Consider the following 57,671-nt stretch of genomic DNA (forward strand, 5'->3'; position numbering starts at 1 on the left):
GCCAACCCGAAATCACCCGGCCGGTGAATAATCCGGGTTAATCCCCTAGGGCGCTGACCTGCCAAGTTGGGGAGGTGATTGCAATTTGCATAAGGGCGGCGCTCAGGCCAGCCGCCCGCCCGGCATCGGTTGCGGCACGCCGGTGGTTTCCGGCCAACTCAAGGGCTTGCCGTCGAGCACCCGCACGGCGAGCCAGGCAAAGGCCTCGGCTTCCAGCGCGTCGCCGTTCCAGCCGACGGCTTCCACCGGATCACAGGGCACGCCGCAGCGGCGGACCAGTTCGGCCATCAGCACCGGGTTCAGCCGGCCGCCGCCGGTCACCAGCAGGCGGCCTATCGCCGGCACATGGGTGAGGGCGAGGCGCACGGTTTCGGCGGTGAAGGCGGTCAGCGTGGCAGCACCATCGCCGGGGGACAGGCCTCGGCAAGCGCCAATGTCCCAGGCGTTGCGGTCCAGCGATTTGGGCGGCGGCGCATCGAACCACGGGTTGTCGGTCAGCGTCAGCAGCACATTGTCATGGGTTATGCCGCTGGCCGCCACCCGGCCATCCTCGTCAAAGCTGCGGCCGGTGTGGGTGCGCACCCAATCATCGATCAGGGCATTGCCCGGCCCGGTGTCGAAACTGCCCCACCGGCCATCCGCGGCGAACCAGGTGAGATTGCCCACCCCGCCCAGGTTCAGCACCCCCAGCGGCCGGCCCAGCGCTTCTGAGCGTGCCCGGTGATAGCCCGGCGCCAGCGGAGCCCCTTCGCCGCCGGCCGCAACATCGGCGGAACGGAAATCATAAGCCACCGGAATGCGTGTGGCGGCTTTCAAGGTCGCGCCATCGCCGATCTGCCAGGTCCAGCGCCGGTCGGGCCGGTGCGCGATGGTCTGGCCGTGATAGCCGATCACCGCCACCTCGTCCCGCCGCGTGTGGGTGGCGGCGAGCAGGCGGTGCACCGCCATCGCATGCAGGCCGGTTGATTCCTGCTCCACCGCATCGATCAGCGGATCGCGCGCCGGGGCGTGCATCTCCAGCGCCCGGGCCATGGCGGCGCGCAGGCGCGGGCGGAAATCCGCCTCATAGGGAAAGAACATGAAGGCGCGTGGGGCCACATGGCCCTCGCCATCGGTTTCCACGAGCGCGGCATCAATGCCGTCCATCGAGGTGCCGGACATCAGGCCAATGGCGAGGCGGATCGTCATGCCGCCAACGCTAGCGCAGGCGGCAGCCTCTGCCTATACACCGGCCATGCGTGCGATCATCACAGCCGCCCTCTTGCTCGCCGCCCCGGCTGCTGCCGCGCCGGCGCTGCCGCCGATCACACTCGCTCCATCGCAGGGCACGGCGCTGGCCGATCTGGTCGCCGGCCGCGACGGTCGCGCGCCGCAGCTGGCAGGCGTGATCGGCGTGGTGGCCAACCGCGACCGCATCCTGCGCGCCGAAGCCCATGGCGTCGCCGAGTTCGGGAGCGAAATCGCCGCTGCCCGCCTGCTCACCACCGACAGCGTGGTGCGCGTCGCTTCCATCTCGAAACTGGTGGTGGCCATTGCCGTGTGGCGGCTGGTGGAACAGGGCAGGCTCGACTTTGACCGCGATGTCAGCCTTTATCTCGGCTGGCCGCTGCGCCAACCGAACTTTCCTGACCGGCCGGTGACGCTGCGCCAACTGCTGTCGCACACCAGCGGCATTGTCGATGGCCCCGGCTATGGCTTTGCGCTGGAGGAGCAGCTTCGGAACCGGCTGACGCCGCAGCACTGGGGGCCCGCTGCGCCGGGTGGCCGCTTTGAATATGCCAATCTCAACTATGGCATCATCGCGACCGTGATGGAGGCAGCCACAGGCGAGCGCTTTGACCGGCTGATGACCCGCCTGGTGCTGGCGCCGCTCAGTATCGATGCCGGCTACAACTGGCAGGGCGCGTCTGATGCTGCGGTGGCCCGCGCCGCCGTGCTTTATCGCAAGGGGGCCGACGAAGCCCATTGGGACCCGGCCGGGCCGTGGGTGCCCCAGGTGGATGATCTCCACGGCCAGCGCAGCCCCTGCCCGGTGCGCAGCACGGCCGGCTGTGATCTCGCCGCCTATGTGCCGGGCAGCAACGGCACGATCTTTTCGCCACAGGGCGGCCTGCGCATCAGCCTCACCGATCTCGCCCGCATCGGGCAATTGCTGCTGCGCGGCGGGGAGGTTGATGGCATCCGCCTGCTGAAACCCGCCAGCGTGAAGGCGATGTTCACGCCCGTCTGGCAGGCCGGGAAGGGCGTGCCCGGCGATGATTATCATGGCCAGATGCTGTGTTACGGCGCCGGGCCGCACTGCCTGTCGGGCCGGGCCGGCGCCACGGATCAGCCGGTGAAGGGCGCGCGCTGGTGGGGGCATCTGGGCGAAGCCTATGGCCTGCTCGCCGGCCTGTGGGTGGATCAGCGGCGCGGCCGGGTGATCGCCTATGCCCTGACCGGCAGCGCCGCCGATCCCTTTGCCGCGCCCCGGCTGCGCTCGCAGTTCAGTTCGGCGGAAGACATCATCATGGCCGAGCTGGCACAATGATGTTGCAGGTAATGGCAGCGCTTCCCTTCCTGTGCCACCCTCAAGGGGCCAATCCGGCGATGGGAGTCGAGATATGATCGGATATGCACTTTTCGGCAGCAATGATCTGCCGCGCAGCTTTGCCTTTTACGATGCCTTGTTTGCCAGCATCGGCGTCAACCGCCTGATGGAATTCCCCACCGGCGCGGTGTGCTGGGGCACCAGCTGGGCGCAGCCGATGCTGGGCGTGGGCCCCGCCTTTGATGGCCAGCCCGCCACCGCCGGCAATGGCACGATGATCGCCCTGGTGGTGGACACGCGCGCCAAGGTGGATGCCATGTATCAGGCCGCCATGGCCGCCGGCGGCGGCGACGAAGGCGGGCCGGGCGTGCGCGGCGAAGAAGGGCCCCAGGCCTTTTACGCCGCCTATTTCCGCGATCCGGATGGCAACAAATTGTGCGCCTTCCGGGTGGGGCCGGCCTGACCTGACCGACCTGGAGATCATCGAGGCCGAGCTGAAGGCCCGCGACCGCGATCGCTGGCTGGCGTGTCTTTATGCGCCGGCGGGCGCGCGGCCGGGCCTCATTGCCCTGATGGCGCTGGATTGCGAGCTGGCCCAGCTGGTGGTGACCACCACCGAGCCGATGCTGGGCGAAATCCGCCTGGCCTGGTGGCGGGAACGGCTCGAAGGGCTGGATGCGGGCGAGGTGCCGGCCCAACCGCTGCTGGCCGCGTTGGCCGGCCATGTGCTGCCGATGGTGTCCGGGGCGGCGCTGGCCGGGCTGGAGGATCGCTGGATCGACATGCTGGGCCATGATGGCGTGACCGATGCGCATGTTGCCGGCGGCGGGCTGTTGTTCCGTCTCGCGGCGCGGCTGCTGGGCGCAGACGCGGAGCACGCCGACGCGCTGGGCCGGGCCTGGGTGCTGGGCGAAGCGGTGCCGGGACGCACGCCAGGGCCGCTGCGGCCCTTGCGGGCGCTGGCGGCGCTGGCGCTGCGCGATGGGTCAAGGGCGCGGGCCGGGCAGCCGGTGGAGCCGCGCGGCAGCCTTGGCCGGCAGTGGCGCATGCTGAAGGCGGTTGCCTTCGGGCGCTGAGCCGGCGTATCGCTCACCGCGTCAGGGTCTGTGGCGGGAGCATATGTCATGCGCCGGATCCTGGGTTTTGTGGTGGCGCTGGCCGGCCTGCTGGCCGCAGGGGCGATCTTGTGGCGGGCGCCGCCGGTGACCGAGTCGGCCGCCGCGCTGGCCGTGGCCGATGCCGATCCCGATGGCCAGCCGGCCGACGCCGCGCCCCCCGATGAAGCCCCGATAGCCCCGATGAGCGCCGCCCAGCGCGAGGCCCGGCGGCTGGCGCGTTATGACAAGGATGATGACGGCGCGGTGAGCCGGGGCGAGTTTCTGGCCAACCGCCAGAAGGCCTTTGCCAAGGCCGACCGCAACCATGATGGCCGGCTGGATTTCGAGGAATATGCCGTGGCCACCGCCACCAGATTCGCCCGCGCCGACCGCGACGCCGATGGCCGGCTGACCGCAAAGGAATTCGCGACGACCGCGGTGAAGCGCAAGGCGAAGGCCGCGTGCGTGTGCCCGGTGGCGGAGGGCGAGTGATCCGACTGTGAAGTTCCTCCCCCCCTCTGGGGGAGGTGCCGAGTGCAGCGAGGCGGAGGGGGCGCCTACGCTGGTACATATGCGCCCCCTCCGCCCTTCGGGCACCTCCCCCAGAGGGGGAGGATNGGTGATCAGACCGCCTGCATCCATTCGGCCAGATCAGCCCGCGCCCGGGCCACCAGGGCCGGCTTGCGCTGGTCCTTCTTCACCGTTTGCGCCAGCGGCGGGAACAGGCCGAAGTTGACGTTCATCGGCTGGAATGTGTCGGCCACGGCGCCGCCGGTGATGTGGGAGAGGAGCGCGCCCAGCGCCGTGGTCGGCGGCGGCGGCACCGGGCTGCGGCCCTGCCGTTCGGCGATGACGAAGCGCGCCGCCATCAGGCCAACGGCAGCGGATTCGACATAGCCTTCGCACCCTGTGATCTGGCCGGCAAAGCGCAACGAGGGCATCGCCTTCAACCGCAGCGTTGCATCCAGCAGGCGCGGCGCGTTGATGAAGGTGTTGCGGTGCAGGCCGCCCAGCCGGGCGAATTGCGCGTTCTCGAGGCCGGGAATGGTGCGGAACACCCGCACCTGTTCGGCATGTTTCATCTTGGTCTGGAAGCCGACCATGTTCCACAGCGTGCCCAGCGCATTGTCCTGCCGCAGCTGCACCACGGCCCAGGCGCGGCGGCCGGTGGCCGGGTTGGTCAGCCCCACCGGCTTCATCGGGCCAAAGCGCGGCGTGTCGCGGCCGCGTGTCGCCATCACCTCGATCGGCATGCAGCCATCGAAATAGGGGGTGTTGGCCTCCCACTCCTTGAAGCTGGTCTTCTCGGCAGACAGCAGGGCATCGATGAACGCCTCATACTGCGCCTTGTCCATCGGGCAGTTGAGATAGTCTTTCTGGCCTCCCTTGTCCCACCGGCTCTGGAACCAGGCGACATCAAGGTTGATCGAATCGAAATGGATGACGGGCGCGATGGCATCGAAGAAGGCGAGGCTGTCCTCCCCGGTCAGGCTGCGGATGGCTTCGGCCAGCGGCGCGGCGGTCAGTGGCCCGGTGGCGACGATGGTCTGGCCCCAATCGGCCGGCGGCAGGCCGTGCACCAGCTCGCGCACAATCGTCACATTGGGATGATTGGCCAGGCGCCCGGTGACGCCATCGGAAAACTGGTCACGGTCCACCGCCAGCGCCGATCCGGCCGGCACGCGCGCCTTGTCGGCCTCGGCCATGATGATGCTCGAAAGCGCGCGCATCTCCTGGTGGATCAGGCCAACGGCATTGTTGTCGGGATCATCGCTGCGGAAACTGTTGGAGCAGACGAGTTCGGCAAGGCCATCGGTCTTGTGCGCCTCGGTGGCGCCAACACCATCAGGCGCCCCGCGCATTTCGTGGATGACAACGGGGATGCCGGCGCTGGCCAGCTGCCAGGCGGCTTCGGAACCGGCGAGGCCGCCGCCGATGATATGGACTGGGTTGGTCATGCCCGGCCCTATGCGGCAGGGCGGCCGGATTATCCAGCGTCCTCGCCGCCGCGTGCCCAGCGCCGGGCGGCATCCAGCCCGCTTTCGGGAAAGCAGCGCAACTCGGCCGGGTAGAGCGGGGCGAACAGGCGCACCAGCGGGCCGACCCAGCCGGCATCAGAGACGATGGCGGCGCGGCGCAGGAAATCGCGGTGGTGCAGGTGGAAGACCAGATCGCGCCACCAGACTTCCGGCGCGATCTTGCCCAGGCGGCGCACCACCTCGACGAAATCGATGCGGGCATGGCGGGTGAGCAGCTGGTCCACCGCCGTCACCACCGCCTCGTAATCGGGGCGGGTGATGGCGCTATCCACCACCACCTCGATGAAGCCGGCCTCATCATCCACGGTCATGCTGAGCATATCTTGACCCTCCCTGGCCGCAGAGCTTGCCAAGCCCTTGATGCACCGCAATAAGGGCAAGCCGCAGTGGCCTGCCGCAGTGCGGGAAGCGCCTCAAAGGGCCCCGGAAAAATGCGGAAGCGCGGCAGAATGTCGCTGTTTTGCCTTCCCATGCCGCAAGCGCCTCGCTATACCCCGGATGGTCTGGCGCCCGGTCGGGCCGTCCAACTGGAAGAATGAACATGCACGTGCGGCCAGCATGCGGCCGGGCCAGTGTGGCTTGGCAGGATTGAGCGCATGCCGAAACTGACGGTCGATGGAATCGAAGTGGAGGTGCCGGGCGGCGCCACCGTGCTGCAGGCCTGTGAAGCGGCCGGGGCGGAGATCCCGCGTTTCTGTTATCACGAGCGGCTGTCGATTGCCGGCAACTGCCGCATGTGCCTGGTGGAAATGGAAAAATCGCCCAAGCCGGTGGCCAGTTGCGCCATGCCGGCGGCCGATGGCCAGGTGATCCACACCAAGTCGGAAAAGGTGAAGAGGGCCCGCGAGGGGGTGATGGAGTTTCTGCTCATCAACCACCCGCTGGATTGCCCGATCTGTGACCAGGGCGGTGAATGCGATCTGCAGGATCAGGCCATGGCCTATGGCCGGGGCGCCAACCGCTATGAGGAAAACAAGCGGGCGGTGACCGAGAAATATATGGGCCCGCTGATCAAGACGGTGATGACGCGGTGCATCCACTGCACCCGCTGCGTGCGCTTTGCCGAGGAAGTCGCCGGGGTCGAGGAAATCGGCGCCATCGGCCGGGGCGAATCGATGCAGATCACCTCCTATCTGGAGCGGGCCGTCACCTCCGAAGTGTCGGGCAATGTCATTGATCTGTGCCCGGTCGGGGCGCTGACGTCGAAGCCCTATGCCTTCCAGGCGCGGCCGTGGGAGCTGAAGAAAACCGATTCGATCGACGTGATGGATGCCATCGGCAGCAACATCGTGGTGGGCAGCCGCGGCGCCGCCGTGCTGCGCGTGACGCCGCGCATCAACGATGACGTGAACGAGGAGTGGCTGGCCGACAAGAGCCGCTTTGCCATCGATGGCCTCGCCGAACGCCGGCTCGACACGCCGTGGGTGCGGGTGGGCGGCAAGCTGCAAAAGGCGAGCTGGGCCGAGGCGTTCCAGGCGATTGCCGCCGGGCTGAAGGGCCTTTCCGGTGCCGAGATTGCCGGCGTGGTGGGTGACCTTTGCGCCGTGGAAGACATGGTGGCGTTCAAGGATCTGCTGGCCGGGCTGGGCACAACGCGGATCGAGTGCCGGCAGGATGGTGCGCTGTTCGATGCGGGCGAACCGGCCGGCTGGCTGTTCGGCACGGGCCTTGCCGCGGCCGAGACCGCCGATGCGATCCTGCTGATCGGCACCAATCCCCGCCACGAGGCGGCGCTTTTGAACGTGCGGCTGCGCAAGGCGGTGAAGAAGGGCGGCGCCAAGGCGTTCAGCATCGGGCCGGATGTCGATCTGTCCTTCCCGCTGACCCAGCTCGGCGATGATGCCGCGCTGCTGGCCGATCTGCCGGCGGCGGTGGTGGAGGCCTTTGCCGGTGCGCAGCGGCCGATGATCCTGGTGGGCATGGGCGCGCTGAAGACGCCGGGCCTGTATGAAGCCGCGCGCGCTGCGGCCACACGGCTGAACGTGGTGCGCGATGGCTGGAACGGCTTCAACCTGGTGCACACGGCCGCCGCGCGCGCCGGCGCGCTGCGGCTGGGCCTGGCGGTTGATGGCGGCATCAACGCGCTGATGGGCGATGCCGGCGTGAAGGCGCTGTTCCTCTTGGGCGCCGATGAGGTGAATGTGCAGGCCGGGCGCTTTACCGTCTATGTCGGCACCCACGGCGATCGCGGTGTCGCGCATGCCGATGTGATCCTGCCGGCAGCGGCCTACACCGAAAAGGCCGGCATCCATGTCAACATGGAAGGCCGGGTGCAGCGGGCGCTGAAGGCGACGCAGCCGCCCGGCGACGCGCGCGAGGATTGGACGATCATGCGCGCCCTGTCGTCCGTGCTCGGCGTGAAGCTGCCTTATGACGACCTCATTGCCCTGCGCGCGCGCATTGCCACCGAATGGCCGGATCTGGCCACCGATGGCCTGATTGCGCGCACCGCGACGCTGTCTGCGGTCACCGCGCCGCCACTGCGGGGCCCGCTCCATCATATTTACAGCAATTATCAGCTGACCAACCCGATCGCTCGGGCCAGCCCCACCATGGCCGCCTGCGTGTCGTCGCTGCTGGCACCGGAAAGCCGGGAGGCGGCGGAATGACCTACACCGGCTGGTTCGTGGAACAGTTCGGCGCTGGGCTGGGCTGGTTCCTTGCCAATCTCACGCTCATTCTCGCCATCGCTTTCCCGGTGATGGTGGGTGTGGCGCTGGCGGTTTATGCCGATCGCAAGATCTGGGCGGCGATGCAGATGCGGCGCGGCCCCAACGTGGTCGGCCCGTTCGGCATCCTGCAAACCTTTGCCGATGCTGCAAAATTGTTCCTGAAGGAAACCATCATCCCGGCCGGCGCCTCCACCGGCGTGTTCCTGCTCGCCCCGATGATCAGCTTCACGCTGGCGCTGGTGGTTTGGGCGGTGATGCCGTTCGATGCCGGCCTGGTACTGGCCGATCTCAATGTCGGCCTGCTCTACATCTTCGCCGTCTCCTCGATGGGCGTCTATGGCATCATCATGTCGGGCTGGGCGTCCAACTCCAAATATGCCTTCCTGGGCGGCCTGCGCTCGGCGGCGCAGATGGTTTCCTACGAAGTCTCGATGGGTTTCATCCTCGTTGCAGTGATGATGTATGCCCAGAGCCTCAACCTGTCCGACATCGTTCTCGCCCAAAAGGGCAATGTGCTGGGCATCTTGAACGGCAATATTTTCAACCCCTTGCTTTTCCCGATGGGCATCATGTTCTTCATCACCGCGCTCGCCGAAACCAACCGGCCGCCGTTCGATCTGCCCGAGGCCGAGGCCGAGCTCGTCGCCGGTTACCAGGTCGAATATTCGAGCATGTCCTTCGCGCTCTTCTTCCTCGGCGAATATGCCAATATCCTGTTCATGTGCGCGCTGATCCCCACCCTGTTCCTGGGCGGGTGGCTGCCGCCGCTCGATCTGCCGTTCCTCTATGCCATTCCAGGCTTTGTCTGGTTTCTCAGCAAGATGGCCTTCCTGTTCTTCCTGTTTGCCTGGGTGAAGGCGACGGTGCCGCGCTACCGCTATGACCAGCTGATGCGGCTGGGCTGGAAGGTGTTCCTGCCGCTGTCGCTGTTCTGGGTGGTCGTGGTCTCGGGCTGGCTGATGTTCACCGGGCATTTCGCCGCAGCGCCGGGAGTGATGTGATGACCGCGCTGTTGCGCTCCGCCAAGTCGTTGCTGCTGCTGGAATTTGTCTCCGGCCTGTGGCTGACGCTGCGCTATGTGTTCCGGCCCAAGGCGACGCTGAACTATCCTTATGAAAAGGGCCCGGTGAGCCCGCGCTTCCGCGGCGAACATGCGCTCAGGCGCTATCCCAACGGCGAGGAACGCTGCATCGCCTGCAAGCTGTGCGAAGCTGTGTGCCCGGCCCAGGCCATCACCATCGAGGCCGAACCGCGCGCCGATGGTTCGCGGCGGACGACGCGGTACGACATCGACATGACCAAGTGCATTTATTGCGGCCTGTGCCAGGAGGCCTGCCCGGTCGATGCCATTGTCGAGACGCCGAATTTCGAATTCTCGGTCGAGACGCGCGAGGAGCTGATCTATACCAAGGACAAGCTGCTGGCGAACGGCGAGAAGTGGGAACGCGCCATCGCCGCCAACATCGCGGCCGACGCGGAGTATCGGTGATGGACACGTCATTCGTCATGCTGGCGAAGGCCAGCATCCACCTCACCGCCGGCGCTGATTGCGCAATGGATGCTGGCCTGCGCCAGCATGACTGGTGGGTGTGATGGCCGCCTTTGCCTTCTATCTGTTCGCCGGGCTGCTGCTCACCAGCGGCCTGATGGTGATCACCGCGAAAAACCCGGTGCACAGTGTGCTGTGGCTGATCCTCGCCTTCTTCAACGCCGCCGGCCTGTTCATCCTGTTGGGCGCCGAGTTTCTGGCGATGCTGCTGGTCATCGTCTATGTCGGCGCGGTCGCGGTGCTGTTCCTGTTTGTCGTCATGATGCTCGACATTGATTTCAAGGCCTTGCAGCGCGGCGCCTTGCAGAATCTGCCGCTGGGCCTGGCCGTGTCTGGTGTGATCCTGGCCGAGGTGCTGCTGGTCGCCAGCGGCTGGACCGCGGGGCAGGGCGTCATCGTCCACGAGGCGCTGGCCGGGCCGCCGCCGGGGATGACCAACACCCAGTGGATCGGCAGCCAGCTCTACACCCGCTATTTCTTCGTCTTCTCCATGTCGGGCTTGATCCTGCTTGCCGCCATGATCGGCGCCATCGTGCTGACGCACCGCCGCCGCGTGGGCATCAAGAAGCAGAGCATCGCCGCCCAGAATGCGCGCACGCCGGGCGGCACCGTCGCCGTGGGCAAGGCCGCCATCGGCCAGGGGGTGGAACTGTGATCGGGCTCACCCACTATCTGGCGGTGTCGGCGGCACTGTTCGTGCTCGGCGTGTTCGGGATTTTCCTCAACCGCCGCAACATCATCATCATCCTGATGGCGCTCGAACTGATCCTGCTCAGCGTCAACATCAACCTCGTCGCCTTCTCGGCCTATCTGCACCAGGTGCATGGCCAGATTTTCGCGATGTTCGTGCTGACCGTGGCGGCCGGGGAAGCGGCCATCGGTCTGGCCATTTTGGTGATCTATTTCCGCAACCGCGGCACGGTGGCGGTGGATCAAGCCGATCTGATGAAGGGATGAGCGTGCTTCGGCCATATTCCCTCCCCCTTGCGGGGAGGGCGACTCGCGCGCAGCGCGGCGGGGTGGGGGTTGCGCTCTCACCGGCCCGTGTTGCCACCCCCACCCCGGGCCGCGCCAGTGGCGCGTCTCTCGCCCTCCCCACAAGGGGGAGGGAGGAACCATGATGATCACCGTGCTTGTCTTCCTGCCGCTGCTGATGGCGGCCATCGCCGGCCTGGGTGGCCGCGTGATCGGCCACAACGCCGCCAAGGCGTTGACCACTGGCGGCCTGTTCGTTTCGGCCGCCCTGGCCTGGGTGACGTTCGTCGGCTTCTGGCTGAACGGCGCCGAGGCGACCACGGTGCCGGTGCTGGACTGGATCGAAAGCGGCCGCCTGTCGGTGGCCTGGGCGCTCAAGGTCGATACGCTCACCGCCGTGATGCTGGTGGTGGTGACCAGCGTGTCGGCGCTCGTCCATCTCTACAGCTGGGGCTATATGGCGGAAGACCCGTCGCAGAGCCGCTTCTTCGCCTATCTGTCGCTGTTCACCTTCGCCATGCTGATGCTGGTAACGGCGGACAATCTGGTGCAGATGTTCTTCGGCTGGGAAGGCGTGGGCCTCGCCTCCTATCTGCTCATCGGTTTCTGGTACACCAAGCCGTCGGCCAATGCCGCCGCGATCAAGGCCTTCGTGGTCAACCGGGTCGGCGATTTCGGCTTCAGCCTCGGCATCTTTGCCACCTTCATGGTGTTTGGCACCGTTTCCATCGATGCCATCCTGGCGGCCGTGCCGCAGCACAGCGGCCAGACGTTCAGCTTCCTGGGCGGTCAGGTCGATGTGATGACCTGCCTGTGCCTGCTGCTGTTCGTTGGCGCCTGCGGCAAGTCGGCCCAGTTGGGCCTGCACACCTGGCTGCCCGACGCCATGGAAGGCCCGACGCCGGTTTCGGCCCTGATCCACGCCGCCACCATGGTGACGGCCGGTGTGTTCATGGTCTGCCGCCTGTCCCCGATGTTTGAAGCGAGCCCCACTGCGCAGGCGGTTGTCTGTGTGCTGGGTGCCTGCACGGCGCTGTTCGCCGCGACGGTGGGCATGGTGCAGAACGACATCAAGCGGGTGATCGCCTATTCCACCTGCTCCCAGCTCGGCTACATGTTCTTTGCCGCCGGCAGCGGCGCTTATGGCGCCGCGATGTTCCACCTGTTCACCCACGCCTTCTTCAAGGCGCTGCTGTTCCTGGGCGCCGGCAGTGTCATCCACGCGATGCATCACGAGCAGGACATGCGCTTCTATGGCGGCCTGCGTCGCCATATCCCCATCACCTTCTGGATGATGACGATCGGCACGCTGGCGCTGACCGGCTTCTTCTTCACCGCCGGCTATTATTCCAAGGATGCCATTTTGGAAGCGGCCGCTGCAAGCCACACTGTGCATGGGGCCTTTGCGTTTGCAATCGGTGCGGTCGTGGCGGCGCTGACCAGCTTCTATTCCTGGCGGCTTGTGTTCCTCACCTTTTTTGGCAAGCCGCGCTGGGCGGGCAGTGAGCATATCCAGCATGCCGCGCACGACGATCATGGGCACCGCCACGATAACGCCCATGAGCACGCCGGCGGTCATGCGCAGCATGACGACGGCACCGCCGGCTATCACCCGCACGAAAGCCCGATCTCGATGCTGATCCCGCTGTTCGTTCTGGGTGGTGGGGCATTGTTTGCCGGGCTGATCTGGCACGAGAATTTCGTTGGTGCCGAAGAAGGCGCCAGCTTCTGGCGCGGCAGCCTGGCGTTCAACGAACATCTGATGCACGCCATGCACGAAGTGCCGGCCTGGGTAAGGTGGACCCCGTCAATCGCATTCTTTGTTGGGCTGCTGTCGGCATATTATTACTACATTCGCCATCCTGACCTGCCAGCCTGGTGGTCACGCGAGTTGAACGGCCTGTATCAGTTCCTGCTCAGGAAGTGGTATTTCGACGAGCTGTACAACGCGATCTTCGTCAAGCCGGCGCTGTGGTTTGGCCGGATGTTCTGGACCCGCGGTGACCAGCAGACGATCGATCGTTTTGGGCCCAATGGTGCTGCCGATGTGGTGGTGGCCGGTGCGGGTCTCGCCCGCCGCTTCCAGTCGGGCTATGTCTATTCCTACGCTCTGGTGATGCTGGTCGGCCTGGCCGCCGCTGCCGCCTGGATGATGCGCTGATGCCGATCCTTTCGATCATGATCTTGGCTCCGGTGGTGGCAGCCCTGGTGGTGGCAACGCTGCCGGGTGGCGGGCAGGAGCGCGCCGGCCGGGCGCGGGTGGTGGCGCTGGCCACGACGCTGGCGGAATTTGGCGCCGGCATCTGGCTGTGGCTGAACTTTGATCAGAGCTCGGCCGCCTTACAGTTCCCGGAACAGCTGCAGCTGTTCGCGCCCTATTTCAGCTGGTCGCTGGGCATTGATGGCATCGCGCTGATGCTGATCGAGCTTTCGGTGTTCCTGATGCCGTTGTGCGTGCTGGCGAGCTGGGAAGCGGTGCAGAAGCGCGTGCCGGAATATATGGCGGCGTTCCTGCTGATGGAATCGCTGATGATCGGCACCTTCGCGGCGCGCGACATCTTCCTCTTCTATCTGTTCTTCGAAGGCGGCCTGATCCCGATGTTCCTGATCATCGGCATCTGGGGCGGCGCGCGGCGCATTTATGCGTCCTACAAATTCTTCCTCTACACGCTGCTCGGCTCGGTGCTGATGCTGGTCGCCATGCTGTGGATGGTGGGCCAGGCCGGATCGTCGGACATCGGCGATCTGAGCCGCCATGATTTCGCCAAGGACGCGCAATTCTGGCTGTTCCTCGCCTTCTTCGCCAGCTTTGCCGTGAAGATGCCGATGTGGCCGGTGCACACCTGGCTGCCCGATGCCCACGTGGAGGCACCGACCGCCGGTTCGATGATCCTGGCTGGCGTGCTCTTGAAGCTGGGCGGCTATGGCTTCATCCGCTTCTCGCTGCCGATGTTCCCCGATGCCTCGGCCCAGTTGATCTGGCTGGTGTTCGCGCTGTCCATGGTCGCGGTGGTCTACACGTCGCTGGTTGCGCTGGTGCAGCATGACATGAAGAAGCTGATCGCCTATTCATCGGTCGCCCACATGGCGTTCGTCACCGGCGGCCTGTTTGCGCTGAACACGCAAGGGATCGAAGGCGCGATGGTGATGATGCTGTCCCACGGCCTCGTCTCGGGCGCGCTGTTCCTGTGTGTCGGCGTGATTTACGACCGGCTGCACACCCGCGAGATCGGCCGTTATGGCGGCCTTGCGGACACCATGCCGAAATATGCGCTGGTGCTGCTGTTCTTCACCATGGCAAGCGTTGGCCTGCCGGCGACCTCGGGCTTTGTCGCGGAATTCCTGGTGCTGCTCGGCCTGTATCAGACCAGCACCTGGGCGACCTTCGTGCTCACCACCGGCATCATCCTGGGCGCCGGCTATATGCTGTGGCTCTATGCCCGCGTCGCCTATGGCAAGGCGGCGGGCGAGGACACGCGGGCGATGCCGGATCTTTCGGCGCGCGAGATCGCCATTCTGGCGCCCATCATCATCGCCACGCTGTGGATGGGCATTTATCCGAAAAGCTTTCAACAGCCGATGAAGCCGGCGATTGCCGCCGTGGTCGCCCGGCTGGAGGGCCGTGAACTGGCCACCGTGCCGACGGACATGACGCTGTCGCCCGCGCTGCCGGCGATTGAAAGCGCAGCCCGGGCCAACACTGCCCATGCTGAGGGCCACCACTGATGCACCCGATCTTCGCCTCCATCGCCATTGCCGGCCCGGAAACCATCCTGACGCTGGGCAGCCTGGCCGCGCTGATGCTCGGCACCTTCACGCCCAAGCACCGCGCGCTGGTGGTGACCAGCCTGTTCGCCGTGGCGATCCTGGGTGTGGCCGGCTTCAGCCTGACCGATGCGCCGGCCGGGCGCAGCATCGCCTTTGACGGGCTTTATGTCGCCGATGATTTTTCCGCCTATCTGAAGGTGATCATCATGGCCGCCGCTGCGGCTTCGGTGCTGCTGGCGCTGCCCTGGCTGCAGGAAAGAGGGGCCGGCCGGTTTGAATATCCGGTGCTGATGCTGCTGGCGGCATTGGGCATGGCGATGATGGTCTCGGCCAATGATCTGCTCACCCTCTATGTCGGGCTGGAGCTGGCAGCGCTGCCCTCCTATGTGCTCGCCGCCTTCAGCCGCGCCGATGACCGTTCGGCCGAAGCCGGCCTCAAATATTTCGTGCTGGGGGCGCTGGCCTCGGGGATGCTGCTCTATGGCGTCACCCTCGTCTACGGCTTTGCCGGTTCCACCCAGCTCGATGTGATTGCCCAGCTGGTCTCGGCCCAGGCGGAACGCTCGATCGGCATGTTGTTCGGCATTGTATTCATCCTCGCTGGCCTCGCCTTCAAGGTCTCGGCGGTGCCGTTCCACATGTGGACGCCCGATGTCTATGAAGGCGCGCCCACGCCGGTGGCTGCCTTCTTCTCGGCCGCGCCCAAGGCGGCGGCGCTGGGCCTGATGGCGCGCGTGCTCGTGGTGGCCTTCCCCGGCAAGGTGGCGGCCGACTGGCAGCAGATCATCATGTTCATCGCCATCGCCTCCATGGTGCTGGGGGCGGTGGCGGCGGTGGCACAAACCAACGTCAAGCGCCTGCTGGCCTATAGCTCCATTGCCAACATCGGCTTTGCGCTGGTCGGCCTGTCCCCCGGCAGCCCGGCCGGCATTTCGGCGCTGCTCTTCTATGTCACCGTCTATGTGGCGATGACGCTGGGCAGCTTCCTGGTCGTGCTGCAGCTGCGCCGGCCCGATGGCGGCACCGTGGAAACCATGGCCGATCTGGCCGGGCTGTCCAAAACCCAGCCGAAGCTGGCGCTGGCGCTGGCGATCTTCATGTTTTCCCTGGCCGGCATCCCGCCGCTGCTCGGCTTCTGGCCCAAGTTCGCCGTGTTCCAGGCCGCCATCGCCTCGGGTCTCCTGGGTCTGGCCATCATCGGCTTCATCGCGTCGGTCGTTGCGGCCTTTTACTATCTCCGGCTCATCAAGATCATGTATTTCGATGAACCCGCGGTGGCGCTGGCCAGCGAAGGCAGCCCGGTGAATGGCGCGCTGATTGCGGCTTGCGCGCTGTTCTGCTCGCCGCTTGGCATGCTCGCCATGTCGCCGCTGGCTGTGGCGACGGCGCGGGCGGCCGCGGCGCTGTTCCCGGCTTGATGACAGCTGACGTCACCCACCTCGCCGAGGTGGGCTCCACCAACGACTGGCTGCTGGCGCGTGCTGACACGCTGCCCGATGGCCATTGGGTGCGCGCTGATCGCCAGACCGCCGGTCGCGGCCGGCGCGGGCGGGTGTGGAATGATGCTGTGGGCAACTTCATGGGCTCTGTGCTGGTCAAGGCCGATGGCCCGGTCCAGCAATTGAGCTTTGTGGCGGCGTTGGCGCTGCACGATGCCCTGGCGGCGGTCAGCGGCCAGCAGGCCCGCTTCACGCTGAAATGGCCCAATGATGTGCTGCTGGATGGGACCAAATGTTCTGGCATCCTCCTGGAACGGCAGGGGGCGGCGCTGGTGATCGGCATCGGCGTCAACCTGGCCCACCATCCGGATGGCACCGAACGGCCGGCCACCAGCCTCGCCGCCGCTGGCCTGCCTGTGCCAACGCCGCTTGCCCTGCTCGATGCGCTGGCCCCGGCCTTCGCACGGTGGCGGGCCGTGTGGGCGGCCGAGGGGTTTGCCCCGATCCGTGACCAGTGGCTGGCGCGCGCGGCCGGGGTGGGCGGGCGCATGGTGGCACGGCTGGGCCGGGAAAGCCCGGAAGGCGTGTTTGTCGGTCTGGGTGATGATGGCGCATTGCTGCTGGCCGGCGATGATGGCAGCCTGCGTGCCATCCATGCCGGCGAAGTCTTCGCGCTGTAGGAGTGTTGGGCCATGCTGCTGGCCATTGACGTGGGCAACACCAACATTGTCTTCGCCTTGTGCGAAGGTGATGAGATCATGCACCGCTGGCGCATTTCCACCGATGGCCAGCGCACCGCGGACGAATATGCCGTGTGGCTGCACCAGCTGATGGCGCTGGAAGGGGTGGCGATGGGCATTGTCGATTCTGCCATCATCTCCACCGTGGTGCCGCCGACCTTGTTCAACCTGCAGCGCCTGTGCCGCAAATATTTCAATGTCGAACCGCTGGTGGTGGCCGTCGGCCAGATCAATATGGGGCTCGACATCGCCCTTCCCAACCCGGCCGAGGTCGGGGCAGACCGGCTGGTCAACGCGGTTGCCGCCCACGGCGAATGGCCCGGCGACCTGATCATCATCGATTTCGGCACCGCCACCACCTTTGATGTCGTCTCGGCGGATGGTGCCTATCAGGGCGGGGCAATTGCACCGGGCATCAACCTGTCGATGGATGCGCTCTATCAGGCTGCTGCCAAGCTGCCGCGCATCGCCGTTGAGCCGCCGCCGGGCGATCTTGGCGCCATCGGCAAGGGCACCGTGCACGCGATGCAATCAGGGCTGTTCTGGGGCTATGTCGGCCTGATCGAAGGGCTGGTGGCGCGCCTATCGGCCGAACTGCCGTCAATGCCCACGGTGATCGCCACCGGCGGTCTTGCCACCTTGTTCCAGCGCCACACACCTGCGATAGCCCATGTCGACGGTGATCTCACCATTCGCGGCCTGATCCGCCTCCACATATTGAACGCAAAGCAGAATTGAATGACCCCTGGTAACGAGTTGATTTTCCTGCCGTTGGGTGGGTCAGGCGAGATTGGCATGAACGTCAATCTCTATGGCGCCAACGGCAAATGGGTGATGGTTGATCTGGGGATGACCTTTGGTGATCCCCGCTATCCCGGCATTGATGTCGTGCTGCCCGATCTCGCCTTCATCGAGGAGCGGCGCAAGGATCTGCTCGGCATCGTGCTCACTCACGGGCATGAGGATCATATCGGCGCCATCCCCTATCTGGCGGCCGAACTGAAGGTGCCGCTCTATGCCACCCCGTTCACCGCCGGCCTGATCGCCAAGAAGCTGGAGGAGGAAGGGCTGCTGGGTGAGGTCAAGCTCAACATCGTGCCGATGGGCGGCACGCTGCAGCTGGGGCCGTTCGGGTTCAAATATGTCGCGCTCGCGCACTCCATCCCGGAAGGCAATGCGCTGATCATCGACACACCCTATGGCCGCATCTTCCACACCGGCGATTGGAAGCTGGATGATGCGCCGCTGCTGGGCAATCCGGTCACGGCGGCCGAACTGAAGGCCATTGGCGACGAGGGAATCCTGACGTTGGTGGGCGATTCCACCAACGTGTTCAATCCCGAAGCCTCGGGCAGCGAAAGCGATGTGAAGGATGGCCTGATGCGCCTCATAAAGGCGCGCAAATCGGGTCGGGTGTTGGTGACGACCTTTGCCAGCAATGCTGCGCGGCTGGGCACGCTGGGCCAGGTCGCCAAGGCCGCCGGGCGCGAGCTGGTGTTGGCCGGGCGCAGCATGGACCGCATCGTCAAGGTGGCGCGCGCCACCGGCTATCTGACCGATCTGCCCGATCCGGTCGATTGGGAAACCGCGATGACGCTGCCGCGGAACAAGGTGCTGATCCTGTGCACCGGCGCGCAAGGCGAACCGCAGGCGGCGCTCAGCCGGATTGCCGAGGGCAGCCATCCGGTGCTGAAGCTGGAGCCGGGCGATCTCGTCGTCTATTCATCGAAGCAGATCCCGGGCAACGAGCTGAGCATCGGCCGGGTGCAGAATGTCCTGGCCAGCCGCGGCATCGACATCGTCACCGAAAAACAGGCGCATGTGCACGTGTCGGGCCACCCCGGCCAGCCGGAGCTGGAGGCCATGTATGAATGGATCCGGCCCCAGATCGCCATTCCCGTGCATGGCGAACGCCGGCACATGGAAGAACATGCCAAGCTGGCCAAGGCGTGCGGCGTGCCCCAGGCGCTGGTGCCGGTGAACGGCAGCGCGATCCGGCTGGCACCCGATGGGCCGAAGTTGTTGGGCCATGAAAAGGCCGGGCGGCTGGTGCTGGATGGCGATGTGATCCTGCCCGCCGATGGCGCCACCATCGTTGAACGGCGGCGGCTGGCGCACAACGGCATGATCGCGGTCGCCGTGGTGGTGGGCCGCAACGGCCTGCCGGCTGCCACGCCGAAGGTGAGCGCGCAGGGCGTGCCGGTGGAGGAAGACAAGGCCGAGTTTCTCGACGCCTGCGCCGAAGCCGCCGAAAAGGCGGCGGCGAAGGCGGATGCAAAGCGGCCTGACGCCTATGCCGAAGCCATCCGCGTCGCCGTGCGACGTGTGGCGCGCGATTGGACGGGCAAGAAGCCGGTGACCGATGTGCAGGTGATCAGGCTGTGAAGCTGCAGTCTGCGCTGGCCATCTACCTGCTGTTCTGGACGCTGACCCTGTTCGCTGTCTTGCCCTTTGGCGTGAAGACGGCGGAGGAGGATGGCAGCGAGCCGGTGCCCGGCCAGGCGACTTCGGCGCCATCCAACCCGATGATCCTGAAAAAGATGCTGTGGACCACGGCGATCAGTGCCGTGCTGTTCGGCCTGTTCATGGCCAATTATGTCTTTGGCTGGGTGGGCGTGGACGATGTGCCCTTCTGGCAGACGCGTGGGCCTTATGCGCCGGTGAAGGGCTGATTCCAGCCAGAGCGGGCTTTGGCCGCCAACGGGAACCATGCTGCGCCGCTGAACGCGGAGCGGGTTGACTGCGCCGAAATTGCAAAATCGCCCAATTTGACGGAATTGACAGAAATCCCCAAAACTGACGTTGAAAACGCGCGCTGTTGCTGTGACCAGTCCAGCCAGTCGTGTCGATGATTTTACAATTGAGACAGAGCCGCAATCACCATCATTGACAGATTCTGGCGATGTAGGACAGGCGAATTCGCCGGTCCCTGCCTCGGCCGGATGCAGTCTGGACGGCGCGGCAATCACCGCGCCCAATGGATCAGTTGAAGCGTCCGGCGGCCTGGCCCAGCGCCAGATAGAGCTTGCCCAGCGTGGACGACAGCAGCACGGCGCCCAGCGCCTCGCCGCCGCGTTCGGGCATGATCTCACCAATCAGAGCCTCGAAATCGGCAAGGAAGCGGCCGGCTTCGGCGCGGAATTCGCGGTCATGCTGGAAATGGCGAACGAACTGGCGGCCGGTGCCGTGATCGAGCCCTTGTTCAAGGCGGCGGGCAATGGCAGCACCGTCGCCGGCGGCATAATCGCTCCACGCCCTGTCATCCAGATCGAAATCCAGCAGGCGCGCCATGTCGACGGCGCTGCCCTGCAGGCTGTCGATCAGGCTGTTGGCACGGCGGCCCAGGGCGTTCCTCGCGCGCACATCGGCACGGGTTTCCACCGCCGCCACATGCGCCTCCACTTCCGCCAGCGTCGTGGTGAGTGACAGGATGCGCTGGGTCACCCGTTCGGCAGCGGCTTGGGCGGCATCGCCGGCCTTGCCCTGCAGGGCCACCAGCTCCGCAATCCGCTCGCGGATGGGGGCGGCAAAGGCGGTCTCGGCCCGGCTGCTGGCGGCCTCGCCCAGCGCGGCCTCCGCTTCGGCCACCACGCCGTCCAGCGCGGTGCGCATGGCGCCGGCGGCGGCCTGGGCGACATCGCGCACACGCCCGAAACTGTCGATCAGATCGGTGGAGGTGGTCAGCGCCAGGCGGCCGGTGTCGGCCTCAAGGCTGCGAAGCTGATCCTGGGCGCGGGCAATGGCATCGGCGAGTTCGGCGCTGCTGGCGGCCAGCGCTTCGCGGGCGAGGGCCAATCGATCGCTGGCGCTGCCGACATTGTTGCTGCTGGCCAGGATGGGCTCGGCCAGTGTCTCGGCCTCGGCCTTCAAGGCGGCGAGCCGGGTGGACAGCGTGGCGATCAGCGGTTCGGTCGCCGGCACGCGCGTGTCGAGCAGGGTCAGCGTCGCCTGCGCTTCGGCACTGATGCCGGCCAGCTGGCCCTGCAGCTGCGCCAGGGTGGTGGCGGCGCTGTCGATCGGTTGGCCCAACGCACCGGCACTGGCGGTTGCACTGGCCATGCCTGCGTCCAGCGTGACCAGCGCCGCGCTGCTGGCCTGCATGGCGGCGGTGAGGCGGGCCTCCATCGCTTCCACCCGGGCGGCCAGATCGGTCACAAGCTGCCCGGCGTTGGCCCCGGCCGTCTCGATTTCGGCCGCCACCCGGCCGGCCAGCGTCTGCAGCGTCGTCAGCCGTTCGTCGAGGGTGCGGGCGGCTTCGCCACCAATGTGCGCCAGCGTGGTGCGGGCCTGGTCCAGCCCGGCCAGCATGGCGCTGGTCTGGGTGTGCACCGCCTCGCGCGTGCCGTCCACCACCGCCAGCGTGCGGTTGCTGGCGGCATCGAGCGCGGCTTGCAGCGTGGCCAACGGGGTTTCAACGGCGGCGCGGGCGGCATCGGCAGCGCTGGTCAGCTGGGCGAGGCTGGCGGCACCGGCCTCCCCTAGGGCGCCGATCTCGCGGGCGCTGCTGGCGGCGGCGCTGCGGGCCTGGGCTTCGGCCTCGCTGGCGCGGGTATAGAGCGCGGCGAGCAGGGTTTCGGTTTCGGCCAGCTGGGCGCGCAGCTGATTGTCGGCGCGGCCCAGCAGCTCGATCAGGCCTGTCGCCTGGGCGGTGGCGGCCGGGACGGCGCCGGCCACCTCACTGGCGGCGGCCGTGGCCTGGGCGATGGTGCGGGCCAGCGCATCGTTGCTGGCGTCAAGGGCGCGGCCGGCATCGGCAATCGCGCTGGCATGGCCGGCGACCGGCTTGGCCAGTGCGGCGATGCGGTGGGCGGTGGTGTCGAGCTGTTCCTGCAAGGCAGCCAGGGCAACCGCACTGCGTTCCACTTCGATGGCGGCCAGTTTGGCGCGGGTTTCGGCGGTTTCGGCGCGCAACGCGGCGATCGCGCCGGCATCACGCAGCTGCAGCACCGCCAGCCACACCACGGCCAGCGGCGCCAGCAGCGCCAGCCCGGCGATGATCAGCGGCTGTGCGCCATCGGCGAGCACGATCTGCCCGGTGAAGGCGGCCCAGCCGGCACCGATACCGGCCACCCACAGCAGGCTGGCAACGGCGGCGATGATCCACGGCCAGCGGCGTGGGGGTTGGGGGGTGAACAGATCGTCCATGCTGAATCACAAACAGGAAAAGGGGCTGCCGTTCAAGCCGGCAGCCCCCTGTTATCCTGCAATGGCAAAGATTCCGCGAACGTCAGCCGCGCTGGGCCAGCGGCACATAATCGCGCGGGCCGTGGCCGGTGTAGAGCTGGCGCGGCCGGCCGATCTTCTGTTCCTTGTCTTCCATCATTTCCGTCCACTGCGCGATCCAGCCGGTGGTGCGCGCCAGCGCGAACAGGGCGGTGAACATGGAGGTGGGGAAGCCGATGGCCGACAGGATGATGCCGGAATAGAAATCGACGTTGGGATACAGCTTCTTCTCGATGAAATAATCATCCGACAGGGCAACCCGCTCCAGTTCGCGCGCGGTGTCGAGCACCGGATCGGAAATGCCCAGCGTGTCCAGCACCTTGGTGGCCGCCTCGCCCAGCACCTTGGCGCGCGGGTCGTAATTCTTGTAAACGCGATGGCCAAAGCCCATCAGGCGGAACGGGTCATCCTTGTTCTTGGCGCGGGCGACAAACTCCGGGATCCGCTCCGGCCGGCCGATCTCGCGCAGCATTTCCAGCGCCGCCTCGTTGGCGCCGCCATGCGCCGGGCCCCACAGGCAGGCGATGCCGGCCGCGATGCAGGCAAAGGGATTGGCACCGGACGAACCGGCGAGACGCACGGTGGAGGTGGAGGCATTCTGCTCGTGATCGGCGTGCAGGATGAAGATCTTGTCCAGCGCGTCTTCCACCACCGGGTTGATCACATAGGGCTCGGCCGGTACGCCAAAGGTCATCCGCAGGAAATTGCCGGTGTAGCTCAACGAGTTGTCGGGATAGAGGAAGGGCTGGCCGACCGAATATTTATAGGCCATGGCCGCAATCGTCGGCATCTTGGCGATCAGGCGGTGGCAGGCGATGGTGCGCTGCTGGGGATCATGGATATCGGTGGAGTCGTGATAGAAGGCCGACAGCGCGCCGACGACGCCGCACATGATCGCCATCGGGTGGGCATCACGCCGGAAACCGCGATAGAAGGTGGCGAGCTGTTCATGCACCATGGTGTGGCGCGTGATCAGATAGCGGAACTCGTCATGCTCCTTCTGGTTCGGCAGCTCGCCGTTCAGCAGCAGATAGGCAACCTCGAGGAAGCTCGACTGCTCGGCCAGCTGCTCGATGGGATAGCCGCGGTGCAGCAGCACACCCTGATCGCCATCGATATAGGTGATCTTGGATTCGCAGGCGGCCGTGCTGGTGAAGCCGGGATCGAAGGTGAAGCGGCCGGTGTTGCCATAAAGCTTGCGGATATCGATGACTTCCGGCCCGATGCTGCCAGCCCGCACCGGATAGTCCGCGCCCTTGCCATCAACATTGATCGTGGCCGTCATGTCCCTCGTCCCTTCGCTCACATGGCCAGGGCATCCGAAATCCGCCCCAGCACCTCATCCTTGCCCAGCACTTCCAGCACCTCGAACAATCCGGGCGATTGTGCCGAACCGGTTACAGCGGCGCGCAGCGGCTGGGCGATCTGGCCAAGCTTGGCCCCTTCGCTTTCCGCCAACGCGCGCGCCAGCTGTTCCAGCGCGGCGGCCGACCAGTCATCCTGCTCGGCGAATCGGGCCCGGGTGCGGTCAAGCAGCCCTGGTGCCGCAGACGCTAGCAGTTTGGTCGCACCTTCGTCCATGGGGATTGGGCGGCTGCGAAGATAGAAAAGGCAACCATTGGCCAAATCATTGAGGTTGCTGGCACGCTTTTTCAACTCGGGCATGGTGCGCTGCAAAAGCTGCCGGTCAGCCTCGGTCAGATCGCGACCCAATGCCGCGGCAACGCGGGCCGCGATCAGATCGACCAGCCGGGCATCATCGGCGGCACGGATATAATGGCCGTTCAGATTCTCCAGCTTCTTGATGTCGAACCGCGACGGGCTGCGGCCCACGCCGACCAGGTCGAACCAGCCGATGGCCTGTTCGCGGCTGATGATCTCCTCATCGCCATGGCCCCAGCCCAGGCGCAGCAGATAATTTTCCACCGCCTCGGGCAGCAGGCCCATCTCGTCGCGATAGGCATCAACGCCCAGCGCGCCGTGCCGCTTTGACAATTTGGCGCCGTCGCTGCCGTGGATCAGCGGGATATGGGCATAGATCGGCTCCGGCCAGCCCAGCGCGCGGATCAGCGCCAGCTGGCGGAAGGCGTTGTTGAGATGATCATCGCCGCGGATCACGTGGGTCACGCCCATGTCGTGATCATCCACCACCACGGCCAGCATATAGGTCGGGGTGCCGTCTGACCGCAGCAGCACGAAATCATCCAGCTCGGCATTGTTCACTGTCACCGGGCCCTGCACCCGGTCCTCGATGGTGACGCTGCCGTCGCGCGGGGCCTTGAGGCGGATGACATAGGGCTTGTCGTTCGGCCAATCGGTGCGGTCGCGCCAGCGCCCGTCATAACGCATGGGCTGCTTGGCGGCGCGCTGGGCCTCGCGCAGCGCCTCCAGCTCTTCGGGCGTGGCATAGCAGCGATAGGCGTGGCCCGCCTCCAGCAGCTGGCGCGCCACCTCGGCATGGCGGGCGGCGCGGCTGAACTGATAGACGATCTCGCCATCATGGCTGAGGTTCAGCCAGCCCATGCCATCGATGATGGCGGCAATGGCGGCATCGGTGGAGCGCGCCCGGTCGGTATCCTCGATACGCAGGCGGAATTCGCCGCCGTGGTGGCGGGCGAACAGCCAGTTGAACAGGGCGGTGCGGGCGCCGCCGATGTGCAGGAAGCCGGTGGGCGACGGGGCAAAGCGGGTGACGACCTTGCCCGTGGTCAAGTTGCTTGCGCTCATGCGCGTTTCATCCAATCCTGTTGTCGGGGTCTGTGGCCGGGAGGGGCCAAGACGAAAGCGTGCGGGTGGTTAGCAGAAGCAAGGCGGAGAAACAAACAGCCGCGCAGCGGTTCCAGGACCGCTGGTTTGCCTGGGCGGAGGCCGAGCGCCACCATCTGCCGCTGTGGCTGCCGGTGGCGCTGGCCGCCGGCATGGCCCTGTGGTTTGCCCTGCCCTGGGCACCGTGGCGGCAGGCCGCCTTGCTGGCGGCGCTGGCACTGGCCGGCGGGGCGGCGCTGGCGCGCTGGCGGCCGCTGGCGGCGGTGGCGCTGATGCTGGCGCTGGGCCTTGCGGCCACGGATGTGCGGGTGGCGACGAACGCGCATGCGGTGCTGGCCGAACGCCAGTTTGTGTGGCTCAGCGGCCTGGTGGAGGACAATGAACCGCTGCCGTTCGGGGCCCAGCGGCTGATCCTGCGGCCCGATGAACGGCCGCAGGGGGTCGAGCGGCTGAGCCTGCGGTTGCCGCCGGGCCAGGCCTTGATCGTGCCGGGCAGCCGGGTTGCGGTGCGGGCGCTGCTGTCTCCGCCCGCAGGTGCGGCCGTGCCGGGCGGCTATGATGTTGGCCGCCGCGCCTGGTTTGATGGCATTGGCGCCAGCGGCGTGGCGCTGGGACCCGTCACCGTGACCGCGCCGGCCAGCGCCGGCCCGGCGCTGTGGCTCGCGGGCCTGCGCGGCGCCATCCAGGCACGCATCATGGCGGCGGTGCCGGGGGAGGCGGGCGCGGTTGCAGCCGCCTTCGTGACCGGGCAGCAGGGGGCGATCCCGCCGGCCACGGCCCAGGCCATGCGCGACGCCGGGCTGGCGCATCTTCTGTCGATTTCCGGCCTGCACATCGCCGTGGTGGTGGGCGGCATGGCCTTCCTGTTGCGGCGTGGTCTGGCGCTGTGGCCGTGGCTGGCGCTCAGGGTGCCGGTCCCGACGCTGGCGCTGGCGGGCGGGGCGCTGGCCGGCCTTGCCTATACGCTGCTGGCCGGCGCCCAGGTGCCGACGGTGCGGGCGGTAATCGTGGCCGGCATCGTGGTGATCGGCATGGTGCTGGGCCGGCAGGCGCTGTCGCTGCGGCTGGTGGCAGCGGCGGCCTTCGCGATTCTGCTTGTGCGGCCGGAAGCCCTGCTGGGCGCCAGCTTCCAGATGAGCTTTGCTGCTGTGATCGGCATCATCGCCCTGTATGAAAGCCCGGCCGGCCGCTGGCTGAACGCCGTTCGGGAGGATGAGGCCTGGTGGCACTGGCTGGCCCGGCATGCCGTCGGCCTGCTGGCGACCGGGCTGGTGGCCGAAGCGGCGCTGGCCGGCATTGGCCTCTATCATTTCGGCCGCAGCGGCCTCTATGGCGTGCTGGCCAATCTGCTGGCCATTCCCTGGACCAGCCTTGTCGCCATGCCGGCGCTGATGCTGGCCCTGGCCGGCGAGGCGCTGGGGCTGGGCTGGCTGTGGCCCTTGGCGGGCTGGGCGCTGCAGCGGCTGATCGATCTGGCCGACATTACGGCGGCGATGCCGGGGGCGGTGATCATCACCAGCGCCGTGCCGGGGCCGGCCTTTGCCGTTGGTGTGGCCGGCGGCCTGTGGCTGGCGCTGTGGCGCAGCGGGGCGCGCTGGCTGGGGCTGGCCGGCGTGGTGGCGGGCGTTGCGCTGGCGCTGGCCAGCCCGCCGCCCGACCTTCTGATCAGCGGTGATGGCCGGCAACTGGCGCTGCGCCTGCCCGATGGCCGGCTCGCCCATGCCCGGGCGCGGATGGGTGACCGGATGCTCGACAACATGGCCGAAGCCATGGGCAGCGATGCCGCCGATGCGCTGTGGCTGGGGCAGGTGGCCGGCGCGCATTGTTCCGATGATGCCTGCATCGCCGATGTGCAGCGCGGCGGCCGGCGCTGGCGCCTGCTGGCCACCAACAGCCGCTATCTGGTGCCGCGTGCGGCGATGGCGCCGGCCTGCCGGGCGGCCGACATCGTGGTGTCAGACCGCAGCCTGCCATCCTGGTGCCAACCGCGCTGGCTCAAGCTCGATCGGACCATCCTCGGCCACACCGGTGCAGTGGCCGTGTGGCTGGATCAGCGCCGGGTGGCGGCCGCGATCGATGTGACGGGAGACCGGCCGTGGCGCCCGTTCAGGCGATAACGCGGCGACGGCGGGCGGTGGCACCGATCAGGCCGAACCCGGTGATCAGCATGGCCCAGCTGGCCGGTTCCGGCACCGGATCCAGATAACTATACTGGATCACGAAGGTGCCATTGACATTGGCATTGGCTTCGCCGCGCAGATTGCCCCTGCCGCCTGTTGTCAGCGTGATGTCAGACAAGAGATTGGCCAGCGCGTGGGTGACGGTGAAATTGCCCGTGCCGACATAGGGCACGAAGGTGGAGGGCGTGAAATTGCCGCTGCTGCTGGTGTTGGTGCTGCCAAAGCCCAGCGTAACCTGTGACAGACTTGGGATAACAAACGGGATGGAAGCGCCCTGGCCCGGTGTCGTGGTCACCACAAAATCACTCGGGCCCGGCAGATCAATCGTGAAGCTGTTGCCGATGCTGTAGGCCAAGTTGCCGACCCGCGGATTGGCGGAGCCGCTCAGGTTGATCGAGCCACCCAGTTGGCTGGTGATGCTGATCTTCACGTCGGTCAGCTGAAGGGCTTGGCCCTTGCTCCCGATCGGATTGAATTGCGAGATCGTGAAGCTGAGCGGCTGGAACGAGGTGATCTGGCTGGTCGGCGGGTTGTTGTTGTATTGCGTTTCAGACGTGAAGGCGACGCTGTAGTTTTCGGTCTGCGTCGCCGTTTTCAGATACAGGACGGCCGCAGCCGGCGTGGCAGCCATCATTCCGGCCACCAGGCCCAAAACCAACCCGTTGAAACGCATGCGATTGAGCCCTTGTTCGGAGCATTTTTATCAATCCCCGAGTTAAACGAGCTATTAGCAATATGTGAATCTTGAATGCAAATGAAAAAGCGTTAACGTTAACGTAAAATTACTAATGTTAAATTCGGCCCTGGGCTTGTCTGTGGCGTGGGCTCGTTCCACCATGATGGTCAGACGTGCCAGAGGGATGCAGCCATGCAGCACATCATTGACCCGGATCGACCGATCATCGACCCGCACCACCACCTTTGGGACATCAGGCAGACGCTTGCTGCAATGCCGGCCTCCCACCCGTTCCTGCAGGCGGTCGGCTTGTCGCCGCTCTATCTTCTGCCCGAACTGCTGACGGATCTTGGCGCCGGCCACAATGTGGTGGCCAGCGTGTTTGTCGAATGCGGGGCCTATTACCGGGCCGGGGCACCGGCGGCGTTGCGGCCGGTGGGCGAAACCGAATTCGTCAACGGCGTGGCGGCGATGAGCGCGTCAGGCCTGTATGGCAAGGCGCGAGCCTGTGCCGGCATCGTTGCCCACGCCGATCTGACGCTGGGGGACGCCGTGGCCGATGTGCTGGCAGCCCACAAGGCCGCCGCGCCCGAGCGGCTGCGCGGTATCCGTCATTCGGTGGCCTGGGATGGGGATGGGTCGGTTCTGGGCTTTCTGCAGTCACCGCGCGCCGGGATGCTGGCCGAGCCGGCGTTCCGGGCCGGGCTGGCGCAGCTATCGGCCGCCGGCCTCAGCTATGATGTCTGGCTGCTGGCGCCGCAATTGCCCGATCTCATCGCGGCGGCACAGGCGGTGCCAGATCTGGCGATCATCTGCGATCATGTCGCGACCCCGCTGGGCATCGGGGCCTATGCCGGCCGTCGCGATGCAGGCCACGCCGCCTGGCTGGCCAACATCAGGGCGCTGGCGGCCTGCCCCAATGTGGTGATGAAGCTGGGCGGGCTGGCCATGGCCTTTGGCGGCTTTGCCGAGTTCATGGCCGATCCGATGGCGAGCGCCGAGCAACTGGCGCACAGCTGGCGGCCGTGGATCGAGCCGTGCATCGAGGCGTTCGATCCTGATCGCTGCATGTTTGAAAGCAACTTCCCAGTGGATCGCGGAACCTGCGATTACGCCACACTGTGGAACGCCTTCAAACTGATCGCGGCTGACGCCAGTGAGGCGGAAAAGACCGCGCTGTTCAGCGGAACAGCCGCGCGCGTGTATCGCTTGGCTGTTTGACCTGACAGATCAGTGATAGCGGCGGAGCAGGCCGGCGAGCTTGCCCTGGATGCGCACCTGATCGGGGCTATAGCGCTGGGGCTGGTGCGCGCTGTTGGCCGGATCGAGGCGGATCAGGCCCCTTTCGTGGCGCAGATATTTCAACGTCGCATCCTCGCCGTTGATCAGCGCCACGACGATATCGCCATCCCGTGCAGTGTCGCACTTGCGAATGAGGGCATAATCGCCGTCGTGGATGCCAGCTTCGATCATCGAATCGCCCGACACTTCCAGCGCATAATGATCGCCGGGGCCGAGCAGGGCCGACGGCACGGAGAGCGACTGGTCGCTTTCCAGCGCCTCCACCGGCAGGCCGGCGGCAATGCGGCCGTGCAGTGGCACGGTGATGGTGTCGTTCGCGGCCAGCATGGCGACAGCCGGCGGAGCAGGGGTGGATTGGGATGGATGGGGGCGGCTGGAGACGAGGCTCAGCGCCGGCTTTTCCGCCTTCAGCGCATCGGGCAGGCGCAGCACCTCCAGCGCGCGGGCGCGGTTGGGCAGGCGGCGGATGAAGGCGCGTTCCTCCAGCGCGTTGATCAGGCGGTGGACGCCGGATTTGGATTTGAGGCTCAACGCCTCCTTCATTTCCTCGAACGATGGGGACACGCCATCGGATTTCAGGCGTTCATCGATGAAAACAAGCAGTTCCTGCTGTTTCTTGGTGAGCATGTCAGCCCTCTCCCACTGCCGGTCAACGGAACATGGGAAGAACATCTAGGAAACAATATGGAACCTGTCAAGCGCGATGCAATCGACCATATCGCCAGCCGCAGCCGGCGGCGCATGGGCCGGGCGGATGATCAGCAGTTCGGCCTGGGCGAGCAGGGCGAGGAGCGCGCTGTCCTGCCGGGCGAAGGGTTCGGCGCCCATATCGGTGCGCCGTGCGCGCAGATGATCGCGGCGCGGGCCGTTGGCCGGCAGGGGTTGGGTCAGGGCCAGCTGCTCCATCGGCAGATCATGGGCGCGGCCGGCCAGCAGGCTGACCAGCGGCACCGCGAACAGCAGGGCGGTGACAAAGGCCGAGACCGGATTGCCGGGCAGACCGAGCACGCGGGTGCTGCCCAATCTCCCGGCCAGCAGCGGCTTGCCGGGTCGCAGGGCGATCTTCCAGAAATCAAGATCGGCCCCCAGATCGTTCAGCACCGGCACGACCAGATCATGATCCCCCACGGACGCGCCGCCGATGGTGAGGATCAGGTCCGCATCGGCCGCCGCGAGCGCTGCCGCGAGTGCAGCGCGATCATCCGGGATCAAGCCGGGATCTGAAACGACGGCTCCGGCGCTGTGCAGCAGGGCGGTGAGCATGGCGGGGTTCGACGAGATGATCTGGCCCGGGCCGGGCGTGGCGCCGGGCGGCACCAGTTCATCGCCGGTGGCAATCAGCGTGACGCGGGGCCGGCGCACCACCGGCAGTTCGCCGTGGCCCGCAGCGGCCGCCAGGCCCAGATGCGGCGGGGCGAGGCGGGTGCCGGCCGGGATCAGCTGGTCTCCAGCGGCGAAATCCTGCCCGGCCGGGCGGATATGGGCCCCACGACGCGGCGGGCCGTCGCCCGTCATTCGGGCGCTGTCCCTGTCCCGCGCCACCTCTTCCTGCACCACGATCACATCGGCACCGGCCGGCACGGGAGCGCCAGTGAAGATGCGCACGGCCTGGGCCTCGCCCAGCGTGCCGGCCCAGCCATGGCCGGCGGCGCTTTCCCCCACCACAGCCCAAGGCCGGTGCCGATCGTCCCAGCGGATGGCATAGCCATCCATGGCGGCTGCAGCGAACGGCGGCCGGGTGAGGCGGGCGGCCACATCGGCGGCCAGCATGCGGCCGGCGCAATCATCGAGCGGCCGGGTTTCGGCCGGCAACGGGGCAGCGCCCTCGAGCAACCGCGCCAGCGCGGTTTCGAACGGCAGCAGGCCGGTCATTTCGCGGTGAAATCCCCTGACCGGCCGCCGGATTTCTTCAACAGGCGGATGCCATCGATGCGCATCGTGCGATCCAGCGCCTTGGCCATGTCATAAACGGTGAGCAGCGCGGCGGAGACGGCGGTCAGCGCTTCCATCTCCACCCCGGTGCCATGCGTGGTGGCCACGGTGGCGGTGGCGCGGATCAGCCCATACTCGATGGCGAGATCCACCGCCACGGCATCGACGGGCAACGGGTGACAGAGCGGGATGAGATCGGCGGTGCGCTTGGCGGCCATGATCCCGGCGATGCGGGCGGTGGCCAGCACATCGCCCTTCTTCACCGTGGCGCTGCGGATCGCCTCCAGCGCCTCGGCACCGACATGGATGACGCCTTCGGCCACAGCCTCGCGGCGAGTGGCGGGTTTGGCGCTGATATCGACCATGCGGGCGGCGCCGCCGGCATCAAGATGGGTCAGGCCGCTCACGCCGCAAGGCCGAGCAGCTGGCGGGTCGCCGCCGTCACATCGGCATGGCGCATCAGGCTTTCGCCGACCAGGAAGGTCTGGATGCCCACCTTGGCCAGCGCCGCGAGATCAGCGTGGGACGACAGGCCGGATTCGGCCACCAGCGTGCGATCCGGCGTGTCAGCCAGATCGAAACTGGTCTGGAGGGAGACCTCCAGCGTCTTCAAATTGCGGTTGTTGATGCCGAGCAGCGGGGTTTTCAGCTTCAGCGCCCGGTCGCGCTCGGCGGCGTCATGCACCTCGATCAGCACGTCCATGCCCCACGCGTGGGCAACCGCTTCCAGCTCGGCGGCCTGCGCATCGGACAGGGCAGCCATGATCAGCAAAATGGCATCGGCGCCCAATGCCCGGGCTTCGACCACCTGATAGGGATCGACGATGAAATCCTTGCGGATCACCGGCAGGGCGCAGGCGGCGCGCGCCGCCACCAGATAATTGTCATGCCCCAGGAACCAGCGTTCTTCGGTCAACACGGACAGGCAGGTGGCGCCGCCTTCGGCATAGGCGCGGGCAAGTGCGGCCGGATCGAAATCGGCGCGGATCAGGCCCTTGGACGGGCTGGCCTTCTTGCACTCGGCAATCAGGGCGAAGCGGCCGGCGGCATGGGCGGTGTGGATGGCGCGGATGAAGCCGCGTGGGGCATCGGCGGCGCGGGCGGCGGCCTCCACATCGGCGAGCGGGGTGGCGGCCGTGCGGGCGGCGTAGATGTCGCGCTTGTGGGCGACGATGGTGCTGAGCGTGTCGGTCATCGAAAGGCGATCCAGCGGGCGAGGATGTCAGCCGCGGCGCCGCTGTCAATGGCGGCGGCGGCCTGGGCCACGGCCTGCGGCAATGTCAGGGCCGGGCGCACCACTGTGAGGGCGGCGGCGGCGTTGAGCAGCACCATGTCGCGATAGGCATCCGTTTGGCCGGCGAGCAGATCGCGCAGGCGCTGGGCGTTATAGTCGGGCGTTCCGCCCTTCAGCGCTGCATTCGGGTGGCGGGGCAGGCCGGCGGCTTCCGGCGTGATGGTCTGTGTCGTCAAGCTGCCGCCGGCCAGCGCCACGGCGGTGGTTTCGCCCGAAATCGCCACCTCGTCAAAGCCCTGGCCGTGCACCGCCAGCGCGGCGCGGCTGCCCAAGGCGGCCAGCGCCTCTGCCATCAGCGGCACCGGCTGGGGGGCGAACACACCCATCAATTGCTGGTCCACCCCGGCCGGATTGCACAAGGGCCCCAGCAGGTTGAAGATGGTGCGACGGCCCAGCGCCCGGCGCACCGGGGCCACCCGCGCCATCGCCGGATGATGGCGGGCGGCGTGCAGGAAGGTGATGCCCACCTGGTCCAGGCAGGGCCCCAGCCGGTCCATCGGCAATTCCGGCACGCCCAGCACCATCAGCACGTCTGCCGCGCCGGATGTGGAGGAGGCGGCGCGGTTGCCATGCTTGGCCAGCTTCACCCCGCAGGCGGCGACGACAAGGGAGACCGCCGTGGAGATGTTGAGGCTGTGCATGCCATCGCCGCCGGTGCCGCAGACATCCAGCGCATCGGCAGCGCGGAACGGCTGGATGGCACGGGCGCGCAGGGCGCGGGCAGCCGCGACCACTTCGGTCACGGTTTCGCCGCGATCTGCCAGCGTGGTGAGGAAGCCGGCCAGCGCCTCGTCGCTGACCTTGCCGTCAAAGATCGCGGCAAAGGCCTCGGCCGCCGCTTGCGCGTCAAGCGGGGCGGACGGATCGGGCAACAGGCTCATGCTGCAACCGACAAATCGGGCTTCAGGCCGGCCAGCGTCATGAAATTGGCCAGCAGCCGGTGGCCATGCTGGGTGGCGATGGATTCGGGGTGGAACTGTACGCCGTGCAGCGGCAGCTCGCGGTGGTGCAGGCCCATGATCAGGCCATCCGGGCTGTGGGCGTTGACCACCAGATCGGCGGGCAGCCCGTCCTCCCGCACCACCAGGCTGTGATAGCGCGTCGCTTCGAACGGGGATGGGATCTGCGCAAACACGCCGGTGCCCGTGTGGGTGATCGCGCTGACCTTGCCGTGCATCACCTGCGGGGCGCGTTCGACAATGCCGCCAAAGGCCTGGCCCAGCGCCTGATGCCCCAGGCAGACGCCAAACAAGGGCGTGCGGGTTTCGGCGGCAGCGGCAATCAGCGACAGGCAGATGCCGGCCTCATTGGGCGTGCACGGCCCGGGGGAAAGCAGGATGGCCTTGGGGTTCATGCCCATGGCGTCTTGCGTCATCAGCGCATCGTTGCGCACCACGATCGTCTCGGCCCCCAGCTCGGCCAGATAATGGACGAGGTTGAAGGTGAAGCTGTCATAATTGTCGATGACGAGGATGGTCCCAGAATTCTTCATTGTCCGAACCCGGCCTCTGCGGCGGTGGCGATGGCCTCGCGGGCGGCGGCGATCAGGGCGCCAGCCTTGGCTTCGCATTCGCGCTGTTCATAATCGGCGACGCTGTCGGCGACGATCCCGGCGCCGGCCTGCACATGCATCACGCCATCCTTCACCACCGCGGTGCGCAGCACGATGCAGCTGTCCATATCGCCATTGGGGCTGAAATAGCCGACGCCGCCGGCATAGGGCCCACGCGCTTCGCCCTCCAGTTCGGCGATGATCTGCATGGCACGCACCTTGGGCGCACCCGACACCGTGCCGGCCGGAAAGCCGGCCAGGAAGGCCGCCACCGCATCGATGCCATCGGCCATGCGGCCCTGCACGTTCGATACGATGTGCATGACATGGCTGTAGAATTCGACGAAGAACTTGTCGGTCACCGTCACCGTGCCGGGCACCGAAACGCGGGCGGTGTCGTGCCGGCCCAGATCGAGCAGCATCAGATGTTCCGACAATTCCTTGGGATCGGCGAGCAGGCTTTCCCGGTTGGCGGCGTCTTCGGCGGCATCCTTCCCGCGCGGGCGGGTGCCGGCGATCGGCCGGATGGTGACATTGCCATCGCGCGCCCGCACCAGGATTTCAGGCGATGACCCGACCAGCGCAAAACCGGGCAGATCGAGGAAATAGAGGAAGGGTGACGGGTTGATGCGCCTGAGCGCGCGATAGAGCGCGAAGGCCGGCAGCGGGAAGTCCACCGAAAAGCGCTGCGAGAGCACGACCTGGAAGATGTCGCCAGCCAGAATATAGTCGCGCGCCCGGTCCACCATGGCGGCGAAGCGGGCGCGGGGCGTGTGGTGGTGGGGCACTGCCGTCGGCAGATCTTCGGGCGCGCGCGGCGCCGCCGGCAGGGCCTGGCCAAGCCGGCGCTCGGCTTCGATAATGCGATCGGCAGCGGCTGTATAGGCGGCATCGGGATCGGCGGCATCAAAGATCGGCGCGACAATGAACAGATCATCCTTCAGCCGGTCAAACACCAGCAGCAGGGTGGGGCGCACAAACACCATGTCGGGCAGGCCCAGCGCGGAGGCGCCGGCATCCGGCACGCTGGGTTCCACCAGTCGCACGCTTTCATAGCCCATGTAGCCCACCAGACAGGCCAGCGCGGCGGGCAGTTCGGGCGGCACATCGGCGCGGGCTTCGGCCACCAGGGTGCGCAGATTGGCCAGCGTGTCGCCAGGCATGGCGGTGAAGGCGCTGCGATCCTGCTGCCAGTGGCGGTTGATTTCCGATGTGTTGCCGTGGGCCCGCCACACCAGATCGGGATCAAGGCCCAGCAGCGAGTGGCGGCCGCGCACCTGGCCGCCTTCCACTGATTCCAGCAGGAAGGCGCCCGATCCCTCGCTGCCCAATTTCAGCATGGCCGAAACCGGGGTTTCGGTGTCCGCAACGATGCGCGTCCACAACAGTTGCGGCCGGCCGGCGGCCAGTGCGGCAACAGCGGTGGCGCGATCCGGTGCGATGGCGGCACTTCCCGCCATGATTATTGCGCGCCGTCGCCGGTCAGCCGCTGGCGCAGGGCCCGGATGGCGGCATTGTTGCGATCGGTCTTCACCGCGGCGATGCTGGCCTTGGCCAGCCCTTCGGCCATTTCCTCGGGCAGGGCGGCGCCGAGTTCGCGGCGGGTCTGCTCGATCATGCCCGGCACGGCGCGCGGATCGCCCGGCACGATGCGATCCACATGCACGATCGCCCAGCCGCCGGGCACGGCAACCACCTGGGTGCTGCCGGGGGCGCCATTCATGAAGGCGCGGGCGGCTTCGGGCACGTCGCGCGCGTTGGCCAGATCGAGCCGGCGGGCAACCAGCGGGCGCGGGCTGGGCAGGCCGGCATCGGCCAGCGCCTTGGGGAACACCGTGCCCTTGGCGATGGCGGCCACCACGGCATCGGCCTTGGCCTTGGCCGCCTTCATCGCCTTGTCCTGCGTGGCGCCAGCCATGGCCAGCGGCATCACCTCTTTCAAGGGGGGCGGCGCGGCCGGCAGCACCGTTGCGGTTTCCATCACCACCAGCCGGCCACCGCCCAGATCCTCCACCACCGGGCCATCGGCGCTTTCATGCTTGAAGGCACGGGCAGCGATGGTCGCCAGATCACCGCTCAGCGGCGGCTGGCCGGCCGCGATGCCCTTTTCGGTCACCGGGGACTGGGTGATCACGGTCAATTTCAGTTCCTTGGCAATGTCGGCAAAGCTTTTGCCGGCTTCCACGCCATCCTCGATGCCGTTCACCACATCGGCCACGGCATCCTGGCCCAGCCGCTGTTTCAGATCGGCCGCCACGGCGGCGCGGGCCTGGTCAAGGGTCTTGCCGCCGCTGCCCAGGGCGGCGACGCGCACGACGTGCCAGCCCAGGGCCGATTTGATCGGCGCGCTCACCCCGCCGGCGGGCAGGGCAAAGGCCGCCTTGGCAACATCGGCGCTGGTGGCCTTGGCAAAGGCGGCTTCCGTCAAGGTGCCCACCGCGATATCGGCAGCGCCAAAGCCGGCGACGCTCTGCGCGGCTGCCGCAAAGCCCTGCCTTGCCGCCGCAGCGGCCAGGGCCTTCGCCTTCGCCTCATCGGGCACCACCACCTGTTCCAGCACGCGGGTCGGCGACGCGCCATATTTGGCCGGGTCCTTGGCAAAGGCATCGGCAACCGCCTTTTCGCTCACCGTGATGCCGTCGGTGATGGCGGCGTTGTCGATGAAGGCATAGCGGAAGCCGCGCCGTTCCGGGATGGTGAAGCGGGCGGCATTGGCCTTGAACCAGGCTTCGGCTTCGGCGGCGGTGGCCTGCCCGACCGGCGCTGCCGGCACCAGGGCGATGCCGCCTTCATGCCGGTCCACCAGCAGGCGGGCATAAAGCTCGGCCACGCCATCGGGCACCGCCAGCGCGCCGGTGATCGGTTTCACCACCTGCTCGCGCAGCAGGTCGCCGCGCAGCGATTGGCGGAACTTGCGGTCGGTCAGGCCCTGCTGGGCCAGCAGCCGCTCATAGGTGGCCTGATCGAACTTGCCGCCACTCTGGAACGCCGGGATGCCCACGATCACCTCGTCCGCGGCGGTTTCCGATGCGCCCAGCCCGGCATCGCTGGCCATTTCCTCCATGGCGGCGCGGCCAATCAACTGGTCTGCAATCAGTTCCACCAGGCCCTCGCGAGCGGCCATCGCCTGGGTCACGCTGGGATCGCGCTGGCGCAGGTCACGCACCTGGCGGTCCAGCGCCTCCAGCACATCCGGTTCGGTGATGGTGCGGCTGCCGACCTTGGCCACGGCGCTGCCGGGCGCGCTCCCGCCCAGCGGATCATTCACGCCGGTGATGGCAAAGGCCACCAGGATCAGGCCGAACAGCACAAGCACGGGCCAGCTGGTGAGATAGCGGCGAAAGAAACTGATCATCGAAATTCCGTGACAGATGAAACGCGCCGCTTGTAACGGCGCACTCTGCTTGCCACAAGCGCCGCCGTGGCACCCGATGCGGAGAGAGCGATGCCTGCCCTGATCGTTGGCAACTGGAAAATGAATGGCCTGGGCGAGGCGGTCGCCGAAATCGCCGAAATGGCCGGCAGCGGCGCAAGTTCAAGGCGTGTGGGTCTCTGGATCGCGCCGCCCTTCACCCTGATTGACCGGGCGGTGATCGTGTCGGCCGGCAGCGTGAAGATCGGCGGTCAGGATTGCCACCACAAGGACAGCGGCGCCCACACCGGCTGTGTCTCGGCGCCGATGCTGGCCGATCTGGGCGCTGGCTTCGTGATCGTCGGCCACAGCGAGCGCCGGCGCGACAATGGCGAACGTGATGCTGATGTGCGCGCCAAGGCGATGGCCGGCAAGGCGGCCGGGCTGGAGGTGATCCTGTGCATCGGCGAAACGCGGGACGAGCGCGATGCCGGCGAGACCAACGCCGTGCTGTCTGCCCAGCTGGCCGGATCGTTGCCCGATGATGCCGAAGCACTGATCATCGCCTATGAACCGGTGTGGGCCATCGGCACCGGGCTGGTGCCGACGCTGGATGATGTCGCCGCCGCCCATGCCCATATCCGCAGCCAGCTGGTCGCCCGCTATGGCGCGGCCGGGCATGGCGTGCGCATCCTCTATGGCGGCTCGGTCACGCCGGCCAATGCCGCCGATCTGCTGCGCGTGGCCGATGTGGGCGGCGTGCTGGTGGGCGGGGCCAGCCTGACGGCGGCCAGCCTGCTGGCGATTGCGTCGGCGGCGCCCTGAGGCCAGTCACCTTGCCAGTCACCTTGATTGCGCCGGGGCGCGAAGCCATGTAAGGCGCGAGCCAGTTTCCCCAGTTTCGCATTGAAAGCCGTTCGCCTCGTGATCACCTTCCTGCTTGTCGTCCATGGCCTCATCACCCTTGCGCTGGTGGGCGTGATCCTGTTGCAGCGGTCGGAAGGCGGGGCGCTGGGCATTGGCGGCGGCGGTGGCGGCGGGCTGATGACGGCGCGCGGTGCCGCCAACCTGCTGACCCGTTCAACGACGATCCTTGCCAGCCTGTTCATCGCCATGTCGATCCTGCTCGCCGTGCTGTCGGCCGGTGCCAACAAGCAGCGGGTGATCGATCCGACCATCGCGGCCAAGGCCGCGCCGGCCAGTGCCCCGACGCCGGCCCCCGCCGCGCCGGCCACCACCCCCGCCCTGCCGGGCGTGCCTGTCGCGCAATAAGCGGCGCGGTTGAGCCGGGGGGGCACCAGCGCCAAAGCCGGGCCAGGCATGGCCGGGCAGATCCGCCAGATTTTTGGCGGAGCCGCCGGCAATCTGGTCGAATGGTATGATTGGTATGCCTATTCGGCCTTCGCGCTTTATTTCGGTCCGCGCTTCTTCCCGCCCGGCGATGATCTGGCGGCCGCGCTGAACAGCGCCGCCATTTTCGCGGTCGGCTTTCTGATGCGCCCGATCGGCAGCTGGCTCCTGGGGGCCTGGGCCGACAGGAGGGGGCGCAAATCGGCGCTGACCCTGTCGGTTGCAATGATGTGTTCGGGCTCGCTGCTGATCGCGGTGGCGCCCACCTATGATCAGGTCGGGCTGCTGGCCCCGGCCATCCTGCTGTTTGCCCGGCTGGTGCAGGGGCTGTCGGTCGGCGGCGAATATGGCGCCTCGGCCACCTTCATGAGCGAGGTGGCGCGGGCCAAATGGCGCGGTTTCCTTGCCAGCTTCCAATATGTGACACTGGTGGGCGGGCAGTTGCTGGCGCTGGCGCTGCTGGTGCTGCTGCAGGCGCAGATGGACGATGCCGCCCTGAAGGCCTGGGGCTGGCGCATCCCGTTCGTGGTGGGCGCGCTGTGCGCGGTGCTGGTGTTCTGGCTGCGCACCGGGCTCGTTGAAACCGAAGCCTTTGCCCAGGCGCAGGCGAACAAACCCCCAGGCAGCCTGCTCAGCCGGCTGCTGGCCCATCCGCGTGAATTGCTGATCGTGCTGGCACTCACCGCCGGCGGCAGCCTGTGGTTTTATACCTTCACCACCTATATGCAGAAATATCTGGTGCTGTCGGCCGGCTGGACCAAGCAGGAGGCGACCAGCGCCTCGGCCATCGCGCTGCTGGTCTACATGCTGATGCAGCCGGTTTTTGGCGCAGCGTCGGATCTGTTGGGCCGGCGCACATTGCTGCTGGGCTTTGGGGTGGGGGCAACGCTGGCGACAGTGCCAGCACTCACGGCGCTGGGCCAGGCCCGGCCGGATGGCAGCGGGCTGCTGCTGCTGATTGGCTGTCTCGCCATCTTGTCGTGCTACACCGCCATTTCCGGCGTGGTGAAGGCGGAGATGTTCCCGGCGCATGTGCGCGCGCTGGGCGTTGGCCTGCCCTATGCGCTGGGCGTCGCCATCTTTGGCGGATCGGCTGAATATGTGGCGCTGGCCTTCAAGGATGCGGGGCAGGAAAGCGGTTTCTTCTGGTATGTGACGGTGATGGCCGGCGTGGCGCTGGTGGCGGCGCTCGCCCTGCCCGACACACGGGCAAACAGCCGCATCGAAACGGACTGAGGCGCGCTTGCGCACGGTCGCCGGCTGCCGCACTCTGCCCATCATGAGCAGGCGCAATATGCAATGGCGGGCAGGGGCGGCACTGGCACTGGCGCTGGGCCTCGTGGCCTGCGGCGGTGCGGGCGGCGGCGTCGCAACCGTGCCGGTGCCGACGCCTTCGCCGACCCCAACGCCAACCCCAACCCCAACCCCGACACCAACCCCGACACCAACCCCGACCCCCAGCGCCTTTGACACGGGCGAATATCGCCGATCGGCCGCCGTGCAGGTGCAGGCGCTGGTGGCCTATGATCGCGGCGTCTCGGGCCAGGGTGTGACCATCGCGGTCATCGATTCGGGCGTGAACCCGGCGCTCAGCGAATTTTCCGGCCGCATCTCGCCCGCCAGCCGCGATGTCGCGTCAAACCGGGCCATGGCCGATGAACGTGGCCATGGCACGTCGGTGGCCGGCGTGGCGCTCGCGGCGCGCAATGGCAGCGGCATTCACGGCGTCGCGCCGCTGGCGACACTGCTGGCGCTGCGGGCCGATGTACCGGGCAGTTGCACCGATACCGGCTGCACCTATGCCGCCAGCGCCATCGCCACCGGGCTGGATCTGGCCGCCGACGTTGGCGCGCGGGTGGTCAATCTGTCGTTGGGCGGAGAGGGCACGACAAGTGCCGTGCGGGCCGCCGCCGCGCGGGCCGCTGCCGCTGGCGTGGTCACCGTGCTGGCAGCCGGCAATGATGCACTGGCATCGCCATCGGGCTTTGCAAATCAGCTGGTGGCGGTGGCGTCCTCCACCACGCTGGTTGTGGGCGCGGTGGACAGCGCCGGCGCCATCGCCGATTTTTCCAACCGGGCCGGACTGCTGGCGGGCAATTATCTGGTGGCGCCGGGGGTTTCGGTGCGCAGCTTCAACCAGGATGGCACCGCCTTTCTCTATGGCGGCACCTCGATCGCCACGCCGGTCGTGGCTGGCGCCGTCGCCCTGCTGGCCAATGGCTTCCCGGGACTGACCGGGGCGCAGATTGTTGATATCCTGCTGAGCACCGCCGATGATCTGGGTGCGCCCGGCACCGACGAGATTTATGGCCGCGGCATGCTCAACATCGCGCGGGCCTTCTCGCCCGTGGGCGGGATCAGCAGCGGCGGCAGCCTTGTGAGTTTTGGCGGCAGCATCGGCGGCCCGCTTGGCGACGGCGGTGACCTGCGCGGCGCCCTGGCCGCCGTGCCCGTGGTGGATGCCTATCAGCGGCCCTACACCGCCAATTTGTCGGGCAGCATTGGCCAGGCCCCCACCGGCCGGCTGGCGGCGCGGTTGCTGGCGCAACCGGTGGCACAGGCCGTGGTGGAGACGGGCAGCAGCGCTGCAGCCTTTGCCCTGAATGGCGACAACCGCAACCAATGGGCCGGCGATCGTGCGACCATGGCGGCACTCGCCCCCGGTGCGCCCACCGGCGCCATCTCCGGCCATATGCTGCTGGCACTGCCGGGCGGGCAGCGGCTGGCGGCTGGACATGGCGAGGGAGTGGCAAGCCTGCTGGCGCTGGCCGATCCGTGCTTGGCACCGCCGCAAGCCATCACAGCCGATCCGGCCCAGCCGCTGGGCAGCCGGCCGCTGGGCGCGGCGGCGCTGGCCCAGCCGCTGTCAACGCCGCTCGGCGATTTCCGCCTGGCGCTGGCCTTTGGCCAGGCCCTGCTGCCGGTGGAGCGCAGCGCCGGCGCGGCGCTGGCGCGCGGCCTGTCGACCACCGCCGTGCTGCGCCTGTCGCGCCAGTTCGGCGGGCTGACCCTGGCGGGGGAGGCCCGGTTCGATGATGAGCGCGGCAGCCTGGCCGGATCGCGGCTTGCCGCCGGCTTTGGCCTGGCCGGTGCCACCACCAGCAGCCTGGGCGTCAGCGCCCGGCTGGCGCTGGGGCGGATTAAACTGGCTGGCGATTGGCGGCGTGCCCAAAGCCGGCTGCGGCTGGGAAGCGGCCTGATCCGCGGCAGCGACGGCCTGTCGGGCGCGGCGGCCAGCGTTTCGGCGCAGGCTGCCGGCCTGTGGCGGGCCGGTGATTCGCTTGTCTTCACCGTCACCCGCCCGCTGGCCTTGGCCGGGCCGTTGCAACTGGCCGGCTTCCCGGCGCCGGTCTGGGCCGGGCCGCAGGCGCGCGAAACCGCGCTGGAGGCCGGCTATGCCCTGCCGCTGGTGGCCGGCGGGCGGTTGCAGTTCAGCCTGTTTCACCGTGACAATCCCGGCCACATCGCTGCCAGCCCCGATGATGATGGCGCCGCCCTGCAACTGGGCTGGCGCTGGTAGCTGTCCACAACCTATTTGCCGCGCCCGGCGTTTCGGGGCTGGCGCCGGCTGCCCAAATCGGCTTAGGGCTTTTCTCCCATGACGCGGTTTATTTTCATCACCGGCGGCGTGGTCTCCTCGCTTGGCAAGGGTCTCATGGGCGCATCACTTGCGGCCCTGCTCCAGGCGCGTGGCTACAAGGTCCGCATTCGCAAGTTCGATCCCTATTTGAATGTCGATCCGGGCACGATGAGCCCCTATCAGCACGGCGAAGTCTATGTGACCGACGACGGCGCCGAGACCGACCTTGATCTGGGCCATTATGAGCGCTTCACCGGCGTGGCGGCGCGGAAAACCGACAATATCACCTCGGGCCGCATCTATCAGGACATCATCGCCCGCGAACGGCGCGGCGAGTTCCTGGGCGGCACCGTGCAGGTGATCCCGCATGTCACCGATGCCATCAAGGCCTTTGCCCGTGCCGAGGTCGACGGCCTGGATTTCGTGATCTGTGAAATCGGCGGCACGGTGGGCGATATCGAAGGCCTGCCGTTCATGGAGGCGATCCGCCAGATGGCCGCCGACGTGGGGCGCGCCAATGTCTGCTATATCCATGTCACGCTGGTGCCGTTCATCGCGGCGGCGGGCGAACTAAAGACCAAGCCGACCCAGCACAGCGTCGCCGAACTGCGCGGCATCGGCATCCAGCCCGATGTGCTGGTCTGCCGGTCCGAACATCCGCTGCCGGATGGCGACCGCGCCAAGATCGCGCTGTTCTGCAATGTGCGCAAGGAAGCGGTGATCGCGGCGCTGGACGCCGCCTCCATCTATGAGGTGCCGTTGCAATATCATGCCGAAGGGCTGGATGATGAGGTGCTGCGCGCCTTTGGCATCACCGATGCGCCGGCCCCGGTGCTGACCCGCTGGACCGATATTTCCGCCCGCATCCACAACCCGGAAGGCGAAGTGACCATCGGCGTGGTCGGCAAATATACCGGGATGAAGGATGCCTACAAATCACTGACCGAGGCGTTGGTGCATGGCGGGCTGGCCAACCGGGTCAAGGTCAACATCAAGTGGCTGGACGCCGAGGAATTCGAGGGCGCCGATGTGGCCGCCCGGCTGGAGCCGATGCATGGCATCCTCGTGCCCGGCGGCTTTGGCGAGCGCGGCAGCGAAGGCAAGATCGCATCCGTGCGCTTTGCCCGCGAGCGGCGCGTGCCCTTCTTTGGCATCTGCCTTGGCATGCAGATGGCCTGCATCGAGGCGGCCCGCAACCAGGCCGGCATCAAGGCCGCATCCACCACCGAGTTTGGCGAAACGTCCGAGCCGATCGTGGGCCTGATCACCGAATGGATGAGCGATGAAGGCCTGCAGACCCGCGAGGCCGGCGGCGATCTGGGCGGCACCATGCGGCTGGGTGCCTTCCCGGCCGAACTGGCGCACAACAGCGTGGCGGCCAGCGTTTATGGCAGCACCCAGATCGAGGAGCGCCACCGCCACCGCTATGAAGTCAATGCCGCCTATCGCGAGCGGCTGGAGGCCGAGGGCCTGATCTTTTCCGGCATGTCCCCCGATGGCCTGCTGCCCGAAGTGGTGGAACGGCCCGACCATCCCTGGTTCATCGGCGTGCAGTTCCACCCCGAACTGAAATCCAAGCCGTTTGATCCCCACCCGCTGTTCGCCGGCTTCATCGCCGCGGCGATCAACCAGAGCCGGCTGGTGTGACGCCGATAACGCCCGCCGCTCTCGCCACCCGGCTGGCTGCGGCGTGCCGGGCCGGCGAAACGCTGGTGGCGGGGATCACCGGTTCGGTGGCGGTGGGCAAGACGACGCTGGCCCGCCAGATTGCCGAACATCTGCCGGGCCGGGTGGAGATCGTGTCCACCGATGGCTTTCTGTTGCCCAACGCGGTGCTGGAGCCGGCCGGGCTGTTGATGCGCAAGGGCTTTCCCGAAAGCTATGACCATCAGGGCATGGCTGCCGCCATCACCGGGCTGAAGCGGCTGGCGGCCGATGGCCCGCCGGTAACGGTGCCGGCCTATTCGCACGCGCTCTATGATATTGATCCGGCTGGCGCCCGCCAGATTGCGGCGGCCGATGTGGTGCTGGTCGAAGGGCTGGGCCTGGCGCCGGCCGATGATGGCAGGCGGCCGCCGCTGGACCTGCTGCTCTATATCGATGCCGATGAACCCGACGTGCGCCACTGGTTTGTCGAGCGCTTCATCGGCCTGTGGGCGGCTGCGGCGGACGATCCCACCAGCTTTTACGCCCGCTTCCGCAGCATGACCGAGGCCGAGGCGCGCGCCTTTGCGGTGAGCGTGTGGGAAGGCGTGAACCTGCCTAACTGGCAGCAGCATATTGTCCGCGCCCGCGCTGTTGCGGATGTGGTGGTGAAAAAGACGCTCGATCACAGCCTGATGCTGGCCTGACGCGGGGGAAATGCCGGGTGCGGCCGTAGTGATTGCCGCACCGGTTGTTCCCTTTGCCCTGAACAGGTTAGGGGGGCGGCCGATTGGAGCCAGCCCCCGGCTCCCAACAGGGAAATACAAGTGATCGTCCGTGCCCGACTGGCCCTTTTGCTGGCCGCCGCTCCTGCCGCTGTTGTTTCGGCCCAGACCGCGCCTGCCGCGCCGCCCCAGCGGGTCGCCCAGGTCGGGCCGGAGGAGGAAGAGACCATCACGGTCTCCACCACCAAGCTGCCGGGCCAGGTCGTGGGGGACATCAAGCCGGAACTGGTGCTGGGCGCGCAGGAATTGCGGGCGATCGGCGCCGGTTCCATCACCGAACTGATGGCCGAACTGGCCCCGCAATTGCGCTCCAACCGCGGGCGCGGCGGCGGCATGCCGGCGGTGCTGCTGAACGGTAAGCGCACATCGGGCTTCCAGGAGATCCGCAACATCCCGCCCGAAGCCATTGCCCGGGTTGAGGTGCTGCCCGAAGAGGTCAGCCTGAAATATGGTTTCCGCGCCGATCAGCGGGTGATCAACTTCGTGCTGCGCCCGCGCTTCCAGGCGTGGACCGGCGAGTTTGACCTTGGCGGCCCCACCGATGGCGGCCGCTTCTCCACCGAGATCGAGGCCAATCTGCTGCGCTTGCGCAACGGCAGCCGCACCAGCATCGAGGCCCAATATCGGATCGACACGATGGTGACCGAAGACGAGCGCCGGATCACCACGCCGGCGCAGAGCCGGCCGTTTGCGCTGGCCGGCAATGTCTCGGCGCTGTTGCCCGGCGCCCAGGTTGATGGGGCCTTGCCCGGCCGCACCGTGCTGGGCGTGCCGGCCGGCGTCCCCAATCCCACCCTGGCGCAATTTGGCGCGGCGCCGGTGAACGAGACCGACATTCGCCCGTTCCGCAGCCTGTTGCCCGATACGCGCACCGCCAGCCTCAATGGCACCATTGCCGGCAATCTGTCGAAAACCGTGGGCGCCACGTTGACTGGCGGGCTGGAACGCACGTTGAGCGAGGGCCAGTTGGGCCTGCCGTCGGCCAGCTTCACCCTGACGGCAGGATCGCCGTTTTCGCCTTTTGCCGGGGCCGTGCTGGTCAACCGTCAGGATCCCACGCCGCTGGGCCGCTTTGTCGACAATTGGTCGGGCCGGCTGGGCACGGTGCTGGATGGCATGATCGGCAAATGGCGCTGGAATTTGACCGGCAATTACAACCATGCAGAAACCGAAACCAGCATCGAACGCGGGATCGACGTCTCGTTCGCGCAAGGGGCCATCAGCCTCGGCGCGCTGTCGCCCTATGGCGCCGGCCTGTTCACCGGCGCGCGCCTGACCGACCGGGCGAGCAGCGTCACCGATACGGCCACCCTTGACCTGCTGCTGAACGGCAGCCCGCTGCGGCTGCCGGCGGGCGAAGTGGGGGCGGCGCTGAAGGCGCAGGTGCAATATCTCGGCCTAAACGCCACCAGCGTGCGATCGGGCGTGGTTGCCACCGCCGATTTGTCGCGCACGCAAGGGAATTTCCAGGCCAATGTCGATCTGCCCATCGCATCGGCCAAGGATGATGTGCTGGCCGGCCTCAACAAGCTGACTCTGAACGGCAATATCGCGCTCGACACGCTGTCGGATTTCGGCACGCTGATCACCTGGGGCGCCGGCCTGAACTGGGAACCCAAGGATGGCTGGGCGATCATCGCCAGCTTCACCCGCGAACAGGGGCCGCCCACCGTGGGCCAGTTGGGCGATCCCAACATCCTCACCCCCAATGTGCGGGTGTTCGATTTCGTGCGCGGCGAAACGGTGGACATCACCCGGCTGGATGGCGGCAACCGCGCCCTGTTGAACGATACGAGGCGGGTGTGGAAACTGGGCCTGAACATCAAGCCGCTCGAAAAGACCGATCTGGTGTTCAACATCAATTACACCAACACCCGCATCGATTATCCGATCGCGGCCTTCCCGACCGCCACCGCCGAACTGGAAGCGGCCTTCCCCAATCGCTTCACCCGCGATGCCGGCGGCCGCCTGCTGCAGATCGACAACCGGCCGGTGAACTTCGATTATTCGCAGCGCAGCGAATTGCGCTGGGGTTTCACCTTCACCACGGCCCTGAAACCATCGGCCAGCGAACGCGCGGCCGCCGAAAAGCGCATCGCCGAACTGCGTGCCAAGGCGGTGGAAAGCTTCCGGGCCGGCAAGGGCCTGCCGCAGGAAATCCGCAACCTGGCGCGCAATCCCTATGGCTTCACGCCCGGCCAGCGCCCACCCGGTGCCCCCGGTGCTGCGGCTGGCCCGCCGCCCGGCGCGCCGAGCGGCGTGGCGCCGCCGCCCGCTGCTGCTCCGGCCGGCGCCTCCCCGGCCGCGGCTGGCGGCCCCCCACCCGGTACGTCGCCGCCCGGTGGCGGCTTTGGCGGCCCGCCTGGCGGCTTCCGTGGTGGTGGCGGTGGCCCGCCGCGCGGCTTCCTGGATGGGCGGCTGCAGGTGGCGCTGTTCCACACCTGGACCTTCCAGAACGAGATCGGCATCCGCCCCGGCGTGCCGGTGCTGGATCTGCTGAACGGCTCCGCCATCGGCAACCAGGGCGGCGCCCCGCGCCATCAGGTGGAGCTGCGGGCCGGTGCCGGACGGCGCGGCATTGGCGGGCGCGTGAGCGTCAACTGGCAATCGGGCACCAATGTGCTGGTTGATCCATCGGGCGCGACCCAATCGCCCAACGATCTGTTCTTCTCGCCCCGCACCACGGCCAACCTCCGGCTGTTCGTCGATCTGGGCCAGCGGCAGGAGGTGTTGACGAAGCTGCCCTGGCTGCGCGGCGGCCGGGTCAGCCTGAATGTGGACAATCTCTTCAACGACCGCATCAACGTCCGCAACCGCAGCGGTGCCGAGCCGCTGGGCTATCTGCGCGACCAGCTCGACCCGCTGGGCCGCACGGTGACCTTGTCGTTCCGGAAATTGTTCTTCTGAGAATCAGGTCATGCTGAACTTGGTTCAGCATCCATGGGGTCACGCCCCGCAGGGTGAATGCGTGGCGGCGCACGCGTGTGGATGCTGAAACAAGTTCAGCATGACGCGTGCCTGTGGGCAATCGAGCTCTAAAGCCCGAGATGTCGGCGCAATCGGGCATGCCAGGCCCGCAAGGACGCGGCATTTTCGGGCATTTCGATGCCGATCCAGCCGGCAAAATCGATGATGCTGGTCAGCGCGATGTCGGCCAGGGTGAACCGGTCACCCGCCAGCCAGTCGCGCGCCGCCAACTGGCCATCGAACCAGCCCAGCATGGCCAGCGCCTGCGCCCGGGCGGCATCGCCCATGCCCGGCACCTGGTTGACCAGCCGGGCGGTGAGCGGATGGCCATGCTGCCAGAACAGGCCAACCGGCGTGCCAAGGCCGGTTTCCACCCGGCGGATCCACATGTCGGTTTCGGCCCGTTCAAAGGCTGTGCTGCCGATCAGGGGCGGTTCGGGATGAAGCTCGTCGAGATAGCGGCAAATGCTGATCGTCTCGGATATCACCCGGCCATCGTCCAGCTCCAGGAAGGGCACCTGGCCGCGCGGATTGCGGGCCAGCACCGCGTCTGACTTGTGCTCCCGCTCCATGAGCGAAACCATGCGCTCCTCGATCTCCAGCCCCTTGGCCTTCAGGAACAGGCGCACCCGGCGCGGGTTGGGGGCGGGATCGGGGGCAGACCAGAGCAGCATTGGCGGTTCTCCTGGACCCCACGTTGCACGCCCGCGCGTTTCGCGGCAAGGGCGAGCGCATGCTGCCTCCCACACCCGAAACCATCGCCCATCTGGAATCGCTCGACACCCGCCTGCGCTGGCTGTCGAGCTGGACCATCCACAACGCCAACCATCTGCGTGACAGCCGCGACGGGCTGAAGGTGGGCGGCCACCAGGCCAGCTGCGCCAGCATGACCAGCATCATGGCCAGCCTCTATTTCGCGGCATTGGGCCCCAACGACCGGGTGGCGGTGAAACCGCACGCCGGCCCGCTGCTGCACGCCATCCATTATCTGCTCGGCAACCAGAGCCTCGAGAAACTGAAGGCCTTCCGCGCCTTTGGCGGGGCGCAATCCTATCCCAGCCGCACCAAGGACGTGATTCCGGTCGATTTCTCCACCGGCTCGGTTGGCCTTGGCGTGGCGGTGACGGCCTTTGCCAGCCTGTTCCAGGATTATCTTGTCGCCCATGGCCGGCTGGCGCCCGACCAGATGGGCCGCATGATCGCGCTGATGGGCGATGCCGAGCTGGATGAAGGCAATATCTATGAGGCGCTGATCGAAGGCTACAAGCACGACATCAGGAACGTGTGGTGGATTGTCGACTACAATCGCCAGAGCCTGGACCACACCACCGCCGATCGCATGTTCCGCCGTTTTGACGACATGTTCGAAACCTGCGGCTGGCGGGTGATCACGCTGAAGCACGGCAAGCGGTTGCAGGCGGCCTTTGCCGCGCCAGGCGGCGCCGCGCTGGAGGCGTGGATCGATGCCTGCCCCAACGCCGATTATGCCGCGCTCACCTACCAGGGCGGGGCGGCGTGGCGGCAACGGCTGGCTGCGGATCTGGGACCGGCCATCGCCCCCGTGCTCGCCGCCCATGATGATGCCGCGCTGGCGCTGCTGATGAACGATCTTGGCGGCCATTGCATCGCCAGCCTGCTGGAAGCCTATGCCGAGGCGGCCCGCGATGACCGGCCCTGCCTGATCATCGCCTACACGGTGAAGGGCAGGGGCCTGCCCTTTGCCGGCCACAAGGACAACCATGCCGGCCTGATGACGCCCACCCAGATCGAGGGGCTCCGCGACAGCCTGGGGATCGCCCCGGGAGCCGAGTGGGAACCCTGGGCCGGGCTGGGCGACAACCAGGCCGCCGCGCTCAAGGCCTTTGTCGCCGCCAGCCCCGCCGCCCGCCTGCCGCACAACCGGCCGTTTGATGCCGTGCCGGTGCCGGCGATCCCGGCGCCCCAGGGCGAGGAACAGTCCACCCAATCCGCCTTCGGCCGCATCCTGTTCGATCTGGCCAAGGCAGGCGGGCCGTTGAGCGAGCGCATCGTCACCACCTCGCCCGATGTCACCGTCTCCACCGGGCTGGGGCCCTGGGTCAATGCCCGCGGCCTGTTCCGGCGGCAGCAGATGCCCGACGTGTTCCGGCAGGCCAAGATCCCCAGCCCGCAGAAATGGCAGGGCGGCAGCGCCGGCCAACATGTCGAACTCGGCATTGCCGAACATAATCTGTTCCTCGTGCTCGCCGCCGCTGGCCTGGCCGCCCCGCTGTTCGGCAGCCGGCTGATCCCGATTGGCACCGTCTATGATCCGTTCATTGCCCGCGGCCTCGATGCGCTGAACTATGCCTGTTACCAGGATGCCCGCTTCATCCTGGTCGCCACCCCGTCGGGCCTGACGTTGGGGCCGGAGGGCGGCGCCCACCAATCGATCAACCCGCCGCTGATCGCCATGGGCCAGCCGGGGCTGGTGCATTATGAACCGGCCTATGCCGATGAACTGGCGCTTCTGCTGCATCATGCCTTTGGCCATGTGCAGGACCCAGCGGGGGAAAGCGTCTATTTCCGCCTCTCCACCCGCAGCATCGCGCAGCCGGTCCGCGCCGATTCCGGCTGGCAGGCCGGCGCGATTGCCGGCGGTTACTGGCTGCGCCCGCCGGCGCCGGGGGCCGAGGCGGCCATCGTCGCCATGGGCGCGCTGATGCCGGAGGCGCTGGCAGCGTGGGAGGCCCTGCGCGACGAGGTGCCGGGCCTCGGCCTGCTCTCCGTCACCAGCCCTGATCTGCTGCACCGGGGCTGGCGGGCGGCGCTGATTGGTGATGGCACGGCCCATGTCGAAGGGCTGCTGGCCCCGCTGGCGCCCGGCGCGCGCCTGGTCACCTTGTGCGATGCCGCCCCGGCCAGCCTGTCGTGGCTGGGCGGTGTGCGCGGGCAGCGGGTGGTGCCGCTTGGTGTCGAGCGTTTTGGCCAGACCGGCGATCTGGTTGATCTGTTTGGCGAATATGGCCTTGATGCCGATGCCGTCACCGCTGCCATGGCCCGGGCGCTGGTGCCGCGCTGAACCTTCGGCCCTTGCCAATCCCGACAAATGCCGTCATGGCGAATCCCGTGAAGGGTGCCCCGCGAGGGGCCTAACAGGGAACCCGGAACATGGCGTGACGCCATGAGGCCGGGGCTGTGCCCGCAACTGTGGCCGGTGAGTGGTCGCCCGAATTTGCCACTGGTGCCGCAAGGCGCTGGGAAGGCGGGGCGACCATGGTGACCCGGGAGCCAGGAGACCTGCCTTTCACGGTCGATCCTTCGTGCGGACGGGACCATCCGCGTGATCGGAGCATCGCCTCCGCGTGACGACACGAAGGGAGGTGACGCGTGCCACAACGGCCTTGTCTCACCATGACCTGCTTTGGCGGGCGTCTCCTCCTGTCTCAACCACAGGAGGTCATATGATCATCGCATCCATCATCCTGGCCGGGGCCGCAGCTGCTCCTGCCGTTGCAACAACCGCCGAAACCCCCGCCGCAATCATTGTCGTCACCGCCAACCGCACGCCGCAGCCCTTGAACCATGTTGGCCAGTCGATCAGCGTGGTTGATCGGCCCGAGCTGGACCGCCGGCAGAGCCAGACTGTGTCAGATGTGCTGCGCACGCTGCCCGGCGTCACCATTGCCCGCAACGGCAGCCTGGGCGGGGTGACCAGTGTGTTCATCCGCGGCGCCGAAAGCGATCAGACCGTGGCGCTGATCGACGGCGTCAAGCTGAACGACCCGTCCACCGTTGGCGGCGGCTTCAACTTCGGCAATCTGCTGGTCGGCAATATCGAACGGATCGAGGTGTTGCGGGGCGCGCAATCGGTGCTGTGGGGCAGCCAGGCCATTGGCGGCGTGGTCAACATGGTCACCCGCCCGCCGACCGAGGATCTGCGTGTCAATGTGCGCGGCGAGGCTGGCTGGCGCAACAGCGCCAATCTGGTGGCCAATGTCTCGGGCAAGTTTGGCCCGCTTTCGGCCAGTGTTGGCGGCGGCTGGCTGCGCAGCGACGGCATTTCCAATTTCTCGGAACGTCGCGGCGGCCGGGAGCGCGACGGCTATGAGAATTTCGGCGCCAACGCGAATTTCAACCTGGCCCTGGGCGATGATGTCTCCATCGATGCGCGCGGCTGGTATTCGCGGGGCCGCTTCAATGCCGATGGCTTTGCCCCGCCCAGTTTCAGCTTTGGCGACGTGAACGAGGAGAATATCACCCGCGAGATTGTCGCCTACACCGGGCTCAACGCCGCCCTGCTCGAGGGCCGCTGGAAGAACCGGCTCGGCTTTGCCTATACCGATACCGATCGCCGCAACACGGCGCTGGATGGCGCGCCCTTCGTCACCTTCGACGGCCAGGGCCGCAACGAGCGGCTGGAATATCAAGGCGTTGTCGATGTCGCCAGCGGCTGGCAGGCGACGTTCGGGGCCGAACAGGAAATCTCCCGCTACACCACGGCCAGCTTTGGCGGGGCGCCCACCACCGCCCGCGCCCGCATCCAGAGCGTTTATGCCCAGGGCGTCGCCAGCCCGGTGGATGGCCTCACCCTCACCGCCGGGCTCCGCCATGATGATCACAACCGCTTTGGCGGGGCGACCACCTTTGGCGCCAGCGGCGTCTATGTGCTCAGCGCCACCGGCACCACCCTGCGCGCCAGCCACAGCGAAGGCTTCAAGGCACCATCGCTGTTCCAGCTGTTCAGCAATTTCGGCAACCAGCAGCTGAAGCCGGAACGCTCGACCGGTTGGGATGCCGGGGTGACGCAAAGCCTGGCCGATGGCCGGCTGGAGATCAGCGCCACCTGGTTCCGGCGCGTGTCCAGCGATCTGATCATCTTCATCGGCTGCCCCACGCAAACCGGCATCTGCGTGAACCGGCCGTTCGGCACCTATGACAATGTCGCCCGCGCCCGCGCGCAGGGGCTGGAACTGGCGCTGACCATGCGGCCAACCGATGCGCTGACCCTGCAGGTCACCCACGGCACGGTGGATGCCCGCAACACCACGGCCGGCAATGCCAACCAGAACCGCCGCCTCGCCCGCCGGCCGGAGATGAGCACCAGCCTGTTGGTGGATTATCGCTGGGGCTTCGGGCTGACGACCGGCGCCACGGTGACCAACATCGGCCGCAGCTTTGAAAATGCCGCCAACACCGTGGTGCTGCCCGGTTATACGCTGGTCGATCTGCGTGCGTCGCTGCCGATCGGCCGCCGTCTGGAACTGACGGCGCGGATCGAAAATCTGTTCAACGCCGTTTACGAGACGGCGTTGAACTTCGGCCAGCCCGGCCGCGCTGCCTATGCCGGCCTGCGCGTGACCCTGTGATGGCGACGATGCGCCTGTTGGCTGTGTTGGCGCTGGTGGCAACACCGGCGCTGGCACGGCCGCAGCGCATCGTTTCCACCAATCCCTGCATCGATGCAGTGCTGGTGCAGGTGGCCGATGCCCGGCAGATCGCCGCCATCAGCCATTATTCCCAGGATCCCGCTGCCACCTCGATCCCGCTGGCCCAGGCCCGGCGTTTCCGCGCCACATCCGGCACGGCGGAGGAGATTGTGGCGCTGCGTCCCGATCTGGTGCTGGCCGGCGCCCACGAAGCGCCGGCCACCATCGCTGCCCTGAAGCGGCTGGGCGTGCGGGTGGAGATGTTCGGTGTTGCCGACACGGTTGCCGCCAGCCGCGCCCAGGTGAATGCCATCGCCCGTGCCGCCGGCCAGCCGCAGCGTGGGACCGCGCTGGTGGCGCGCATCGATGCCGCCGTGGCCGCGGCCCGCCGGCCGGGCCCGGCGGTGCCAGCGCTGATCTGGCAGGGCGATGGCCTTGTGCCGGGGCAGGGCACGCTCGCCGATGAACTGCTGCGCATTGCCGGCTTCCGCAACGCCAGCGCCGCCTATGGCCTCAAGATGTGGGATGTGCTGCCGCTGGAATATCTCGCCGCCCGGCCGCCGCGCGTGCTGTTTGCCGATGCCCGCAACGACGATCGGATGAGCCGCCACCCCATCCTGCGCCGGCTGGCCGGCCGGGTGGTGATGGCACACTTTCACGAACGGCTGATCAGCTGCGCCGGGCCGACCATCGTGCCGGCGCTGGCCCGGCTGGCCGCCGCACGGGCGCGCGTGTGAAGCGCCGTCTCATCCCCTTGTTGCTGGCGGCGCTGCTGCTGGCCAGCCTGTTGTCGCTGATCGCCGGCAAGGTGTGGATCGCGCCCGCCGCCATGCTGGCTGGCGATGAACGCTGGGCCATCATCGCCGAATTGCGGCTGCCGCGCATGCTACTGGCGGTGATCGTTGGCGGCGGGCTGGGGCTGGCCGGGGCTGCGATGCAAGGCTATCTGCGCAATCCGCTCGCCGATCCTGGCCTGTTCGGCGTGTCGGCCGGGGCGGCGCTGGGGGCGGTGCTGGCGATCTTCTTTGGCCTGTCGGCCACGCCCTATGTCTTGTCGGCCTGTGCGCTGGCCGGGGCCGGGGCTGCGATGGCGCTGCTGGCGGCGCTGGCCGGGCATAGCGGCAGCATCATCGTCTTCACCTTGGGCGGCGTTGTCATTTCCAGCCTGGCCGGCGCTCTCACGGCGCTGGTAATCAGCCTGGCGCCCACGCCCTTTGCCACCGGCCAGATCGTCAACTGGCTGATGGGCGCGCTTACCGATCGCAGCTGGAATGATGTGCTGGTGGCCGCGCCGTTGATGGCGCTGGGCGCCATCATCCTCGCCGGCACCGCCCGCGCGCTCGATGCCCTCACCCTCGGCGAAGCGGCGGCGCGCTCGCTCGGCGTCAACCCCAGCCGCCTGCAATGGCAGGTGATCATCGGCGTTGGCCTGATCGTTGGCGCCAGCGTGGCGGCGGCCGGCGTGATCGGCTTCATCGGCCTCATCGTTCCCCATCTGGTGCGCCCCTTCACCCGGCGCAACCCCAGCAGCGTGTTGCTGCCCTCCGCGCTCGGTGGAGCGCTGCTGCTGGTGGTGGCCGATGCCGCCGTGCGCGCCGCGCCCACGGTGAGCGAACTGCGTGTCGGCATCGCCATGTCGTTGCTGGGCGGGCCCTTCTTCCTGGCGCTGCTGCTGCGCCTGCGCCGGAAACTGGCCTGATGCTGGCGGCGCGGGATCTCGTCCTCAAGCTTGGCGGCGCGCCGGCGCTGGCCGGCGTCTCGGCGGCGATTGCGCCGGGGCAGATCACCGCCATCATCGGCCCAAACGGCGCCGGCAAATCCAGCCTGCTCGCCTGCCTTGCCGGCCTGCAGCGCGTGGCCGCCGGCCAGGTGACGCTGGATGATGCGCCAGTCCTGAAGCTCGATCCCCGCCAGCGTGCCCGCCGCATCGGCTTCCTGCCGCAGGTGGCCGAAGTGAATTGGGACATTGATGTCGAAACGCTGGTGGCGCTTGGCCGCCTGCCGCACCGGAGCGCGCCAGCCGCCGATGCCGCCGCCATCACCGCCGCCATGGCCGCCACCGATTGCGCCGGCCTTGCCGGCCGGGTGGTCAGCAGCCTGTCCGGCGGCGAACGCGCCCGTGTTCTGCTGGCCCGTGTGCTCGCCGGCCAGCCCGATTATCTGCTCGCCGATGAACCGCTCGCCAATCTCGATCCCGGCCACCAGCTCGACACGATCGCCTGCCTGCGCGCCGCGGCCGATGCCGGCACCGGCGTTGCCATCGTCCTCCACGATCTCGCCCTCGCCGCCCAGATCGCCGATCAACTCGTGCTGCTCCATAACGGCCAGGTCGCCGCCAACGGCACGGCCGCCCAGGTGCTGACCGGGCCAAATGTCGCAAAAGTCTATGGAATCGACATCCAGGTCGAGCACCAGCCCGACGGCCGGTTGCACCTCATGGTGAAGGGCCGCAGCCAACGCGGCTGATGGTCGGTGAGTCCGGATTGGCTGCGCCGTTCCTGTGCCGCAGTGCCGCTGCGCGGCGTCATATGGTCGGGATGACAGGATTCAAACAAAACACTGGAAAATAACGATAAAAAATTCTATAATCTCCTACACAGGACCTGCACAGGCACGGCACGTCAATGGGTTACGCCGAAAGTCTGCACAGATTCTACACAGCGGAGTGTGGGAGATGGGATTCGTCACGGACAAGGAAGAGCTCAAAACCGGCCTCATCATCTTCCGCCGGGGCGACGTCGCGCATTCCAATTTCTACTGCCGCATCAAGCTCCCCAAGGAGGATCGCTACAAGACGATCTCGCTGAAGACCGCCGACAGGCAGACTGCCCGCGACCGGGCGTTCGAGCAGGACGCGGACATTCGCTTCCGGCTGAAGCACGACGTTGCCGTGTTCAACCGGCCATTCCGGCAGGTGGCAGAGGAGTATCTGCAAACCCAGCAGCGCCGCGCCGATACCGGCGAGGTTTCGCGCGACCGGGTTAAGAACCTTCGCAACGCCTTCAACCGCGCGCTCAACGACTATGTCGGCAGCACGCAGATTCACCTCATTGGCCAGGACAGCTGGTCGCAATATCCCACCTGGCGCCGCGAAAACGGCAAGGGCCGCTTCCGCGAGCATATCAGCGATTCGACCATCGCCTTAGAGATGGGCGCGCTCAACGCGGTAATGAACTACGCCATCACCAAGCGCTATGTCCCGGCCAGCCATCGCTTCGAAGGCCGGCCAAAACTCAAGACGATGCGCCGCGATGAATTCACGCTGGAGGAATATCGAAAGCTGCACAGTGTCGGCCGCAAATGGATACGCGCGGCGACCAGCCCGCAGGGCACCTGGTATCGGACCATGTGCTACAATTTCATGCTCATCATGTGTAACACCGGCATGCGCCCACCCGAGGCAAAGAACCTACGCTGGCGCGATATCATGACGGCGAAGGATCGCGACGGGCGCGAGATCGTGGTCATGTTCGTGCAGGGCAAGGGCAAATCCCGTAAGCTCGTGGCACCCAAGAGCGTTGGGGACTATCTCGACCGCGTGAAGGAGCTCTCGAAGGCGACCAAGCCGGACGATGCGGTGTTCACCATCATCAATGGCAAGCCCGCCAAATATCTCTATAGCGATACCGTGCAGGCGCTGCTGGAAGAAGCAGGCTTGCGCATGGGACCAAATGGCATTCCCCGATCGACCTATTGCTTCCGCCATACCTACGCCACCTTCCGCCTCAGCGAAGGCGTGGATGTCTACATCCTGGCCGAGCAGATGGGCACGTCCGTCAAGATGATTGAAAACCACTATGGCCATGTGAACACCATCAAGCATGCGGATCGCGTGCTCATGGGCATTGGCGGATGGGAAGCCATGCATGCGGACATGGACGCCGAGGACGCTGCCGAAGAGGCCAAAGCCAAAGGGCGGCAGGCCGCCAAGTCCAAACAAGCGGTGAAACCGCCCCGTTCCAAACGCTGACGCCGCATCGCTGATGCTTTCGGGCGTGAGCGTTTCTGCCAAGGTGCCCGACGCACCGCTGGTGCTCCCCGGTCGGGCAACTGGCCAAGCGGGGCATGGAAAAAGGTGCGCCGAGCCTCAAGCACCCCATGACCCGCGTCTTTGCCGTCGGCTTTCCCTGCGCCGCTGGCGATCTACCAGGGGAAGGGACGGCACTAAACAATTGTTCAATGCAGCTTCTTGAGGAAGCTATTCACGCTGGCGCTGATTTAGACGGCGAAGCGTCATCCGCCGCCATAAGACATTGCTCGCCCAGCCGCAGCAGGTGCAGCTGGCCAGCATCGCAAACCGCAGGAGGCTATCTGCAATTAGATCGAAGAGAACGGTGACATGTCTCATAGGCTTCTCCCTTGGGGTCGCGCGGGATGCGCAACGTTCTGGGACGACAAGGCGGAGTTGTCAGAGCATTCGTCACAGGCCATAGCCCGTGAGGGGAGCAGGCTGCACGGAGGAAGCCCATCGCCTTGAAGATGCGAAGCGCTCTGCCAGACCTGTCCCGGACGTTGCGTTCTTGCCATGAGCGCCAGGGAAGAGCCTGCTACGTGTTAGCGATCAACTCTGATAGCTAACGTGCTGATAGGATGCGATTTTAGTCGGATACATGTGATGTGAGGTTTGCAGTCCTTTAGAAACACATAGCTTCGCTTAGCGTTTCCAACTCTTTTCAAACTCGACATTGGTTTAGTAATGTGCGATATTGCATAGTGTGACTAAGCGAACTGACAGTAAGCTAAACCAGCTGCAACGCCTATTGCCAGAGGACATGGTGGTGGACGCGGCATGGCTGCAGCGCCATGGCTACTCCAGCGCCCTGCGCAGCCAGTATGTCAGCGCTGGTTGGCTGAACAGCCCTGCCCGCCGGG

Annotated in this window: 48 protein-coding genes and 1 riboswitch (1 of these 49 running past the window's edge); of the genes, 32 read left to right on the top strand and 16 right to left on the bottom strand. The window is 67.0% G+C overall.

From position 1 onward, the window contains the following. Positions 1–102: 102 nt before the first annotated feature. Positions 103–1,188, bottom strand: a complete 1,086-nt coding sequence (locus CHU93_RS08845) for an anhydro-N-acetylmuramic acid kinase (protein ID WP_094473730.1) — start codon at positions 1,186–1,188, stop codon at positions 103–105. 46 nt (positions 1,189–1,234) lie between these two features. On the opposite strand from CHU93_RS08845, the gene CHU93_RS08850 reads away from it, so the two are divergent. From CHU93_RS08850 to CHU93_RS08865, 4 genes are all read left to right on the top strand, one after another. Beyond that, a complete protein-coding gene (locus tag CHU93_RS08850) occupies positions 1,235–2,530 on the top strand; it encodes a serine hydrolase domain-containing protein (RefSeq protein WP_165768672.1) in 1,296 nt (431 codons plus the stop codon). A gap of 73 nt (positions 2,531–2,603) precedes the next feature. Then, on the top strand, positions 2,604–2,993 hold the full coding sequence (locus tag CHU93_RS08855) for a VOC family protein (RefSeq protein ID WP_086116973.1): 390 nt from the start codon (positions 2,604–2,606) through the stop codon (positions 2,991–2,993). Then, positions 2,953–3,606 (top strand): squalene/phytoene synthase family protein, encoded by a 654-nt coding sequence (locus CHU93_RS08860; protein ID WP_094473731.1) that lies wholly within the window; start codon positions 2,953–2,955, stop codon positions 3,604–3,606. The genes CHU93_RS08855 and CHU93_RS08860 overlap by 41 nt, the downstream gene beginning before the upstream one ends. Positions 3,607–3,654: 48 nt before the next feature. Continuing rightward, the gene (locus CHU93_RS08865) at positions 3,655–4,119 is read left to right on the top strand and encodes an EF-hand domain-containing protein (protein WP_094473732.1); all 465 of its coding nucleotides are present in this window, start codon (positions 3,655–3,657) and stop codon (positions 4,117–4,119) included. Between the two features lie 131 nt (positions 4,120–4,250). On the opposite strand, the gene trmFO is transcribed toward CHU93_RS08865, so the two are convergent. Together trmFO and CHU93_RS08875 are read right to left on the bottom strand one after the other, a co-directional pair. Beyond that, positions 4,251–5,585 carry a methylenetetrahydrofolate--tRNA-(uracil(54)-C(5))-methyltransferase (FADH(2)-oxidizing) TrmFO gene (gene trmFO / locus CHU93_RS08870; protein ID WP_094473733.1) on the bottom strand — a complete coding sequence of 445 codons (1,335 nt, stop codon included), beginning with the start codon at positions 5,583–5,585 and terminating at the stop codon, positions 4,251–4,253. Positions 5,586–5,614: 29 nt separating this feature from the next. Beyond that, a complete protein-coding gene (locus CHU93_RS08875; protein WP_094473734.1) occupies positions 5,615–5,986 on the bottom strand; it encodes a SpoIIAA family protein in 372 nt (123 codons plus the stop codon). A gap of 276 nt (positions 5,987–6,262) precedes the next feature. Between CHU93_RS08875 and nuoG the strand changes: the two genes are divergently transcribed. The 12 genes from nuoG to CHU93_RS08935 all read left to right on the top strand — a co-directional run bounded on the left by nuoG (position 6,263) and on the right by CHU93_RS08935 (position 19,481). After that, positions 6,263–8,275, top strand: coding sequence for an NADH-quinone oxidoreductase subunit NuoG (gene nuoG / locus CHU93_RS08880; RefSeq protein ID WP_094473735.1), 2,013 nt, complete (start codon positions 6,263–6,265; stop codon positions 8,273–8,275). Beyond that, positions 8,272–9,339 carry an NADH-quinone oxidoreductase subunit NuoH gene (gene nuoH / locus CHU93_RS08885; protein ID WP_086116979.1) on the top strand — a complete coding sequence of 356 codons (1,068 nt, stop codon included), beginning with the start codon at positions 8,272–8,274 and terminating at the stop codon, positions 9,337–9,339. Before nuoG ends, nuoH begins: the two co-directional genes overlap by 4 nt. Next, the gene (nuoI, locus tag CHU93_RS08890) at positions 9,339–9,827 is read left to right on the top strand and encodes an NADH-quinone oxidoreductase subunit NuoI (protein ID WP_094473736.1); all 489 of its coding nucleotides are present in this window, start codon (positions 9,339–9,341) and stop codon (positions 9,825–9,827) included. Before nuoH ends, nuoI begins: the two co-directional genes overlap by 1 nt. A 100-nt stretch (positions 9,828–9,927) precedes the next feature. Further along, a complete protein-coding gene (locus CHU93_RS08895; RefSeq protein ID WP_207759257.1) occupies positions 9,928–10,542 on the top strand; it encodes an NADH-quinone oxidoreductase subunit J in 615 nt (204 codons plus the stop codon). Continuing rightward, complete coding sequence (gene nuoK, locus CHU93_RS08900; protein ID WP_086116982.1) at positions 10,539–10,844, top strand: NADH-quinone oxidoreductase subunit NuoK; 306 nt, start codon at positions 10,539–10,541, stop codon at positions 10,842–10,844. Before CHU93_RS08895 ends, nuoK begins: the two co-directional genes overlap by 4 nt. A 163-nt stretch (positions 10,845–11,007) precedes the next feature. Beyond that, the gene (nuoL, locus tag CHU93_RS08905) at positions 11,008–13,023 is read left to right on the top strand and encodes an NADH-quinone oxidoreductase subunit L (RefSeq protein WP_094473769.1); all 2,016 of its coding nucleotides are present in this window, start codon (positions 11,008–11,010) and stop codon (positions 13,021–13,023) included. Further along, complete coding sequence (locus tag CHU93_RS08910; RefSeq protein WP_094473737.1) at positions 13,023–14,588, top strand: NADH-quinone oxidoreductase subunit M; 1,566 nt, start codon at positions 13,023–13,025, stop codon at positions 14,586–14,588. Before nuoL ends, CHU93_RS08910 begins: the two co-directional genes overlap by 1 nt. Then, the gene (gene nuoN / locus CHU93_RS08915; RefSeq protein WP_207759256.1) at positions 14,588–16,048 is read left to right on the top strand and encodes an NADH-quinone oxidoreductase subunit NuoN; all 1,461 of its coding nucleotides are present in this window, start codon (positions 14,588–14,590) and stop codon (positions 16,046–16,048) included. Before CHU93_RS08910 ends, nuoN begins: the two co-directional genes overlap by 1 nt. Next, a complete protein-coding gene (locus tag CHU93_RS08920) occupies positions 16,048–16,749 on the top strand; it encodes a biotin--[acetyl-CoA-carboxylase] ligase (RefSeq protein ID WP_094473738.1) in 702 nt (233 codons plus the stop codon). Before nuoN ends, CHU93_RS08920 begins: the two co-directional genes overlap by 1 nt. 12 nt (positions 16,750–16,761) lie before the next feature. Then, positions 16,762–17,547: a type III pantothenate kinase gene (locus CHU93_RS08925; protein WP_094473739.1), complete on the top strand. Its 786-nt coding sequence runs from the start codon at positions 16,762–16,764 to the stop codon at positions 17,545–17,547. After that, the gene (locus CHU93_RS08930) at positions 17,548–19,194 is read left to right on the top strand and encodes a ribonuclease J (RefSeq protein WP_094473740.1); all 1,647 of its coding nucleotides are present in this window, start codon (positions 17,548–17,550) and stop codon (positions 19,192–19,194) included. It abuts the gene before it with no gap. Continuing rightward, entirely contained in the window at positions 19,191–19,481 is a 291-nt protein-coding gene (locus tag CHU93_RS08935) for a DUF1467 family protein (RefSeq protein ID WP_094473741.1), read from the top strand. The genes CHU93_RS08930 and CHU93_RS08935 overlap by 4 nt, the downstream gene beginning before the upstream one ends. Positions 19,482–19,791: 310 nt before the next feature. Here CHU93_RS08935 and CHU93_RS08940 read toward each other — a convergent pair whose 3' ends face one another. From CHU93_RS08940 to gltX, 3 genes are all read right to left on the bottom strand, one after another. Next, positions 19,792–21,954, bottom strand: coding sequence for a hypothetical protein (locus tag CHU93_RS08940; RefSeq protein WP_094473742.1), 2,163 nt, complete (start codon positions 21,952–21,954; stop codon positions 19,792–19,794). A gap of 82 nt (positions 21,955–22,036) precedes the next feature. Then, complete coding sequence (locus CHU93_RS08945) at positions 22,037–23,317, bottom strand: citrate synthase (RefSeq protein WP_094473743.1); 1,281 nt, start codon at positions 23,315–23,317, stop codon at positions 22,037–22,039. Between the two features lie 17 nt (positions 23,318–23,334). After that, positions 23,335–24,759: a glutamate--tRNA ligase gene (gltX, locus tag CHU93_RS08950; protein WP_094473771.1), complete on the bottom strand. Its 1,425-nt coding sequence runs from the start codon at positions 24,757–24,759 to the stop codon at positions 23,335–23,337. A 65-nt stretch (positions 24,760–24,824) separates the two neighbouring features. On the opposite strand from gltX, the gene CHU93_RS08955 reads away from it, so the two are divergent. Then, a complete protein-coding gene (locus CHU93_RS08955; protein WP_133064360.1) occupies positions 24,825–26,915 on the top strand; it encodes a ComEC/Rec2 family competence protein in 2,091 nt (696 codons plus the stop codon). Here the strand turns inward: CHU93_RS08955 and CHU93_RS17940 are convergent. Continuing rightward, positions 26,905–27,651, bottom strand: a complete 747-nt coding sequence (locus tag CHU93_RS17940; protein WP_094473745.1) for a PEPxxWA-CTERM sorting domain-containing protein — start codon at positions 27,649–27,651, stop codon at positions 26,905–26,907. The two genes, CHU93_RS08955 and CHU93_RS17940, sit on opposite strands and share 11 nt — an antisense overlap. A gap of 195 nt (positions 27,652–27,846) precedes the next feature. Here CHU93_RS17940 and CHU93_RS08965 point away from each other — a divergent pair, with 195 nt between their 5' ends. After that, positions 27,847–28,875 carry an amidohydrolase family protein gene (locus tag CHU93_RS08965; RefSeq protein ID WP_094473746.1) on the top strand — a complete coding sequence of 343 codons (1,029 nt, stop codon included), beginning with the start codon at positions 27,847–27,849 and terminating at the stop codon, positions 28,873–28,875. Between the two features lie 9 nt (positions 28,876–28,884). Here the strand turns inward: CHU93_RS08965 and lexA are convergent, their stop codons facing one another. Genes lexA through CHU93_RS09005 form a run of 8 tightly spaced genes read right to left on the bottom strand, consistent with a single transcriptional unit; the run spans position 28,885 to position 37,089 of the window. Further along, a complete protein-coding gene (gene lexA, locus CHU93_RS08970) occupies positions 28,885–29,628 on the bottom strand; it encodes a transcriptional repressor LexA (RefSeq protein ID WP_423825899.1) in 744 nt (247 codons plus the stop codon). Next, positions 29,629–30,828 (bottom strand): molybdopterin molybdotransferase MoeA, encoded by a 1,200-nt coding sequence (locus CHU93_RS08975; RefSeq protein ID WP_094473748.1) that lies wholly within the window; start codon positions 30,826–30,828, stop codon positions 29,629–29,631. Then, positions 30,825–31,295 (bottom strand): cyclic pyranopterin monophosphate synthase MoaC, encoded by a 471-nt coding sequence (gene moaC, locus CHU93_RS08980; RefSeq protein WP_094473749.1) that lies wholly within the window; start codon positions 31,293–31,295, stop codon positions 30,825–30,827. The genes CHU93_RS08975 and moaC overlap by 4 nt, the downstream gene beginning before the upstream one ends. Beyond that, positions 31,292–32,083: an indole-3-glycerol phosphate synthase TrpC gene (gene trpC, locus CHU93_RS08985; RefSeq protein WP_094473750.1), complete on the bottom strand. Its 792-nt coding sequence runs from the start codon at positions 32,081–32,083 to the stop codon at positions 31,292–31,294. Before trpC ends, moaC begins: the two co-directional genes overlap by 4 nt. Beyond that, on the bottom strand, positions 32,080–33,063 hold the full coding sequence (gene trpD, locus CHU93_RS08990) for an anthranilate phosphoribosyltransferase (protein ID WP_094473751.1): 984 nt from the start codon (positions 33,061–33,063) through the stop codon (positions 32,080–32,082). Before trpD ends, trpC begins: the two co-directional genes overlap by 4 nt. After that, positions 33,060–33,674, bottom strand: coding sequence for an anthranilate synthase component II (locus tag CHU93_RS08995; protein WP_094473752.1), 615 nt, complete (start codon positions 33,672–33,674; stop codon positions 33,060–33,062). Before CHU93_RS08995 ends, trpD begins: the two co-directional genes overlap by 4 nt. After that, a complete protein-coding gene (locus CHU93_RS09000; RefSeq protein WP_094473753.1) occupies positions 33,671–35,194 on the bottom strand; it encodes an anthranilate synthase component I family protein in 1,524 nt (507 codons plus the stop codon). The genes CHU93_RS08995 and CHU93_RS09000 overlap by 4 nt, the downstream gene beginning before the upstream one ends. 2 nt (positions 35,195–35,196) lie before the next feature. After that, on the bottom strand, positions 35,197–37,089 hold the full coding sequence (locus tag CHU93_RS09005; protein WP_094473754.1) for a peptidylprolyl isomerase: 1,893 nt from the start codon (positions 37,087–37,089) through the stop codon (positions 35,197–35,199). 90 nt (positions 37,090–37,179) lie between these two features. Between CHU93_RS09005 and tpiA the strand changes: the two genes are divergently transcribed. The 7 genes from tpiA to CHU93_RS09040 all read left to right on the top strand — a co-directional run bounded on the left by tpiA (position 37,180) and on the right by CHU93_RS09040 (position 47,352). Continuing rightward, positions 37,180–37,911, top strand: coding sequence for a triose-phosphate isomerase (gene tpiA / locus CHU93_RS09010; RefSeq protein WP_094473755.1), 732 nt, complete (start codon positions 37,180–37,182; stop codon positions 37,909–37,911). Positions 37,912–38,010: 99 nt separating this feature from the next. Next, positions 38,011–38,358, top strand: coding sequence for a preprotein translocase subunit SecG (gene secG / locus CHU93_RS09015; protein WP_086117004.1), 348 nt, complete (start codon positions 38,011–38,013; stop codon positions 38,356–38,358). Positions 38,359–38,406: 48 nt separating this feature from the next. Beyond that, positions 38,407–39,672: an MFS transporter gene (locus tag CHU93_RS09020; RefSeq protein WP_094473756.1), complete on the top strand. Its 1,266-nt coding sequence runs from the start codon at positions 38,407–38,409 to the stop codon at positions 39,670–39,672. Positions 39,673–39,715: 43 nt separating this feature from the next. Then, on the top strand, positions 39,716–41,956 hold the full coding sequence (locus CHU93_RS09025) for a S8 family peptidase (protein ID WP_094473757.1): 2,241 nt from the start codon (positions 39,716–39,718) through the stop codon (positions 41,954–41,956). 78 nt (positions 41,957–42,034) lie between these two features. After that, positions 42,035–43,663 (top strand): CTP synthase, encoded by a 1,629-nt coding sequence (locus tag CHU93_RS09030; RefSeq protein ID WP_086117007.1) that lies wholly within the window; start codon positions 42,035–42,037, stop codon positions 43,661–43,663. Then, positions 43,660–44,367 (top strand): type I pantothenate kinase, encoded by a 708-nt coding sequence (locus tag CHU93_RS09035; RefSeq protein ID WP_094473758.1) that lies wholly within the window; start codon positions 43,660–43,662, stop codon positions 44,365–44,367. Before CHU93_RS09030 ends, CHU93_RS09035 begins: the two co-directional genes overlap by 4 nt. 120 nt (positions 44,368–44,487) lie before the next feature. After that, a complete protein-coding gene (locus CHU93_RS09040) occupies positions 44,488–47,352 on the top strand; it encodes a porin family protein (RefSeq protein ID WP_094473759.1) in 2,865 nt (954 codons plus the stop codon). A 128-nt stretch (positions 47,353–47,480) separates the two neighbouring features. On the opposite strand, the gene CHU93_RS09045 is transcribed toward CHU93_RS09040, so the two are convergent. Continuing rightward, positions 47,481–48,086, bottom strand: coding sequence for a glutathione S-transferase family protein (locus tag CHU93_RS09045; RefSeq protein WP_094473760.1), 606 nt, complete (start codon positions 48,084–48,086; stop codon positions 47,481–47,483). 59 nt (positions 48,087–48,145) lie between these two features. Between CHU93_RS09045 and CHU93_RS09050 the strand changes: the two genes are divergently transcribed. The 7 genes from CHU93_RS09050 to CHU93_RS09080 all read left to right on the top strand — a co-directional run. Continuing rightward, positions 48,146–50,452 carry a transketolase gene (locus CHU93_RS09050; RefSeq protein WP_094473772.1) on the top strand — a complete coding sequence of 769 codons (2,307 nt, stop codon included), beginning with the start codon at positions 48,146–48,148 and terminating at the stop codon, positions 50,450–50,452. Positions 50,453–50,487: 35 nt separating this feature from the next. Then, positions 50,488–50,692: riboswitch (cobalamin riboswitch) on the top strand. Positions 50,693–50,834: 142 nt separating this feature from the next. Then, positions 50,835–52,739 carry a TonB-dependent receptor plug domain-containing protein gene (locus CHU93_RS09055; RefSeq protein WP_094473761.1) on the top strand — a complete coding sequence of 635 codons (1,905 nt, stop codon included), beginning with the start codon at positions 50,835–50,837 and terminating at the stop codon, positions 52,737–52,739. An 8-nt stretch (positions 52,740–52,747) separates the two neighbouring features. Further along, complete coding sequence (locus CHU93_RS09060) at positions 52,748–53,536, top strand: ABC transporter substrate-binding protein (RefSeq protein WP_094473773.1); 789 nt, start codon at positions 52,748–52,750, stop codon at positions 53,534–53,536. Next, positions 53,533–54,498 carry a FecCD family ABC transporter permease gene (locus CHU93_RS09065; RefSeq protein ID WP_094473762.1) on the top strand — a complete coding sequence of 322 codons (966 nt, stop codon included), beginning with the start codon at positions 53,533–53,535 and terminating at the stop codon, positions 54,496–54,498. The genes CHU93_RS09060 and CHU93_RS09065 overlap by 4 nt, the downstream gene beginning before the upstream one ends. Beyond that, positions 54,498–55,265: an ABC transporter ATP-binding protein gene (locus CHU93_RS09070; RefSeq protein ID WP_094473763.1), complete on the top strand. Its 768-nt coding sequence runs from the start codon at positions 54,498–54,500 to the stop codon at positions 55,263–55,265. Before CHU93_RS09065 ends, CHU93_RS09070 begins: the two co-directional genes overlap by 1 nt. A 208-nt stretch (positions 55,266–55,473) precedes the next feature. Then, positions 55,474–56,769 (top strand): tyrosine-type recombinase/integrase, encoded by a 1,296-nt coding sequence (locus CHU93_RS09075; protein ID WP_094473764.1) that lies wholly within the window; start codon positions 55,474–55,476, stop codon positions 56,767–56,769. A gap of 745 nt (positions 56,770–57,514) precedes the next feature. Then, positions 57,515–57,671, top strand: partial view of a type IV toxin-antitoxin system AbiEi family antitoxin gene (locus tag CHU93_RS09080; RefSeq protein ID WP_094473765.1) — the 5' end (the start) only. 632 nt of this gene lie beyond the right edge of the window; only the first 157 of its 789 coding nucleotides appear in the window; it begins with the start codon at positions 57,515–57,517; its stop codon lies beyond the right edge, outside the window.

The sequence above is a fragment of the Sandarakinorhabdus cyanobacteriorum genome, assembly GCF_002251755.1.
Taxonomy (GTDB): Bacteria; Pseudomonadota; Alphaproteobacteria; order Sphingomonadales; family Sphingomonadaceae; genus Sandarakinorhabdus; species Sandarakinorhabdus cyanobacteriorum.

Bases quoted from the DNA above. Each gene is read 5' to 3' on its own strand.
- CHU93_RS17940 (WP_094473745.1), bottom strand. From the start codon at position 27,651: ATGCGTTTCAACGGGTTGGTTTTGGGCCTGGTGGCCGGAATGATGGCT.
- CHU93_RS08910 (WP_094473737.1), top strand. From the start codon at position 13,023: ATGCCGATCCTTTCGATCATGATCTTGGCTCCGGTGGTGGCAGCCCTG.
- nuoL (WP_094473769.1), top strand. From the start codon at position 11,008: ATGATCACCGTGCTTGTCTTCCTGCCGCTGCTGATGGCGGCCATCGCC.
- CHU93_RS08945 (WP_094473743.1), bottom strand. From the start codon at position 23,317: ATGACGGCCACGATCAATGTTGATGGCAAGGGCGCGGACTATCCGGTG.
- tpiA (WP_094473755.1), top strand. From the start codon at position 37,180: ATGCCTGCCCTGATCGTTGGCAACTGGAAAATGAATGGCCTGGGCGAG.
- CHU93_RS08925 (WP_094473739.1), top strand. From the start codon at position 16,762: ATGCTGCTGGCCATTGACGTGGGCAACACCAACATTGTCTTCGCCTTG.
- CHU93_RS08920 (WP_094473738.1), top strand. From the start codon at position 16,048: ATGACAGCTGACGTCACCCACCTCGCCGAGGTGGGCTCCACCAACGAC.
- gltX (WP_094473771.1), bottom strand. From the start codon at position 24,759: ATGAGCGCAAGCAACTTGACCACGGGCAAGGTCGTCACCCGCTTTGCC.
- lexA (WP_423825899.1), bottom strand. From the start codon at position 29,628: ATGTTCTTCCCATGTTCCGTTGACCGGCAGTGGGAGAGGGCTGACATG.
- CHU93_RS08855 (WP_086116973.1), top strand. From the start codon at position 2,604: ATGATCGGATATGCACTTTTCGGCAGCAATGATCTGCCGCGCAGCTTT.
- CHU93_RS09020 (WP_094473756.1), top strand. From the start codon at position 38,407: ATGGCCGGGCAGATCCGCCAGATTTTTGGCGGAGCCGCCGGCAATCTG.
- CHU93_RS09075 (WP_094473764.1), top strand. From the start codon at position 55,474: ATGGGATTCGTCACGGACAAGGAAGAGCTCAAAACCGGCCTCATCATC.
- CHU93_RS08845 (WP_094473730.1), bottom strand. From the start codon at position 1,188: ATGACGATCCGCCTCGCCATTGGCCTGATGTCCGGCACCTCGATGGAC.
- CHU93_RS09055 (WP_094473761.1), top strand. From the start codon at position 50,835: ATGATCATCGCATCCATCATCCTGGCCGGGGCCGCAGCTGCTCCTGCC.
- CHU93_RS08975 (WP_094473748.1), bottom strand. From the start codon at position 30,828: ATGACCGGCCTGCTGCCGTTCGAAACCGCGCTGGCGCGGTTGCTCGAG.
- CHU93_RS08860 (WP_094473731.1), top strand. From the start codon at position 2,953: ATGGCAACAAATTGTGCGCCTTCCGGGTGGGGCCGGCCTGACCTGACC.
- CHU93_RS09005 (WP_094473754.1), bottom strand. From the start codon at position 37,089: ATGATCAGTTTCTTTCGCCGCTATCTCACCAGCTGGCCCGTGCTTGTG.
- CHU93_RS09050 (WP_094473772.1), top strand. From the start codon at position 48,146: ATGCTGCCTCCCACACCCGAAACCATCGCCCATCTGGAATCGCTCGAC.
- trpD (WP_094473751.1), bottom strand. From the start codon at position 33,063: ATGAGCCTGTTGCCCGATCCGTCCGCCCCGCTTGACGCGCAAGCGGCG.
- CHU93_RS09070 (WP_094473763.1), top strand. From the start codon at position 54,498: ATGCTGGCGGCGCGGGATCTCGTCCTCAAGCTTGGCGGCGCGCCGGCG.
- trmFO (WP_094473733.1), bottom strand. From the start codon at position 5,585: ATGACCAACCCAGTCCATATCATCGGCGGCGGCCTCGCCGGTTCCGAA.
- CHU93_RS08875 (WP_094473734.1), bottom strand. From the start codon at position 5,986: ATGCTCAGCATGACCGTGGATGATGAGGCCGGCTTCATCGAGGTGGTG.
- CHU93_RS08930 (WP_094473740.1), top strand. From the start codon at position 17,548: ATGACCCCTGGTAACGAGTTGATTTTCCTGCCGTTGGGTGGGTCAGGC.
- CHU93_RS08995 (WP_094473752.1), bottom strand. From the start codon at position 33,674: ATGAAGAATTCTGGGACCATCCTCGTCATCGACAATTATGACAGCTTC.
- nuoH (WP_086116979.1), top strand. From the start codon at position 8,272: ATGACCTACACCGGCTGGTTCGTGGAACAGTTCGGCGCTGGGCTGGGC.
- trpC (WP_094473750.1), bottom strand. From the start codon at position 32,083: ATGACCGACACGCTCAGCACCATCGTCGCCCACAAGCGCGACATCTAC.
- CHU93_RS09030 (WP_086117007.1), top strand. From the start codon at position 42,035: ATGACGCGGTTTATTTTCATCACCGGCGGCGTGGTCTCCTCGCTTGGC.
- CHU93_RS09025 (WP_094473757.1), top strand. From the start codon at position 39,716: ATGAGCAGGCGCAATATGCAATGGCGGGCAGGGGCGGCACTGGCACTG.
- CHU93_RS08850 (WP_165768672.1), top strand. From the start codon at position 1,235: ATGCGTGCGATCATCACAGCCGCCCTCTTGCTCGCCGCCCCGGCTGCT.
- CHU93_RS09060 (WP_094473773.1), top strand. From the start codon at position 52,748: ATGCGCCTGTTGGCTGTGTTGGCGCTGGTGGCAACACCGGCGCTGGCA.
- CHU93_RS09000 (WP_094473753.1), bottom strand. From the start codon at position 35,194: ATGGCGGGAAGTGCCGCCATCGCACCGGATCGCGCCACCGCTGTTGCC.
- CHU93_RS08965 (WP_094473746.1), top strand. From the start codon at position 27,847: ATGCAGCACATCATTGACCCGGATCGACCGATCATCGACCCGCACCAC.
- nuoI (WP_094473736.1), top strand. From the start codon at position 9,339: ATGACCGCGCTGTTGCGCTCCGCCAAGTCGTTGCTGCTGCTGGAATTT.
- CHU93_RS08865 (WP_094473732.1), top strand. From the start codon at position 3,655: ATGCGCCGGATCCTGGGTTTTGTGGTGGCGCTGGCCGGCCTGCTGGCC.
- CHU93_RS08940 (WP_094473742.1), bottom strand. From the start codon at position 21,954: ATGGACGATCTGTTCACCCCCCAACCCCCACGCCGCTGGCCGTGGATC.
- nuoN (WP_207759256.1), top strand. From the start codon at position 14,588: ATGCACCCGATCTTCGCCTCCATCGCCATTGCCGGCCCGGAAACCATC.
- CHU93_RS09045 (WP_094473760.1), bottom strand. From the start codon at position 48,086: ATGCTGCTCTGGTCTGCCCCCGATCCCGCCCCCAACCCGCGCCGGGTG.
- nuoG (WP_094473735.1), top strand. From the start codon at position 6,263: ATGCCGAAACTGACGGTCGATGGAATCGAAGTGGAGGTGCCGGGCGGC.